This is a genomic window from Legionella yabuuchiae, assembly GCF_900640115.1.
GTDB lineage: Bacteria > Pseudomonadota > Gammaproteobacteria > Legionellales > Legionellaceae > Legionella_A > Legionella_A yabuuchiae.
The window spans coordinates 1-49,807 of record NZ_CAAAIW010000024.1; the positions used below are offsets into that span (position 1 = coordinate 1).

Genomic DNA, 49,807 nt, shown 5'->3' on the forward strand with positions numbered 1-49,807 from the left:
TTGATTATTAAATGTGGTATTCGTGAGTATTATTGACCAATTGTATTCCCAAGATTCTAAGAATCTAAATATGACGTTCATAAAAATGTTATATCGTTCGCGCATTTTCAGTGACGATCGACGTAAACAATATCCTGGCAATGTAATTCAGTATTTATTAATGCAAGTTGAGAAGATAAATCCTGTTCTTAGCGCCAAAGAAGGAGAATATACAATAGAAGAATGGATAGAATACAAGCAAGTTTGTGCTAAAAATGCGACCTCCTTAATTAATAGCAGTACCATTGATTCCTTTGCTCCAAGAGACGCATCCACCTCGTTACATCGAATGGCTAAACTAACCCTCTCCAGTGTTCAACTCGATGCTTTACAAGATAAAGTTTTGCTTTTGCTTAGAGAGCTCAAGTTAAAGATAAAAGATGTTAACGCACAAGATATTGCCAATAGTCTATGGGCGCTAGGAAAATTCTGTGAAAGCGGCCATTTGAATGGCGTAGAACTGAAAGAAGAGGTTTTGATATTATTGCAACAGCTTGTTTCAAAGAAAGATGCCCACGCACAACATATTGCCAATAGTCTATGGACGCTAGGAAAGCTCGCTGAAAGCGGCCATTTGAATGGTGTAGAACTGAAAGAAGTGGTTTTGAGGTTATTGCAACAGCTCCTTTTAAAACAAGATGCCAACGCGCAAGGTCTTGCCAACACTCTATGGGCGCTAGGAAAACTCTCTGAAAGTGCTCATTTGAATGGTGTAGAACTGAAAGAAGTGGTTTTGAGGTTATTGCAACAGCTCGTTTCAAAGAAAGATGCCCACGCGCAAGAAATTGCCAATAGTCTATGGGCGCTAGCAAAACTCTCTGAAAGCGGTCATTTGAAAGGTATAGAACTGAAAGAAACCGTTTTGATGTTATTGCAACAGTTCGTTTCAAAGCAAGATTCCCACGCGCAACATATTGCCAATAGTCTATGGACGCTAGGAAAACTCTCTGAAAGTGGTCATTTGAAAGGTATAGAACTGCAGGCAGAGGTCTTGATATTATTGCAGTTCATTTCGAAGAAGGATGCCAACGCGCAAGAAATTGCCAATAGTCTATGGGCGCTAGGAAAACTCTCTGAAAGTGGTCATTTGAATGGTATGGAACTGAAAGATGAAGTTTTGATATTACTGCAACAGCTCGTTTCAAAGAAAGATGGCGATGTGCAAGCTATTGCCAATAGTCTATGGGCGCTAGGAAAAGTCGCTGAAAGCGGGCATTTGAATGGTATAGAACTGAAAAAAGAGGTTTTGATTTTATTGCAACAGCTCGTTTCAAAGAAAAATGCCAATGCGAAAGATATTGCTAATAGTCTATGGTCGCTAGGAAAACTTTCTGAAAGCGGTCATTTGAGTGGTGTAGAACCGAAAGAAGAGATTTTGATTTTATTGAAACAGCTCGTTTCAAAGGAAGATGCCAACACGCAAACTATGGCCAATAGTCTATGGGCGCTAGGTATTCTCCTTTGGGAAAAGCAGGTAGGTGAGGAATTACAAAATGGAATTTTTTCTTTATTAACAAACATTTTCAAAAATATAGATAAACTTACAATTGCTCAAAAAAACCAATGTTTAATGGGTATTGGTTTACTAAAAATGGATAATAGACTGGATGTGGAGGCTTTAAGGTCTTTGATAAATAACTGTAAGCCTGAAAGCATGCTGACCCCTAGGATCATTCAATCGTTGGTTCCCCACGGAAAAGAATATGCGTTGGAGGCGTTTGTCGACGGATTTTTTGTTGATATTTTGATCCCGGAAACAAAAGAAATTATAGAAGTTGACGGTAAGCAACATGAAAACCACTGGCAGTCTTGTCTTGATCAGTTTAGAGATAAGGTATTAACAAACAGAGGATATAAAATTCGACGAGTCTCTTCAAACTATTGTGCGACAAACGTTCCCGAGGAAAAAGCGCAGAAACCGGCTATGGGTGGTAGCAGAACCCCAAGATTTTTTGATTCTTCTCATAGGCCGCCAGAATCCGAGTGCGTTCCTCCACCTGAGCCACCCCGGCATCATACAACTGCATACCGCGGATAAACTGCGGCACGTTGGCATGTTGTATTGTCAACTAACACTTAAGGCTAATTGCAAGCACCTGACTCGGATGGCGCGATGGGAGTCACCTCTATTGCCCTCCGAGTCATAACAAATGTTCATCCCAACCAAGCAGTCCTTACTAATGATTTATCTATTTTGCCTCATTTGTGCTATCATCGAGTCCAATTTGATTATTAAATGTGGTATTCGTGAGTATACTTGACCAACTGTACGCCCAAGATTCTAAAAATTTAAATATAGCGTTCATAAAAACGTTGTATCGTTCTCGCCCCTTCAGTGACGATCGACGTAACCAATATCCTGGCAATGTAATTCAGTATTTATTAATACAGGTTGAGAAGATAAATCCTGTTCTTAGCGCCGAAGAAGGGAAATATACAACAGCAGAATGGATAGAATACAAGCAAGTTTGTGCTAAAAACGCGGTCTCCTTAATTAATAGCAGTACCATTGATTCCTTTGCTCCAAGAGACGTATCCACCTCGTTACATCGAATGGCTAAGCTAACCCTCTCCAATATTCAACTCGATGCTTTACAAGAGAAAGTTTTGCTTTTGCTTCACCAGTTCAGGTCAAAGATAAAAGATGCCCACGCACAAGCTATTGCGAATAGTCTATGGGCGCTAGGAAAACTTTCTGAAAGCGGTCATTTGAATGGTGTAGAACTGAAAGAAGAGGTTTTGATATTATTGCAACAGCTCGTTTCAAAGCAAGATGCCCACGCGCAAGAAATTTCCAATAGTCTATGGGCGCTAGGAAAACTCTCTGAAAGTGGTCATTTGAATGGTGTAGAACTGAAAAAAGAGGGTTTGATTTTATTGCAACAGCTCGTTTCAAAGCACGATGCCAACGTGCAAGAAATTTCCAATAGTCTATGGGCGCTAGGAAAACTCTCTGAAAGCGGTTATTTGAATGGTGTAGAACTGAAAAAAGAGATTTTGATTTTATTGCGACAACTCGTTTCAAAGAAAGATGCCAACGTGCAAGCTATTTCCAATAGTCTATGGGCGCTAGGAAAACTCTCTGAAAGCGGTCATTTGAATGGTGTAGAACTGAAAGAAACGGTTTTGATGTTATTGCGACAACTCGTTTCAAAGAAAGGTGCCCACGCGCAACATATTTCCAATAGTCTATGGGCGCTAGGAAAACTCGCTGAAAGCGGCCATCTGAATGGTGTAGAACTGAAAGAAACGGTTTTGATGTTATTAAAACAGCTTATTTCAAAGAACGATGCGCACGCGCAAGAAACTGCCAATAGTCTATGGGCGCTAGGAAAACTTTGTGAATGCGATCATATGAATGGTGTGGAACTGAAAGAAACGGTTTTGATGTTATTGCAACAACTCGGTACAAAGAACGATGCCAACGCGCAACATATTGCCAGTAGTCTATGGGCTCTAGGAAAACTTTCTGAAAGCGGCCATTTGAATGGTGTAGAACTTAAAGAAACGGTTTTGAAATTATTGCAACAGCTCGTTTCAAAGAACGATGCCAATGCGCAACATATTGCCAATAGTCTATGGGCGCTAGGAAAACTTGTTGAAAGCGATCACTTGAATGGTGTGGAACTGAAAGAAACGGTTTTGATGTTATTGCAACAGCTCGTTTCAAAGAACGATGCCTATGCACAAGCTATTGCCAATAGTCTATGGGCGCTAGGAAAACTCGCTGAAAGCGGTCATCTGAATGGTGTAGAACTGAAAGAAACGGTTTTGATGTTATTGCAACAGTTCGTTTCAAAGAAGGGTTCCCATGCACAAGAAATTGCCAATAGTCTATGGGCGCTAGGAAAACTCGCTGAAAGCGGTCATCTGAATGGCGTAGAACTGAAAAAAGAGATTTTGATTTTATTGAAACAGTTCGTTTCAAAGCAAGATGCCCACGCGCAAGTTATTGCCAATAGTCTATGGGCGCTAGGAAAACTCGCTGAAAGCGGTCATCTGAATGGTGTAGAACTGAAAGAAACGGTTTTGATGTTATTGCAACAGTTCGTTTCAAAGAAGGGTTCCCATACGCAAGAAATTTCCATTAGTCTATGGGCGCTAGGAAAACTTTCTGAAAGCGGTCATTTGAATGGTGTAGAACTAAAAGAAGAGGTTTTGATTTTATTGAAACAGCTCGTTTCAAAGAACGATGTCAACACGCAAACTATGGCTAATAGTCTATGGGCGCTAGGTATTCTCCTTTGGGAAGAGGATGTAGGTGAAGAATTACAAAATGGGATTGTTTCTTTATTAACAAACATTTTCAAAAATATAGATAAATTTACCGTTCCTCAAAAAAACCAATGTTTAATGGGTATTGGTTTACTAAGAATGGATAATCAATTGGATGTGGAGGCTTTAAGATCTTTGATAAAAAGCTGTAAACCTCAAAGCATGCTGACCCCTAGGATCATTCAATCGTTGGTTCCTCACGGAAAAGAATATGCGTTGGAGGCGTTTGTCCACGGGTTTTTTGTTGATATTTTGATCCCGGAAACAAAAGAAATTATAGAAGTTGACGGTAAGCAACATGAAAACCACTGGCAGTCTTGTCTTGATCAGTTTAGAGATAAGGTATTAACAAACAGAGGATATAAAATTCGACGAGTCTCTTCAAACTATTGTGCGACAAACGTTCCCGAGGAAAAAGCGCAGAAACCGGCTATGGGTGTTAGCAGAACCCCAAGATTTTTTGATTCTTCTCATAGGCCGCCAGAATCCGAGCGCGTTCCTCCACCTGAGCCACCCCGCCATCATACAACTGCATACCGCGGATAAACTGCGGTACGTTGGCATGTTGTATTGCCAACTAAAATTTAAGACTAATTGAGACGCCTTACTTGTGATCACGGGTAAGGTAGCGCGTCTATGTAGATAGGACTATGCTTAAAGGCATGATTCTATTGTTATGAGGAAACGTCTATGGCCAGGGAAGTGGATGTAGCTATTATTGGTGCCGGTACCGCCGGCTTATCCGCGTATAAGGAAGTAAAAAAAAACACAAACAATGTGGTTGTTATTGATAGGGGCCCACTTGGCACGACCTGCGCTCGTGTGGGTTGTATGCCTTCTAAAGTCTTATTGCAAGCGGCTAATTATTATCATCACCGCCACCATTTCAAAACTATGGGAATTTATGGCGCGGATTCTGTCCACGTCAAAATTTCAGACGTTCTCGCTCACGTGAGGGAGATGCGCGATCGCTTTACTCAAAGTGTGGTTGAATTCACAAAATCATTAGATGACCACTTTATTTGTGGTGAAGCTCAACTCATCGCCAAGGATTTAATTCAAGTCGGGCAACAACAAATCCAAGCGAAATCAATTATCCTTGCTACCGGATCACGCAGTGTTGTTCCGGAATCTTGGCGTTTTTTTAAAGATAAATTATTAACCAGTGAAACGATTTTTGAACAACAAGATTTACCTAACGAACTGGCAGTTATCGGTGCGGGTAGTATTGGATTAGAATTTGGCCAGGCCTTATCTCGGTTAGGGATTAAACTTACCATTTACAATGAAGGCAATTTTATTGGAGGGTTAACGGATCCCAAAGTCAATGAGGTGGCCGTTGATGTATTTAAAGAGGAATTTTCTTTGGTTTTAAATGAAAAAGTTTCATTAACCATGGAAAATGGCTCGTTAATGATTGTACGAGATAAAAAAACACCCATAGAAAAAGTGATTGCTGCTATCGGAAGAAAACCCAATCTTGATGGTCTAGGGCTAACAGCGCTTGGAATTGTGCACGATGAAAAAAAACTCCCTGTATTTGATAAAACTACGATGCAAATCAAGGATACTTCCTTGTTTATCGCGGGTGATGTCAACCAAGAGCGACCTTTGCTTCATGAGGCCGCGGATGAAGGCCGGATTGCTGGCTTTAATGCGGTGAATTCAACGCAATGCTTTCGCCGTCGAACCCCTCTTCGCATTTTGTTTACAGAGCCAAATATCGCTGTGATTGGACAATCGTTTAAAGAACTAAAAGAAGAAACTATTGTGATTGGTGAGGTGGACTATTCCAATCAAGGTCGTGCTAAAATCATGCAGGAAAACAAAGGTATACTGCGAATTTATGGTAAGAAAAAAACAGGAGAGCTACTGGGTGCTGAACTCATCGCGCCTGATGGGGAACACATGGCTCATCTTTTAGCCTGGGCTATTTTCAAGAAATTAACGGCGTTCGAGGTCTTGCAAATGCCGTTCTATCACCCGGTGATCGAAGAAGGAATGCGAACAGCGTTGCGTGATTTAGCTCGTCAAGTTGAGGCACAATCCAGCTCATTTGATTTGGCTATGTGTGATAGTGAAGCCGTTCATCCATTGTCTTAATGAGGTTCAGCAAATAATAGCGAGATCATCTATGTCAATTGCTCATTCAAACGTTAGTATCTTCAGGTGGAATGGGTATATTTGCTATTATCAAATTAATTTACAATACTAAAAGCGTCGCTGAAATTTCGCTTTTGGGATAACTTACGCGATGCTTCTAGGATATTATACTATTCATACAGGAATAAATATGAACCCGATCAGCCGAGGATCAATACAAATAAAAGGATTTGACAATCCTGAAATGGATTTTCAGTTACTACGACAGCTCGGAGCCACCTCTGCGAACGCTGCATCGGTAGGTGAGTGCTTCAATATTGCTGATAAAATACGAGAGGGTAACACCGAAGACTGGGTAAAAGCTTTTGAGCAACAAGCGACCTGGCAAAAAGAAGATGGTCTTGAGCGATTAAGAAAAAATCATGTGGTTAGTGGCCGACAACAATTATTTAAAGCGTGTAATTCTTTTCGTGCGGCTGAATATTACACCTCGACGCTTTCTGAACATCACAGGCGATTGGGGTTGAGCTCTGCAGAATGTTTTGTCACTGCAATAGGCTCTATGGATGTTCATTTTGAAAGTCATTCACTCCCGTATAAACATATTTATCTTCCCGTTTATTTTATTTCTCCTGAGAACGATGGCCAGAAGCGCAAAACCATTTTAATTGTAAATGGGTTTGATGGCACCTTAGAGGAGTCATTTTTCATGAATGGCCTAGCAGGTATCGAACGTAACTATAATGTGATTTTATTTGCAGGTCCAGGACAAATGGATATCTTTAGAAATGACCCAGATACGTATTTCGAGCCTGATTTTGAGCATGTTGTTGCCAAAGTCATTGATGCCTTTGAGTTTCGCGAAGAAGTGGATATGGAGCGCTTAGCGCTATTAGGTATTAGTATTGGAGGTTATTTTGCGACTAGGGCGGCAAGTCATGAGCCAAGAGTTAAAGCATTAATCGCCAATTCACCCGTGCTTGATGTGCATGCGTATTTATCTTCATTTACTGGAATGGATCCTGCTGAGATGTCAGATTCTGATGATTTTACAATAAATGATCTAAAAAATATTCCAGATGCTGAATTTCCAGAAGAGCTTAAAGTTCGTAGCGAACAATTAATGATTCGATACGGTCGCCGTTCCTTTAAAAATACCTTTATTTATATGAGGGAGTTTAACGTTGGAGAGGCTTTAAATAATATCGACTGCCCTAGTCTTGCTTTAATCGGAGAAGGTGAGGGACCTGAGCCTAAGAGACAATATGAGGAGTTTTGTAAAACACTAAATGCCAATTGTTATCAATTCACTGATTTTGAAGGCGCGAGTTCTCATTGTCAGGTTGGAAACGCAGCTTTTGCCAGTGCAGTGATGTACGATTGGTTAGATGATTTATACCCGTGATCGTTCAAAATGCGTGTTTTTACGCGCCTTTATTGTTTGTCCTACTGCATTTTAAAAAGCGAGTAATGGCTCATTTCCTTGCGAGTTTTTTAAAATGCAGCACGGCGGAAAAGAAAAAGCATACATCACGCATTTTGGAAGATCACGGGTATATAAATTAATCCATTTACAGGGGAATTTTTATGAGCAAGATTATTCGTAGCATTCTGGCAGGATGTGCTTTAATGATGTTATTCGGGTGTCAATATATGCCTGGAGAGGGGTTGTTTCAACTTCGTCCTAACGATCCTCAAATCAGCACATCCGTGCAACAGGCTTTAAAAAGCAGCCCTGATTTACGCCCATTTACGTTCCATGTTGAGACTTCTGAAGGCGTAGTCTATTTAAGCGGTTACGTAAAAACGATTCGTCAAAGCGATACGGCTGAAATGATTGCTCGTCAAGTCCCTGGCGTGGCTTCAGTAGAAAATAACATTGTGGTCAGAAAGTAGAGCTTGCTGAAAATGCATGGTCCAGTTTTAGGTAATACCTAAAACCGGACGACTATTCCTCACAGGATTGACCGAACATGGCTAATGCTTTTTCAAGATAATCGGAAAGAAAAGGGTGCCCGAGTAAATAATCGGTCAAGTTCGAGGGCAGGTTATTAATAGCGGCTGCCCTTGCATCTTCCCATTCCACGAAGTCTTCACGACCAAGATACATCAAGGCTAATAAATCCACCCGCTTGTCATAGGGCAGAGATACGATCGCATTTTTTATTTCTAGGTAGGTGAGATCATCGTAATGATCCGCTAACACTTGCGCCCAATCATATTCGTATTCGGTATTGGGACTCGCTTCTGGAATGCTCACTTCTTCCTTTGCGTGAAACTCTTTAGCCCGTTGTATCAAGTTGCACACAATGACTGGATTAATAGTCAGCTCGTTTAAGTCAAACATGGGACAATCCTTTGTCGGGTATTTATTCTTTAAGTATAGGCAACGTCTCCTAAACTTGTCTAAACTTAATCTTCGATATGATCTAAATCATGCGCTAACAGACGTCTATTCGCCCTAAAATAAGTTAACGGCGAATGTTCTAAAAGATCTGCTAATTTTTCCATGTAAATGCAGGCGAAACGATCAACCTGATAGGCAAAATAACTTTCTTCAGCCCCGGTTCGAAAAACTCGTCCCCAAGTTGGGTTATAAAACTGATGTTGCTGCTGGATAAATTGAGCAATATGCTTATCAAGTGCAATGATTTCTTCTTGTATGGCGTCTAGCTCTTCATCATATTTATCGGTTCGCTCTTCAAAACTTTTGGTCTGTAAAACGACCGCTTTATCTTCTAGTTTGCGCTTAATTTTCATATGAGCAACAATTTGTTCCTCAATGGGGCGTGCTTTTACTTGCGCTTCAATTTCTTCGCCAAGCTCCTCCACAACCAAAGCCGTGCGCCAATTGCAGTCTTTCTTCAAACGCAGTATATCCCCATAAATATGATCCCCTATGTATAAAATTTCATCTCCTATTAAGTCGAGATCTTCGGTAAATTTAGTCGCATAACCGCCTTGATAAATCCCCGGGGTAATAGGACCTTCTGTATTAGTCATCATCCCATCATTTGGATTAATCTTCAAAAAACGGCTTTTGTCATAAAAGAAACGAGGTTTATTGGCGAGTGTTATCACGTATTCAAATAAATCACACCAAGTTTTCCCTGGTTCTAAATACGGCGTGATTGCAAATTCAAGCAATTGCTTTGCGTATTTATAATCAGAATTGGTTAGAATAAATATTTTTTTACCGTGTTTAATATAGCGCTTAAGACCAAGAACGACCTCTTCATCACAAATGATGAAATCATCGGGCGATTTAATAATAGTTTGTTTTAAATGACCAGTGGCATGGACTTCGTCTACGCCCTTTAACACATCCAAAGCAAGCAAATGATAACTGGGTAACAAGTCAGGGTGCTCATCTTTGTAATCAACAAGCTGGCCGTATAAAACACAAAACGCAATTGAGAACGAGGTATCAATCGCCATGTAATTGGGATCATTCAAATCCACATAAATGCTGCGATAAAACTCTTTTTGATCAGTAAATTTAATAGGTTTTGTGCCATGAAAACTTTGACGAATAGCAGCGTAACGACTCAATTTTAAAATATTGCCATTTTTGCTATCCACAACTAATCCGCGTATCGCATCCTCGAATTTGAATTTGAACGCTTTAATTGCTTCTGGGTAATTTTTTTCTTGAATCAGGTGTTCAATAACGAGTTTATATACTAATCGTTCAAAGTTTTCTGTTTTGTAACGTATTAACGTGTGATCCATATCTAAACCGATGTATTTGATTTTTTTCATATTCAAAATTCGGTTTACAAAAACATTTTGCCTCATGATTATTCCTTAATACATTTATTTTTGGTTTAGGCACGACGTTGAAATAGAAGATAAAATCAAGGTTATGCGCTGTTCAACTGGAGCAGGCGGAATGCGGATGACTTGATAGCCTAAATCCCTATAGGCCTGGTAGATATGTTCCCCTATTTTGCGAGCTTCGACTTCATCTTCATGGCGTATTTCATCATAAATAACAGGTAGCCCTTCTAAATAAAACACATAAGCATATTGATACAATCGCATCTTTTCCATGACTTGGTCTGTTTCAAGCTGATAATACCGATAATACGCTAAACTATCCGGAATCCCTCGATCAAAGAAAATTAAGGCATCAGACGGTAGTTGGTTTTCCCGAGCCATTTTCAGTTCTAAAATTTTATTTTGGACAATATATTTGCCTCGATAATTATCAAAGGCTTCTGGATCCTCATTCAGTAATTGTTTTAAGTAAGCTCGTGCAATCTCTGGTGCCGTTTGAAATCCTCTCACAGATAAAGCATTGATAATAGTCGTTTTTCCAGAGGAAGGCGCACCAGTAATAACACACCAATTTGTTTTTTTTAGTTTTGAGTGAATAGCTGAAATACTCCGGTTAAGCACATTGAAAAAAGTGATTTACTACAAGCCTAAGTATATCCCTCATTAAATCGTTCGTTAAGTGGCTTTAGAGAGGATTGTTCTGTCCAAAATAAGCGATTCAACCACATCAGGCTCAGCTAAGGTGGATGTATCGCCAAGTTCATCAAATTCATTTTCCGCTATTTTTCGAAGAATACGCCGCATGATTTTACCCGAGCGTGTTTTAGGTAAAGCCTGAGCCCACTGAATAGTTTTTGGTTTTGCTATCGGTCCAATTTCATCGCGCACTTTTTTAATAAGTTCCTCTTTTAAGGATTCAGAAGGGCTTACGTTCGCTTTGGTGGTTATAAATGCATAAATCTCTTCGCCTGTAATTTCATTAGGAATGCCAACCACGGCCGCTTCTGAAACAGCAGGATGAGATAATAATGCGCTTTCAAGTTCTTCACTGCCTAGCCTATGGCCTGAAACTTTAATCACATCGTCTGTGCGCCCAACAATCCAGAAATAACCTCGCTCATCGTAATAAGCTGCATCCCCAGTTAGGTAATATCCTGGAACCTCTTTAAAATAAGCATCGACAAAACGCTCATGATCGCCATAAATTGTTTGCATCATGCCAGGCCAAGGTTGTTTAATAACCAGTCTGCCTTGTTGATTCGGTTCTACAGGCTTGCCTTGTTCATCGACCACCTCTGGCATCACCCCAAAAAATGGCCATGATGCTGATCCGGGCGCTAACGGAGTCGCACCAGGCAAAGGGGTTATCATGATTCCACCTGTTTCAGTTTGCCACCAGGTATCCACAATAGGGCAACGCTTCTCGCCAACCACCTCAAAATACCATTCCCAAACATCAGGATTAATCGGTTCGCCAACAGAGCCTAATAATTTAAGGCTGTTGCGGTGGGTTTGTTCCACGAAAGCATCTCCTTCGCGGCGTATGGCACGAATGGCAGTTGGAGCGGTATAAAAAATATTAACCTGGTGTTTATCAATGATTTCCCAAAAGCGGGCATAAGTTGGGTAATTAGGAACCCCTTCAAACATTAAGGTCGTCGCCCCACTTGCTAAAGGCCCATAAATTAAATAGCTATGCCCAGTAATCCAACCCACATCCGCGGTACACCAAAAAATATCACCATCATGATAATCAAAGACGTATTTAAAAGTTGTGGCGGCATAAACCATGTATCCGCCAGTGCCATGTAAAACCCCTTTGGGTTTCCCTGTTGAGCCAGAGGTATATAAAATAAATAAAGGATCGGATGAATCCATGGTTTCTGCTGGACAATTATCACTTACCTTAGACATCGCTTCGTGATACCAGATATCTTTTTCTGTATTCCATTGGATTTGGCCACCAGTCTGTTGAATGACAATCATATGCTCAACGTCAGGACAATCTTGCAGGGCCTTATCTGCATTCGCTTTAAGTGAAACGGTTTTTTCACCCCGAACGGCTTCATCGGCGGTAATAAGAAGCTTGCATTGCGCGTCTAAAATCCGAGTTTTTAACGAGTCTGGAGAAAAGCCGCCAAAGACCACAGAATGTATCGCGCCAATTCGTGCACAGGCTAGCATAGAAATAGCGGCTTCGGGGATCATCGGCAAATAAATGCAAACCCGATCGCCTTTCTTAACGCCAAGATGTTTTAATACATTGGCAAATTTACAGACTTCAAGATAAAGCTCGTTATAGGTGAGGGTTTTGCTTTCATTTGGATTATTGCCTTCCCAGAGGATTGCGATTTGATTTTTGCGTTGGTCAAGATGGCGATCAAGACAGTTATAACAAGCATTCAGTTGCCCATTTAAAAACCATTTGACCTTTAAATCGTTAAAGCCGCCTTGTAAGACTTCTGACCAAGGTTTGAACCAGGTTATAAATTCTTGTGCTTGATCTGCCCAGAATCCCTTTGGATCCTCAATCGAATGTTGATAACGCTGATGGTATTGTTTTTCGTTAATCAACGCTTGGTTGGCAAATTGTTCTGGCACAGGATAAAGTTTATCATGGCTCATTGTTATCTTCCTTGGGTTAATTCACAAACGCGTTATTGAATATTGAAGAATTTAAGTATTATTAATCAAACTCTGGATGAAATAAATGAGGCTTTTAATTAGGAGCTCCACAGAGATGAGCTTCCTAATTAAAAAGATTTAACTTAATCCCCGACTACCCCATGTTTTTTATGATGAACACGTACCGTTTCATCAAGTCCTGCCGCTTCCGTGAGAGCAGCCACATTTTCTTTGGTGAAAAATCCATCGAATCCATGACAGCGCTCAACGTACTCGGTAATCAGTAAGGATAAGGGTGAATGTTTGGAAAAAATTTGTTGTAAATCTGGGGTATCACCACAAGCTCCAAAGACTTTGGCCAAAAATCCAATATGGGCCGAATCACGTAAAACACTGATGACATAGTCAATATTTTTACCTCCGCTTGGATGATCGCCATCGACCACTTCCATTGCGATATGATGCATTCGTCGCCCATAATTGCGAACAAAGTTTTCTGTTGGCATGGGTAAATTTTTAAACGAATTAACCATATACGGTGTATTGTTTGCCGTAAATACTTTCGCAGGAGAACGAATATCATTTCCGTGCAAGCAACGATTCACATTCGTAGATGAATTCATATCATCAATATTGTAAGCGCCCCAGAAATAATAATTTGAAAGGCAGAGAAATTCTAAAATGGCATCTTCACGTTCGCCTGCAAGGATTCGAGTGGCCATATGATCAATGCCCTTAATGAGGGGCTTAGTCCCCTTGTCTTTAGTAAATTGATCAACTTTGTCTAATTCTTTTTGTTGCGTTTCGGTTAAGGAAAAAGGTTGTCCTAACTCCAGGGAATCAAAATTAAATAGATCGTCGCTGGTATAGCCAGTGCTGTTAAACGTCAGATCGGACATGCGGGTAAATTGAAAATGCTGATTGCAATAAAATTTATTTTCAGTAATGTCAGGATCGTGAAAGTTAAAATCATGAGACATTAAGATTTTCTTGGTTTCTTTGGTGTCTTTGGTTTTGAAAATCTCACCCACGTATCGGGCATTATATTTTTCGCGCGCATTAGGATACATTTTATTAACCCGCGTAATATCGTCTTTAAAATTGGGGTCTAATGGTTCCATAACAATATAAATTGGGGCTTCTTGAATATTGGTTAGGCAATAAATTTTATGCGTATCACTGATGTAACTTGCGGCATAACGATATGGGGTCATTAAATACAGCTCTTTTAAATAGTCTAATGCATCTCCGGTTTGAACTTGCACGACCACAGCTGCCATATCGCCCAATAAATCGTCTAATCCGCTCGATTTTCTTCGCTCGTATATTTTAATGCGGTATTCATTAAAATAATCAGAATTTTTTTTATCACCCTTTGGGTCATAGGTTAAAGGATTAATCATGGTTCGCTCCTATGGGTTAATCGGTAATGTAAGATTGGTATTTTGGCTCCCACATAGTTTCATCAATGGCTTTTTTAATTTCGACATCGGTTTTATTTTCAACATGTCCTTCTTTAATGGCTTGTAATATCACCGCCTTCGCAATGTGGCGACTTACCGACCGGATCGTATGTAACTCAGGAAGCAATCTTCCTTCACCTGTTTTATTAGCAGGGGCCAACTCACTTAAGGCCATGGCTGCGGCCATCATCATCTTGTTCGTGACCCGCTTCGCTTTACCGGCCACAACACCTAAGCCTACGCCTGGAAAAATATAAGCGTTATTGCATTGAGCGATCTCTATGGTTTTTCCATGAATTGTAACTGCGTCAAAAGGACTTCCCGTTGCCACCAGTGCTTTGCCATTGGTCCAGTGCAATAAATCATGAGGGGTTGCTTCAACTCTTGAGGTTGGATTCGATAAAGGAAAAATAATGGGTCGTTCACAATATTCGGCCATGGTTTTTATCATAGATTCGGTAAATTGCTTGGGCTGACCAGAAACCCCCAATAAAATTGTGGGTTTCGCATTGTGAATTACATCGGTAATACTGATTGCTCCTGAGCTTTGTAAACGCCAGTCTTTTAAGTCCTCATGTTTACGGGCGAATGGCTTTTGGAACGGTAATAAATTATCCATGCCATCATGAATTAACCCGTTTCTATCCACTAAATAAAAACGATCGCGGGCTTCTTCTTCACTCAAGCCCTGATTCATCAAGGCATGAACTAATTGCTCACTGATTCCACATCCAGCAGAACCCGCACCTAACAGTGCAATACGATGTTCTTTAAGCGGGACTTTACTGGTTTTAGTGGCAGCGATAATCCCAGCTACCGCTACTGCTGCGGTTCCTTGTATGTCATCATTGAACGTGCACAGTTCATCTTTGTATTTGTCGAGTAAAGGGTAAGCATGTTGTTGAGCGAAATCTTCAAATTGAAGCAACACTTGAGGAAAATGTTTTTTTACGCTTTGAACAAAATGATCCACGAAGTCGTAGTATTCTTCGCCCGAAAGTCGCGTGTGTCGCCACCCTAAATATTCAACATCTTCTAAACGTTCTTTATTATTGGTTCCAACATCAAGAACAATCGGTAACGTCTCAGCAGGGTTGATGCCTCCACAAGCCGTATAAAGTGATAATTTACCGATAGGAATTCCAAGTCCGCCCACGCCTTGATCGCCTAGTCCTAAAATTCGTTCACCATCCGTTATAACAATGGCGCTCACCTTACGAAGTTTTGCGACAGCACTTAATATATCATCCATCTTGTCGCGCTCAGGATAACTGATGAATAAACCTCTAGGTTGGCGATAGATATGATGGAAGTACTGACACGCTTCCCCAACGACCGGGGTATAGATAATTGGCATCATTTCTTCAAGATTATCCAACACAAACCGGTAAAAAAGCACTTCATTGCGATCTTGTAGTGCTCTTAAGTAGATATGTTGCTCTAAGGGAGTGGTCTTGGCGGAAAAAGCATCTCTACAACGTAATAATTGTTCTTCTATAGTCTCAGTATTACAAGGGAGCAACCCTAACAGATGAAGTGCTTCCTTTTCTTTTGCGCTAAACGCCGTTCCTTTATTAAGAATAGGATCGCGTAATACATTTTGACCGCGCTTCGATACCTTTATCACCATGTCCTTACTCCCTGGATAAATGAATAAATTTAAATATAGATTAAACTATAGCAAAAAAAGAAAAAAATTTTGAAAGCACGTAAACTACAATCTCGCCTGCTGCAAAAAAATTGCACAAAAAGGATACCAATCCTCAGGAATTTTTGTTATAATTTGCGCCACTTTATAGTCCTCTTTATGGAGTGGTTTTGTCAGATTCGTTAGCAGTTGATTCACGCGTTCCACTGCCGCGTGGTGATTGGATGGCTTGGCTGGTTTGTCTTTCAGCCGGTTTATTTTTCTTCTACGAGTTTTTCCAGCTTAATCTCTTTGACGTGATTAACCAACCGTTGCGGGAATCATTTCATATCGATGCAGTACAACTAAGTTGGATGTCCAGTACCTATCTATGGGCAGATATCCTATTTCTACTTCCTGCGGGCATTATTCTCGATCGCTTTTCCACGCGTAAGGTTATTTTGAGTGCGATGTTTGTCTGCGTATTCGGCACGGTTGGGTTCGCATTAACCGGCTCCTTCGTCATGGCTTCTTTTTATCATTTTTTATCAGGAATCGGGAACGCATTTTGCTTTTTATCCTGTGTGGTTCTTGTCTCTCGCTGGTTTCCACCCAGACGTCAAGCTCTGGTGATTGGGTGTTTGGTGACCATGGCGTTTATCGGGGGCATGATGGCCCATACCCCTCTGGCTTATTTAAATGAGCAATTTGGGTGGCGAGACTCCTTGTTAATTGATGGAGGCTTAGGCGCACTGTTATTTCTGTGGATCTTATTCTTTGTTAAAGATCACCCATATGACCATGTAACTCATCAAACCGTTTCTTCTGAACATACTGCATCACCAAATTTTTTAAAATCCTTAGTAAACCCGCAAAATTGGTTGGCTGGTCTTTATACCTCCTGTCTTAACCTTCCCATTATGGTACTTTGTGCGTTGTGGGGCGTTAGCTATTTGCATGTCGTACATCATTTGTCTCCCATGGTGGCTAGTAACGTAGTCAGCATGATTTTTATAGGAAGCATCATTGGATGTCCGGTGGTTGGTTGGCTATCTGATACGATGGGGCAGCGTAAGCCTTTAATGATACTTGGAGCAATCGCTACACTCATTACGGTACTTCCCTTATTCTTAGGGATGTCTTTTTCCTTGGAAAAACTAAGTATTTTATTTTTTGCTTTAGGATTTTTTACAAGCACACAAATTATCTCATACCCTCTGATTGCAGAAAGTAACGACTCTGCGAATACTGGAGCAGCAACTGGAATCGCTTCTGTGATTATCATGGGCGGTGGTGGCGTTGGTCAGGTCTTATTTGGCAGCTTAATGAAGCATCATGCAACCTCCCATCTTTATACGTTAGCTGATTTTCAATATGCCATGTGGATGTTCCCTATCGCAACCTTAATTGCATTGGTTGCGATTTTGTTTACGCGAGAAACCTACTGCAAACCTTACAAGTGAGGAATCGTTATGCAGCAAATGATTGAGGATTACAATCAATTCCATCAAATCAAAAAGGCTTTTTTGCCTTGGCTGGTTTGTTTTTCCGCGTCATTGTTTTTCTTTTATGAATTTATCCAAGGTAATATGTTTGCCTCCATTGCAGACGAGATTATGCGAGATTTTCATATTCAGGCCGACAAGATGGCTTATTTGTCCAGCATTTATTATGTCTCAAACGTTCTGTTCCTGTTTGTAGCTGGGATCTTACTGGATCGTTTTTCAGCCAAAAAAACCATTATCGTGGCGATGATTTTATGTGTGTTGAGTACTTTTTTACTGGCATCCTCTCATTCTTTATACGTGGCTTTGTTTTGTCGCTTCATAACGGGTATTGGCAGCGCTTTTTGTTTTCTAGGGCCTATGCGTATTGCTTCGCGATGGTTTCCGTCACAGCGGATGGCCATGGTGACTGGCGTTGTCGTAACCATCGCTATGACTGGTGGCATGATTTCACAATATCCTTTAACGTTATTAGTGATGCATCATGGTTGGCGTGAATCTTTAGTTTACGTTGGATGGTTAGGGTTGGTTTTATTGTTGTTCATGATGTTTGGAATAAAAGATAAGCCAATTCACTACAATGAACGTGTTGCCTTGCCGCAAAGTATGATGGCGTCTGCTAAAAGCGCATTCTTTAATATGCAGACGTTACGTGCCGCGTTATACACCAGCTTAATGAATATGGCAGTGGCTGTGTTTGGGGCCATGATGGGGTCTTTATATCTGATGCAACGTTTAGGCGTTGGTAAAGAACAAGCAGCCATGGTGAATTCAATGTTGTTTTTAGGCGCAATTTTAGGTGGTCCCCTCATTGGTTGGGTTTCAGATAAGATTGGTCGACGCGTTATGCCCATGAAATGCGGCGTTGTTGCCTCTTTGATAACCATTGTAGCCATTTTATACCTCCCCGTTTCGGTGAGCTTAATGGCGGTTTTATTTTTCTTATTAGGATTTTTTACCGCAGCACAAGTGATAAGCTATGCTCTTGTTGCAGAAAGCAGCCCTCCGGCTATGACAGCGACCGCCTTAAGTCTTATTTCTATTTTGGCTCAAGGAGGATATATTGTTTATCAGAACGTCTTTAGCCGAATTTTGATGTGGCATGGCGAAATGCAAATGGTTAATGGTGCGCCGGTATACTCGTTTGGTGACTATCAAACGGCGGCCTTACTCATTCCATTCGGATTAATTCTTGCGTTTGTCGCATTATTTAAATTGAAAGAAACCCATTGCCAGCCAGTTCAACAAGGATAAAAGCGCATGAGTGCTTCACGAGTATGTATTTTATTAATGGATTCGTTTGGCATCGGCGCAAGTCATGATGCAGATCAATACGGTGATGAAGGCGCTGATACCTTTGGGCATATTTATCAAACATGTGAAGAAGGCAAAAGTGATAAAGAGGGTTTGAGGCAAGGTTCATTAGCTCTTCCTAATTTAGCTCGATTAGGGCTTTATCATGCTGCCATGGCAAGTACTGGTGTAAAACGTTATGACTTAGCGCAGTTACCAGAGCCAGAAGGTTATTTTGGCTATGCCGTTGAACAAAGTCTTGGTAAAGATACGCCGAGTGGCCACTGGGAACTGGCTGGTGTGCCCGTATTATTTGAATGGGGATATTTCCCAGAGACGATTCCTTGCTTTCCTTCAGAATTAATTGAAGATCTGATAAAAGAAGCGCATCTTCCAGGCGTGCTTGGTTTGAAACATGCTTCTGGAACTGAAATTATTAAAGAATTAGGTGAAGAGCATATTAACACCGGTAAGCCCATCGTATATACCTCTGCTGATAGCGTATTTCAAATCGCAGCGCATGAAGAGCATTTTGGTTTAGAGCGGTTATATCATGTTTGCGAAATCGCGCGTAAATTAGTAGATGCGTATCAAGTAGGTCGAGTTATTGCAAGACCTTTCACAGGTGAGCCAGGATCATTTGTTCGAACTGGAAACCGTAAGGATTACGCAACACCACCGCCTCATCCAACCCTGTTAGATTATTTGAAAGAAGCCGGTAGAGAAGTGATTGCCATTGGCAAAGTGGCCGATATCTATGCTCATCAAGGCGTGACCCAAACTATTAAAGCGCATGGCAATATGGCTTTGTTTGATGCAACCTTAAATGCCATGCGAAACGCGCCTGAAGGCAGTTTAGTGTTTGCTAACTTTGTTGACTTTGACTCTTCGTACGGACATCGTCGCGATATCCCTGGATACGCACATGCCTTAGAAGAATTTGATGCACGGCTTCCCGAGCTTGAAGCGCTTTTAAAACCAAATGACATCGTGGTTATTGCAGCAGATCATGGTTGTGATCCCACCATGCCTGGATCGGATCATACTCGTGAACATATTCCTGTATTAGTTTTTGGCCCCGAAGTGAGCAGTCGATTCATTGGTCGGCGTGATACCTTTGCGGATATTGGTCAAAGCATCGCAGACTATTTAAACATTAAACCGTTGCCAAATGGTATCTCTTTCATTAGTAATCCATGATTTCTTCTGTATCGTTTGCTCAGTTTTCTTCAACGCTCGGTTTAAAACTTACTTCCTTACGCCGTGAAGTACTTTTTATTCTCTGGCAGGCTGAAAAGCCGATGAAGGCTTATGATGTGTTAGAACAGCTTTTAAAATCTAAGCCTAATGCAAAGCCACCCTCCATTTACCGAGCCTTGGATTTTTTTCTTTCTCAAGGGGTGGTTCACAAAATCGAGTCCATTCAAAGTTATACCTTATGTTGTGAACCTGACAAGCAGTTGGTTTCTGAAGTACTGATGGTCTGCGATCATTGCCGGCAAGTAACTGAAATGCACGATCCAACATTACAAGCCCTTGTCTTAACACTCACTGAGGCCCATGCCTTCAAACTACGACAAGATGTGATTGAATTAAAGGGGCTTTGCAAGCAATGCCGGGTTCAAGACGCTGTCTCTAAGTAATTTTTATTTCATATAAAGATGGCCAATACTTTCCCGTCACAAGAAAGGACTGATGCCTCGGATTGTACGCTATACCATTAGCAACACAAATATTTAAAGGACAATCTTGCGTGGGCTTTAATGATTCAATATCAAGCCAGCTTTCAACCTGACCGGATAATGGCGAAACTATGAGGATAATGGAAGTTGGTAAAACATTAGCGTAGATTTTATCATTTGCATATTCGAGCTCGTTTAATCCAGAAAGGAGTTTATCTTGAATTTTAACGGCTACTTGTTTTAATGGCTTAAAGGTCGTGGATGATAGATAAGTCAGAATTCCCGAGCCATTACTCATAATCAGTTGATTATTTGCCGAAGTAAGTCCCCATCCTTCACCGTTAAATTGAAAGCTTTCTTTTAAAGTTAACATTGATTTATCAAACACAAATCCTTCATGTTCACGATAAGTAAGGAGATAAAGATTGTTTTTGATAATCGCAATACCTTCACTAAAGCAATCCGAAGGGATGTTAAGCTGCCTTATAGGCTTCATTGTTGGAAAGGCCTTGATGCTGATCTTGGAGTGACCATATATTCCCTGGCTTTCGTAAAGCTTGTCTTCATCAAAAAGTAAGCCTTGAGTAAAACTTTGTGTGTCATGCGGATAGATATGAACGACTTTAAAATCATATTTTGGAATAGCGTACTTGATGAGCGCGTTTTTAAGCTTTAATGAATCGATGATTTCAGAACAAGCTATAGGTGAGACCACCATCATGATTAGAATGGTAAGTATCAAGCCTTGAAACGATGCTCGATTATTTAAATCGTTCACAGAATTCTAACCCCGATGATTGGTTATTGGAACGTTAGGTTTTTGTAGCATATTAAAAAAAGAGAATAAACTCTATCAAACCTTGATTTTTATACAGCTGACCCCATTTAATCTATTTTGAATGTTGTGAGGGCAAATTTTGGAACAATTTCGTGGCACGACTATTTTGTCGGTAAGACGGGGTGGAAAAGTAGTTATTGGCGGAGATGGCCAGGTTTCTTTGGGCAATACGGTGATGAAAGGTAATGCTCGCAAAGTTCGCCGCCTTTATAAAGATAAAGTGATCGCTGGTTTTGCTGGCGGCACTGCCGATGCATTCACGTTGTTTGAGCGGTTTGAGAGTAAGCTTGAAAAACATCAAGGTCACCTGGTTCGTGCTGCTGTAGAATTAGCAAAAGATTGGCGCACGGATAAAATGTTGCGTCGTCTGGAGGCCCTGCTGGTGGTTGCCGACAGTAAAGCTTCGTTGATCATTACTGGAAATGGGGATGTGATAGAACCAGAAAACGATTTAATGGCAATCGGTTCAGGCGGCCCTTTTGCTCAGGCTGCTGCTCGAGCTTTATTAGAAAATACAAAATTGTCGGCAAAAGAAATCGTTGAAAAAGGATTAACAATCGCCGGCGAAATTTGTATATATACCAACCACAATATATCTATCGAAGAATTAGACAGTGAGTAATTTCATGACCAACAGAAAATCAATGATGACACCCAGGGAGATTGTAGAAGAACTGGATCGTCACATTATTGGCCAAGATGAGGCCAAGCGAGCCGTAGCTATTGCGCTTCGTAATCGCTGGCGTCGTATGCAAATTAAGGATCCTGCTTTACGAAGTGAGATCATGCCTAAAAACATATTAATGATTGGGCCAACGGGCGTTGGCAAAACAGAAATTGCCAGACGCTTAGCTCGTTTAGCCGAAGCACCTTTTATTAAGGTTGAAGCGACGAAATTTACAGAAATTGGCTATGTTGGCCGTGACGTGGATTCGATTATTCGTGATCTAGCTGATTTTGCTGTGAAACAAGAACGCGAATTGGCTATGAAGAAGGTCCAAACCTTAGCTGAAGATGCGGCTGAAGAGCGAGTCTTAGATGCACTATTGCCTACCGCGAGAGGTAGCAATAAAGATGAAAAAGAATCGACTACTCGTCAAACCTTCCGTAAGCATCTGCGTGAAGGAAAACTTGATGAGACTGAAATTGAAATCGATGTAGCCGCCTCACCCGTCGGTGTAGAAATTATGGCGCCTCCTGGTATGGAAGAGATGACGAATCAATTGCAATCCATGTTTCAGCAAGTCGGCACGGGTCGCACGAAAACGCGCAAATTACCTATTGGTAAAGCCATGAAAATGCTCGCGGAAGAAGAAGCAGCCAAGTTAATCAACGAAGAAGATATAAAGGCTCGCGCCATTGAAAACGTGGAACAAAATGGCATTGTGTTCATCGATGAAATCGATAAAGTAGCCAAGCGGCCCGACCATGGAGGCGATGTCTCTCGTGAAGGGGTCCAGCGCGACTTGCTCCCTTTGGTGGAAGGAACGACGGTATCAACAAAATATGGCATGATTAAATCGGATCATATTTTATTTATTGCGTCTGGTGCATTTCATGTGTCCAAGCCTTCAGATTTAATTGCTGAATTACAAGGTCGCTTACCCATCCGCGTTGAATTAGAGGCCTTAAGTGTAGAGGATTTCGTTCGAATCTTAACCGAACCTGATGCGTCATTAACAGAGCAATATATTGCATTAATGGACACTGAAGGTTTAACGCTATCCTTTAATGAATCAGGAATTCGGCGTGTTGCGGAAGTTTCATGGGAAGTAAACGAACGGACTGAAAATATTGGCGCTCGTAGGTTATATACGGTTATGGAACGGCTTCTTGAAGTCATTTCCTTTGAAGCAACAGATCGTTCAGGGGATTCTGTAATGATTGATGAAGCGTATGTCAATCAGCATTTAGGAAAGCTGGTAGCTGATGAAGACTTAGCGCGTTATATCTTGTAAATTGAGAGAAAACAGTATCGTAACCCAGGAGTGATCATGCCATGATCATCCTGGATTGAGTTTCCGGGCCATCCAAGCGACAAAAAAAGCAAAACCATACCTAATTAAATCAGTAAACCTTGATAGCGCCTATTTTATTCGTTAACGACTAAACTTTTTTTAAACAGTTGATTTAAGCTAATATCAAGGTTCTGTTTAAGATCTTTATCTGCCCCTGCAATAAGATGATGCCAATGTTTTTCCAGCAGTGAATCACGCTTCACGATTTCTTCGGTATTGGGCAATCGATAGGGCAGAAGTTGGATTAATTCATATAAGGTTAAATGGTCTAAGTCCCTGCTTAAAATATAATTGCCATCTTCCGTTGTTTTGATTAATTTGAGTTCAATAAATTTGGCGACCATATCACCAACATCCACAGCAAAAGGATGCTTGCTAGTATTAATCAACGCATCAAGGGTGACACTTTTGCCTTCACGTTGCGCTAGCCACAATTGATGGAGCCATAATAACGCTTGAGAAAAGCCATCTACAGGTGTTCCTTTACGACGTTCATAATTGACTGCTAAGGCATAACTGATTTCAGCACCTATCAGCGTAATTAACCACACCCAGTAGACCCAAACAAAAAAGATAGGAATGATGGCAAAGGCGCCATACAGTAATTCATAGGTATTGTACTGTGATAAATAATAGGCAAATCCTTTTTTGGCTGATTCAAATAAGAGGGTCGCCACCAACGCCCCAGAAAATCCATGCATCACTTGAACACGGCAATTAGGAACGACAACGTATAGAAAAGTAAACCCGATCAGGGAAAGAATGGAAGGAAGGAGTACTATGAGCACAATGGGAGCGTGGTATTGCCTAGTAAACGGCATGGAAAATATATAAGAGCTCGCAGCGACACTTAATCCAAGAAGAAAAGGACCTAATGATAAAATTCCCCAGTAAAGCAAAAACGCTGAAGATCCTCGGCGAGCGGAACTTACTCGCCAAATTTTATTCATCGAACGTTCTATGGTATACATGACTAAAAGAGCGCTGATAATTAAAAATACCACCCCAATCATTGAAAGCTTAGATACTTGTTTAGTAAAAATTAAAAGATATTCCTGAATCGCTTTCCCGGTTGCTGGAACAAAATTTTCAAAGATAAAATCCTGGATAGGCTCTCTTAAATTATCAAATACCGGAAACATCGACAAAATAGAAAAACTAACTGACATTAACGGCACAACCGCCAAAAGACTTGTAAAGGTTAATGCCGAAGCGCGATAGGTACAATCATCCTCTATAAAGTGATTAACAACAAAAACGACGAAGTGCTTTGCTTCAAAAAATTTACGTTTTAAATAATGAATTAAGTCCCTATTATTCATGCCTTGCCAAAGTTTATGATATGTATATCCTCATTCTAGCTGAAGCTTAAGGATTTTCACCATCGCTTTTTTTATACATACCCATTCCACCTGAAGAGATAGAAAGTAACTCTATTAATTTCTTCTTTGATTGACTATCATCATCACTTTTCTATGAGAAAGAGCAATTTTATGGCAAAACCATATATACTTGTATTATATTATTCCCGCAGTGGGTCGGTCGCGAAACTTGCCCAATATATAGCACGTGGGGTTGAACGCGTGGATGGAATCGAAGCGAGGATTCGTACCGTTCCTCCAGTGTCGACTACGATTGAAGCGGTAGATAAACCAATTCCTGATAGTGGTGCACCTTATGTGACCCTAGAAGATTTACAATATTGTGCAGGTCTTGCCTTAGGAAGTCCTACGCGTTTTGGTAATATGGCATCCCCCATGAAGTATTTTCTTGATACTACAAGCGCTTTATGGTTATCAGGCGATTTAGTCGACAAACCTGCATGTGTGTTTTCTTCTTCTGCATCGATGCATGGAGGCCAGGAAACCACATTAATTACGATGATGCTACCCCTATTGCATCAAGGGATGATAATGGTTGGTCTTCCTTATACTGAACAGTCCTTGAACGTGACCGAGTCAGGCGGTACACCTTATGGCGTTACGCATGTTGCAGGTGTGAATAATGATAAACCGGTTACGGAAGATGAAATTTCATTGGCTAAACACTTAGGGGAGCGCGTAGCCAAAGTTGCTTTAAAAATACGTTAGGTGAATGTTGTGAAAGTAATTAGCTTTAATGCCAATGGCATCCGTTCTGCCGCTCGAAAGGGTTTTTATGATTGGTTGGCCAAGCAGCAAGCAGACGTTGTGTGCATTCAAGAGACAAAAGCACAAGTCGAACAACTAACGCCTGAATCACTTTTTTTTCCTGAGGGTTATTATTGCGATTATTTCGATGCAGAAAAAAAAGGATACAGTGGTGTGGCATTGTATGCACGTCAAAAGCCCCTACAGATTATTAAAGGCACGGGCTTTGAGACATGTGATTCCGAAGGAAGATATCTTCAGTTCGATTATCCTGGATTAAGCATTATATCACTCTACCTGCCTTCAGGAACCAGTGGAGATTTGCGGCAAGCTGTAAAATACGAATGTCTAGATTTTTTTAAAAACCATTTCAGAACGTTAAAAGAACAAGGGCGTGAGCTCATCATTTGTGGGGATTACAACATTGCTCATAAAGAAATAGATCTTAAAAATTGGCGAGGAAATCGAAAAAATTCTGGCTTTTTGCCAGAAGAGCGGGCTTGGATGGATGAATTATTTAGTGCTTTAGGATTTGTGGATGCTTTTCGCATTCATAACCAGCAGGAAGAGCAATACACCTGGTGGTCAAATAGAGGCCAGGCCTGGGCCAAAAATGTTGGATGGCGAATTGATTATCAGGTTGTCACGCCTAACATTGCAGAGCATATTGTTGGTAGCGAGATATACAAAGAAGAACGTTTTTCAGATCATGCTCCCTTATTAATTGAATACAAAGGAGACTGGTGTGCTTAAACTAGCGAGCTGGAATGTAAATTCTTTAAAAGTACGGTTAGAACAAGTCGTAAACTGGTTGAGTGTCTCTAATATCGATATTTTAGCCGTTCAGGAAACTAAATTACTGGATGAAAATTTTCCAGTAGGGCGATTTACAGACCTTGGATACCATGTCGTTTACTCAGGTCAAAAAACGTACAATGGCGTGGCGATCATTAGTCGTCACCCAATGGAAGCAGTTATGATGGATATTCCTCATTTGGATGACCCGCAACGACGTATCCTAACCGCATCCATTAGTGGCTTACGTTTGATTAACTTATATGTGCCTAATGGCAGTGAAGTGGGTTCAGAAAAATATGCTTATAAGCTTCATTGGTTGGAGCAAGTGACAGAATTTCTAAAAGAAGAATTAGCTAAGTACCCTGCTTTGGCAGTGGTTGGCGACTTTAACATTGCTCCTGAAGATAAAGATGTGCATGATCCCAAAGCATGGGAAGGTTCTGTGTTGGTTAGCCCTCCTGAACGCGAAGCGTTAGCAAGGATTATGGGCCTTGGATTAAATGATAGTTTTCGAGTCCTCCATCCCAACGAGCAGGCATTCAGTTGGTGGGATTATCGTCAGGCTGGATTTCGCCGTAATCGCGGATTACGAATTGATCACATCCTCCTCAGTAACGAACTACAAAGTCGCAGCACAGCTTGTGAAATAGACATTCTTCCCAGAAAAAATGAACGCCCATCAGACCATGCTCCGATATGGGTAAATCTTGATCTCGATTGATTTAATAGATTAAATCTGATATTGTTGCACGTCATTTTTATTTTAGAGCATGGTGCCTGGCAAATGATCAGGTGGCGATGCCCGTTTTGGAATTTTAAGAGAGTGGTAATATGAAAGCTTCAATTCATCCTGAGTACGAGACCATCCATGTGACCTGCAGCTGTGGCAGTACATTTGAAACACGCTCCACCTTATGTCATGATTTAAGCATTGAAGTCTGTGCTCAGTGCCATCCTTTTTATACCGGTAAGCAAAAACTGGTTGATACTGGAGGCCGTGTGCAGAAGTTCCGTGATCGATATAAGACACGTGGAAGCAATGCGCAAGAAAAGGAATAATTTGATTGCGATAAATTCATTTAGATAGTTAAATGAATGAAACCGGGCGCATTTGTGATGCGCCTTTTTTTTGCAGATATATTTCATGGTATCAGAAATCAGAGTGAGATTTTGAGAATATGATATAATTTCCCAACTTCTGCAATTCTAAAATTATAGAGAGTAATGAGTTGGATAAAGATGTATTAACCAAGCGAGCACTTGATTACCATGAGTTTCCCGTCCCCGGCAAACTCGAAGTACGTATAACGAAATCAACAAATTCTCAGGATGACTTATCCTTGGCTTATACCCCGGGAGTTGCTGAGCCTGTATTAGCGATCGCCGAGAATCAAGAGAATGCCTATCGTTTTACTTCCAAAGGCAACTTGATCGCTGTTATGACAAATGGTACAGCAGTATTAGGGCTTGGCAATGTGGGTCCTTTAGCAAGTAAGCCCGTGATGGAAGGGAAAGCCGTATTGTTTAAACGCTTTGCTGGCATTGATGTATTTGATATTGAAATACAAGCCGAAGATTCTCAGGAATTTATTTCAACAGCGCGCAATATTGCTCCAACGTTTGGCGGCATCAATTTAGAAGATATTAAAGCGCCTGAATGTTTTGAAATTGAGCAAGCATTGACTGAACAAGTGAACATTCCTGTGTTTCATGATGATCAGCACGGTACAGCAATTGTAGTGGCAGCAGGCCTTTTAAATGCGTTAGAACTACAAAATAAATCGCTTTCTGAGGTAAGAATCGTTTGTATTGGTGCCGGTGCTGCAGGCATTGCTTCTATGCGCTTGCTGGTGGCGCTAGGCGCCGATAAAAATAAAATGCTTCTGTTAGACAGCAAAGGGGTGATTCACACAGGCAGGGATGATTTGAATGCCTATAAATATGCTTTTGCTCGCGCCACCGATCGACGTACATTAGCGGACGCCTTGGTTGATGCAGACGTTTTTATTGGGGTAGCCAAGCCAGATCTTTTGAATGCTGATTTGTTGAAATTAATGGCCCCTAAACCTGTGATTTTTGCTCTGTCGAACCCAAACCCAGAAATTCGACCTGAACTGGCTTTGAAAATATGCGATGACTTGATTATTGCAACGGGACGTAGTGATTATCCCAACCAGGTGAATAACGTTCTATGTTTTCCCTATATTTTCCGGGGCGCGTTGGATGTTCGTGCAACACGTATCAATCAGGCGATGCAAATTGCAGCGGTTGAAGCGATACGCCAACTGGTTCATGAACCTGTTCCTGAAGAGGTAAAAGAGAATTATCCTGGCGTTAAGGACTGGGAATTTGGCCCAAATTATATTATTCCGAAGCCTATTGATCCCCGTCTTCGCGAACGAGTATCCCAGGCTGTTGCTAATGCCGCCATTGCAAGTGGTGTTAGCCGTAAAGACGTCTTATAGTGTCAAATTAAAACGTATACTTAACCCAATCAGTTAAGGAGAATGTTTTGTCTAGCAATAAGAATAAAAATTATCACATCATCGCATGGCTGATATGCACGCTTGGTGCCATTTATTATGCGTATGAATATTTTTTGCGCATCGCACCCAGCGTGATGGAACCCCAGCTTAGGAACCATTTTAACTTGTCTGCCAGTGGCTTTGGATTTTTATCGGCGTTTTATTATTACGCCTACGTTCCAATGCAATTACCGGTTGGTGTTTTAATGGATCGTTATGGTCCTCGTCGTTTATTGACGCTAGCGTGCCTATTATGCGTATTTGGAACCTTTTTGTTTGCAGGCACTACAGTATTCAGTGTTGCCGCTTCTGGACGTTTTTTAGTTGGTCTAGGCTCTTCTTTTGCGTTCGTAGGAGTGTTAAAATTAGCAACAATATGGCTTCCTGAAGATAAACTTGCCATGGTAGCTGGCATGGCGGCCGCATTGGGTACAATTGGCGCAATGATTGGTGATAATATTTTGGGAGCTATGGTATTTAATTTTGGTTGGCAACCTACGGTTTATATCACAGGATTCTTTGGTTTAGGTTTGACGATCGTGTTGTGGTTTGGAATAAAGGATAATAAACGTAAAACCCAAAAAAGAGAGACCCTAGACAGCTTTAAAAAGAATATGATTGATCTTGGGAATATCGCTAAAAATGGTCAGATTTGGATAAATGGGTTTTATGGTTGTCTTGTCTATTTACCTACCACCGTATTCGCTGAACTATGGGGGATTCCTTATTTACGACACGCGTATGGTATGTCAGAAACGGAAGCCCATTTTGCAAACTCGCTGTTATTTTTAGGATTTACAATTGGAGCACCTCTTATGGGGTATATATCGGATAGACTGCATCGACGAAAACCACCCATGATGATTGGTGCAAGTGGCGCTGCTTTGATTATGATGCTAATAATCTATATGCCAAACATTAACTACTATACTTTGTATTTTTTGATGTTATTACTTGGAATTTTATATAGTGCTCAGGCGATTGTGTTTGCAGTTGGAAGAGAATTAAGCGCAAAAGAAGCGGCAGGAACGGCTATTGCCATGACCAATATGATTGTTATGATTGGCGCCATGTTCTTGCAACCTTTAGTTGGCGCATTATTGGATTGGAGCTCACATCAACATATGATATCCGTTCCAACCGAAGGGTTGCTCCTAGATAAAATGAACCAATTTTATACGGCTGACGATTATCGGTTTGCCATGTCTATTATTCCTCTTGGGATTTTAATCGCAGCGATACTGACTCTGTTTTTAAGAGAAACTTATGCATCCTCAGACGCAAATACTAGACAATAAACTTACCGGATTTAAATTATCCTTTGGTTACTTGGTTTGTACGATTGGAGCAATTTTTTATTGCTACGAATTTCTTTTACGTATCATTCCTGGCGCCTTGCAAAGTGAATTGAGCGCGGCGTTTGGGCATATTTCGGCATCAACTTTTGGTCAGTTATCTGCTTTTTACTATTTTGCCTACTCGCCCATGCAATTACCCGTCGGTCTATTAATGGATCGATTTGGTCCGCGTCGACTACTAACCTTTGCCTGTTTAAGCTGTACGCTTGGCTCGTTTATGTTTACTTTTTCCTCTTCGATGATGATTGCAGGATGTGGTCGGTTTTTAGTTGGTTTTGGATCTTCGTTTGCGTTTGTTGGCGTTTTATCGCTTGCAACCTATTGGTTGCCACGCAAGTATTTTTCACTGGTTGCGGGCTTAATTACGACGTTAGGGATGCTTGGCCTTGTTTATGGTGAAGTGAAACTTACGGAAATGGCCATTAATGTTGGGTTACAGCCAGTGTTGTTTTCTATGGTTATATTTGGCGCCATACTTTCTGTATTTATCTTTTTTATCGTTCGTGATGGCCCTGGAGCACGGCAAGTAAAAAGTTTACCTTGGCCAGAGTTTTGCAGAGACGTTGTTAAGGTTTTGACTTCAGGAGAGGTTTGGCTAATTGGATTTGCGGCGGCTTGTTTATATACCTCACTGTCTGTTTTTGGTGAGCTTTGGGGTAAGACTTATTTAGAACAAGCCCATAACTTAACTAAAGTCCAAGCTGCGAAAACAATTTCCGCATTATTCTTAGGGTGGGCTGTTGGAGCCCCGGTGGCTGGGTTGATCTCTGATATAAGCGGGCGAAGAGTATTATCCTTGGTTGTTGGTGCTGTGATGTCATTGGTTTGCATCAGTATTATTTTATATTGTCCTGGGCTTTCGTATGTTAGTTTAAATGCCTTAATGTTCTTATATGGTCTATTCAGTTCAACGGAAATTATTGCTTTTATCATGGCTAAGGAAAACAGTGGAGCAAAGTTGACTGGTACGGTGTTTGCTGCGACCAATATGATTGTGACCCTAGGGGGGGTTATTTTTCAACCGTTGGTTGGTAAATTATTAGATACCTTTGGGGATGGTAAAATGATTAACGGTGAGCATATTTACACCGTCATTGATTATCAGGTGGCCTTGTCCATCCTGCCCTTATCGTTATTGATGGTCATGGTAGTGGCCTTCTTTTTAAAAGATCGTCACACCGCAATTGTTTAGCGAAATATTGCCAACAATTCATTTACGTTCAACCGCTGGTTGCTTTTGCAGCTTATCGAGCGCCTTACTGGAAATGATTTGATTTCGCCGTGGCGATAATGATGACGTGTAAACTCTGTATCGTGATTTGAAATGATAACGGTAACCCCTAATTCAGCACTGTTCTCGGCAAGTTTCGCAAGAGTGATCTGCTCATACTCCCCAAACTGCTCTCCAACATAAGAGGTAAAATTACTGCCTTGGTTTAAAGGTGCATAAGGGGGGTCGCAATACACAATATCCCCTGGTTTGGCAAGCGTAAAGGTGTCGCGAAAATCGCGATGGATAAATCTTGCCTGCTGACTTTTATAAAAAAAATGCTCCATTTCCTGTAACGGAAAATAAGGTTTTAGGTAGCGTCCAAATGGAACGTTATAAACACCCTTTAAATTATAGCGACACAACCCATTATAACCATGACGATTTAAGTACAAGAATAATGCTGCGCGCTGGCGAGAGTCGCTGCATTCATTAAACTGTTGACGCAAGAAGTAATATCGTTTTTTCTCATTATTTTCGGGGGTGAATAGCTGCTTACAATAATTTATAAATGCAGAACCTTCTTTCTGGAGGTGAGTATAGAGTGCAATTAAATCACCATTTTCTTCGGCTAGAAGATATTCGTTATAATTTGCATTGAGGAATACTGCAGCTGAGCCAGCAAAGGGTTCAATCAACCTATTGGCTTTTGGTAGAACACTTAAAATAGCATCTAGACAGCGATATTTATTCCCCGCCCATTTTAAAAAAGGTCGAGTTTTCATATATAGGAACTCGCTGAGCCCGTTAGAAATTTATCCATATTGCCAAGCAACAATTAATAAGATAGCTGCGGTACATCCGATTACAGTTAGAGCAAAATTTCCTCCAGGAATAAAAATAAGAGAATTATCACTTTTTTTTCTTCCGCGCCAGGCCATAACCACTGGAAGCAACAACAACAATAACACACAGCAAACACCAGCGTAGTTAAACGCTTTTAAGTATATTCCTGGGTTAATTAGTACCACAACAAGTGGAGGAATAAAGGTTAAGGCAAGCGTTAACTTGCCTTGAAATCCGCCTTTTTTAAGTTTTAATCCATCAGCAAGAAAGTCAAATAAACCAAGAGAAACGCCTAATAAGGCAGTAACCATGCAAATGGAAGTAAAAAAACTAAAAAAAGCAGTAATCCAACTGCTGTGTAGTGAATCGCTTAGGGCTTGGGTTAATCCGCTGGTTGCATGATCACTTTGCATCAATGCAATGAGCCCATGGCTTCCATTGCGCTCCACAACACCCATAATGACCGCTTCCCATACGATATAACACACTAAGGGAATAAGTGACCCGTAGATGATGACTTTACGTAAGGCAGGGATGTCGTCATTAAAATATTCTCTGAGGCTAGGTACGATGGAAGCAAAACCAAATGAGGAGACCAGAATCATTAAACTGCTTGTTATTGCAGACAGCGAACCACCTTGCCAGGACGCTGGATGAACATGAGGACTGATAATCACTATCAAGAGTAAATAGACCCCTAGTTTTCCAATCATGAGTCCACGATTCACATAATCTACCGCTCGAATCCCGTGGTAAATAACCAAACTGAATATAAGTGTGTAAGTCACGGAGGTAATCCATGTAGGAAGATTGAGATGCGCACTCTGTAATAGCGCATTTAATACATCACTGCCACCAGAGATATAAGCAGCAAGCAAAGTATAAAGAAGAAAGAGATAAGTAACCCAGGCAATAATTTGGCCAGGCAAACCAAGGGTTTCACGAGCCATGGAGACCATATTACTGCCAGCAGGAAGTCTTAAGTTTACTTCTAAAATTAATAACGCTCCTGCGGTCATAATGAGCCAGCAGGTGAATAAGAAAAAAATAGAGTTGGTCATGCCCGTTGCTGCCGTGGAAACCGGAAGCGCAAGCATGCCCCCGCCGATTGAGGTGCCAATAATAAGTAGGATACCGCCAATAGTTTTAGAGTTCAGCACAGATATTCAACAGTTCAAAAATTATACAGCATGATACAATAAAAACCCATATTGCGTCAATCCTATCTTGGTTACATGGCCATGAGAATCAAAATAAAGGAACTTACTATAACCAAAAGCTGGGTAATTTTGCCACCAGGAACGACAAAGCCAGGGTTAAAATGCTTTCGACCGAAAAAAGACATCAGGGCAGGTAAAAGCAATAATAATATCACGCATAAAAAACCTGCGTAGTTTAACGCTTGAATATACGCCCCGGGGTAATAAATTACAATGAGTAATGGCGGCAAAAAAGTTAATAAAAATAAACCAAGCCCTTCTTTACCTTTCTGAGCTAATTTCAAGCCATCTCCTAAAAAGCTGATCAAACATAAAGAGACGCCTAGAAATGCCGTTAACATACAGATGGATGTGAAAAAATTAAATGTAGAGCTGATGATGTCGTTATCTACGGTGGTTGAGAGCATACGAGCTAATGTACTGGTAGCATGGGGGTCTTGCATTAAACTGGCAAGGCCTTGCTCACCCTGAGAAGGCAAAGTCCCCATAATTACGGCATCCCAAGCAATGTAGCAAAATAAGGGAATTAACGAGCCAAACAATATCAGTTTTCTTAACGCTTTAATGTCGTCATTAAAGTATACACGGAGGTTTGGAACAATGATGGCAAAACCAAATGACGTGATTAATATCATGATGGTGCTTGTGATGTGATGGAGTTCACCGCTTTTAAAGTTTTTTACGTTTGCATAGGGAGCAATTAAAAAAACAAGCAAAAAATAAGCGCCTAACTTAGCAAACATTAAAACGCGATTAAACAAATCAACTTTCCGAATGCCGCTGTAAACCACTAATCCGAATGAAGCCGTGAATAGAACCGTTAATATCCACGGGGCAATGTGAATATCAATGAGTTTAAATAATCCGCCTAAAACGTCCGCCCCACCTGAAATGTATGCAGACAATAATGCGTAGAGTAATAAAAGATAACTAATCCAAGCCGTGAATAAACCAGGTTTGCCAAGCGTTGCTGCCGCCATGGAAACCATATTCTTTCCAGAGGGGAGGTATAGATTAACTTCTAAAATGAAAAATGCCCCCAAGGTCATGACAATCCAGCATAAGAATAAGAACAGAGAGGATTGCCAAAAGCCCGTTGCCGCGTTTGCAATAGGCAAAGCTAGCATGCCGCCACCAATCGAGGTACCTACAATGAGAAGAATTCCACCTATAAACCTGGACAGCATTAGAATCGTTTGTTATGGCCGAAAAGCGATGATAGCAAAACGATTTACTGTAGACAAATCTAACGCGTTGCCTATTTTGTTCGCCCAAATTTAGAGGGCATCCGTTTTGTTGGAGTGATGCATGCAAGGGTTTTGGCTTGAGTGCTCGGGGCTCCTTGCCATTGCAATTCTAAGCGGCGATTAAAAGCACTGCCGCGAATCAAGTCATTATCGCCCACAGGATATTTATCTTCATACCCTTCAGGATGTAACCGATAGGCTTGTATTCCATTTGCCCACAAAAAGGTAATCATGGCTTCGGCACGGGATTGTGTTAATTTTCGTTTATGTTCTCTAGAACCTACATCATCCGTGAATCCGGCCACATAAATGGGAGTGCAAGGATAAAATTTTAGTAGCCGAACGATTGCATTCAAACCCGGATAAGCAAGATCGTTAATTCTAGGACTGTCAAAGTAAAAATAGGTATCAGTGGGAACGACCAGTGTTTCAATATCCCCATATTTGATATATTGCATATCGCATCGCGTTAAATCTTTAATGATTTGCGGTTTTTGGGTTAACTGATAAGCGGCTAACGAGCCAGATACGCCACCAATGATGGCCCCCGCCCCAGCGCTGCTGACGATAGAACCAGCGATTGCACCAACGGCAGCCCCCCAAGTCGCACCAGCAAAGGTATATTTTACTCCACGATGATCATCGCGAAAATTATTGTATGGTGGCTGGAAGCGTTGTAAGCAGCCACACAACAAGGCCGTGGAGACAGCCAAGCAGGTCAATCGTCTGGCATCAATCCAAAATGGCATTTCAACTCCTGTATTCGATTCATCACACCATTATTAAGGATTGCAAAAAATTTCGCAATCAGCACTTGAGATTTAGAAATGGCGATGGTAACTTACGAACCTCTTAGTTGGGGCGAGTTAAACATCTTTTTTTAACGAGGAAAGCCCCTAAATTCATCCAACCGAATTTGTAAACAATAGGAAATTTATATGGAAATCTACCTTAATCCCCAGAATTCTCTTAAATCCCTAACATGGGTTTATCACCTGTTTATGCACTAAAACGAATCAAGTTCAAACCTTAACAAGGAAGTCTTTAAGATGAAAAATCGCTTTCTAACGCTATGCGTTTTATCTATTTTATTGTGTTCTTGCGCCTCAGTAATGCACCCACCCATTCGAATGCAGGTATCAGCCACCAAGCAATTAAATCGGGATAACGCCGGTCAGTCTCTCCCTGTAAGAATTAAAATTTATCAATTAAGTGATCCAACACTGTTTAGAGAAGCCACCTTTCGACAATTATGGAAACAGGATGTTCAGGTTTTGGGAGCAACGTTGCTGGAGAAAAAAGAACTCACACTGAATCCTGGAGAACGTGAATCGATCAAAATGATCCCTAAGGAACAAGCGGAATATCTAGCCGTTGTTGGCCTGTTTAGACATCCTGAAGGACAGCGATGGAAATCCTTAAAGTCCTTAATGGGTTCTGTGGGAACCTATCTAAAGCCTACGGTGATTATGGCTAACCAAAATTCAGTGGAGATTCAGTGATGCCATCGTATCGAAAGGTTATTTGGGCGGAAGGAATTCTACTTGGACAACAGCATTTTCAACTTTGGGATAATTTTCAGCATCATCAGCAGCGATTAATTCAAAATTACTCACATTCCTATAACTGGGGAATTGCTGTTCTAACCGTAGATGAGAGCTTTTTGCCGCAAAGGCAATTCCGTGTCAATCGCTGTGTGGCCTTATTGGAAGATGGGCGGTGGGTTGACTTTGATGATGCTTATGATGAGCCGTTAATGATTGAGCTGCCTAAGGAGCCTATTGCAAAACTTGATGTATATATAACTCTCTCAACTTCTGAAATGATAGATGGCTTAACGGGATATAATACGTCAATCCATCCAGCGTGGCTGGGGAAGTATGAGCGGGTAGCTGATCTATATGATTCCAGTAGAACAAGAGAAGTGTTGGTTGCTAAACAACATCTTCGTTTAACTCTGAACGAAGATCGCTTGGAACATGATGTTCGAATCAAAATTGCGGAACTTGAATACGATACACTTCAAGGATCTTACAAAACGTGCCAAAGCTATTGTCCACCATTATTACGACTTGGTGCTTCACCTTATATTAGCTCATGGATTTCTAGCTTTAAAAACACATTGCAACGTTACATTCATCAGTTAAATGCTCAAAAGGTAAAACATCAAGATTTACAAGGTTCGTTTGATTATCGGAATTTTATTTATTTTAATTTAACGAAAACATTAACGACCTATTTTGCGCTTTTATCACAACTCCAAACCTTGCCATCCAAACATCCGTTTGAATTGTATGAAGTATGCATCGCCTTAATTGGAGAGTTATGGGGATATTTAGATAAACCCTTATCTGAGTCGCCATTGCCTTCCTACAATCAAAACGGTTTACATTATCTTTTCGACGAATTAAATCAGCGTTTTCTTACCATCCTGAAGCAAGTCATGCCTGCTAATACGTTGAACGTTGTTTTGCAAAGAATTTCTGAAACACGATTCGAATCAAATGAGTTAAGCCCAACCGAACTCATGGCAAAGCAGTTTTGTTTGGCGGTTTTTCACGAAGAAATGACGGAAGGGCTTATTAAGAAAATTACGGCGCAAGTTAAAATTGCAGCCCCCTCACAACTGATGGATATTGTTCAAAGTTTTACTCAAGGAATTGATTTTCATTATTTAAATAAACCCATGAAAGAATTAATCACCAAGCGAAACTATCATTATTTTGTCCTAAACAAGCAATCCGAGTTATGGGATGGTGTGTTATCGGAAAATAAGCTGGCATTGTTTGTTAGCCCTGATCTGGCTTTTATGCCATTTGAAATCATTTCTTACTCGTGAACAAGGATTTCTTGCGATGAATGTATTATTTCTAGGTTTGAATCAAACAATGGGCCTAATTAGAACCATAACTGGCTCGGAACAGGAGCAATATCTTGATTCACAAGCGTTACGTCGTCAATGTAAAGAAGCCCTCAATCAATTTGAACAACAAGCACTAGAAAAAAATGTACAACCAGAACATCTTGCGCTTTGTAAATACGCCCTAATTGCTTTTATTGACGAATTGATTATCAGACAGGAAGGGCCGACAAGTCAGATTTGGTTAGTGAATCCGCTGCAGCTAGAATATTTTGACGAAAATACGGCCGGCCAACAGTTTTTTATCAAACTTAATCATTTAAGACTGCAAGCTGAACGATTTATAGACTGTCTGGAAATTTACTACTTTTGTCTTGAGTTGGGTTTTGAAGGTCAATATCAAACAAAAGACAAGTTTGAATTAATCCAATTAAAACAAGCGCTCAAAACACAAATTGAACACATACGTCATTATCCAGTGTTAGACGTCCTATTTAGAGATGAAACCTTATCCTTTAAAGAACCTAAACCGTCTAAATCTAAGCTCCTGATATTTAGTCTTTGGGGACTAACGACTTTAGGTTTTCTCTATTTGATTCTTGTGGGAGTTATTCATTATCAAGCCCACCAAGCCCGTACACCAATCCATAATTATCAACAGGCCATTGCTAAATCGTTAAAATTTGAATTCTCAAAGGAATAGAATGAAATATTATGTCCAACTTATTAAAGGAATGAAGCCCCAAAAAAAATTAATCCTCTTTAGCCTAGTGTTGCTCTTTTTTTTGATAATCCTAGGTTTTTTAACGAAATCATTGTTTCGTTTAGGTGGAATTATCTTGGGTTTGAGTAGTGTCGCAAGTTTGGTGTATGGAGGATGGTATCTCTTCAAATATGGTAAACCTCATTGGCTTCATAATGTAGAACTTGTGTTCCGAAACCACTGGCATGAAATTAAAACATTCAACTGGCAAAAACACCTCCGACGTAAAGCATCAAAGGCAAATATTCCATGGCACTTAATGATTGGTCCTCCATCATCGGGAAAAACTAAGCTTCTGCATGCGTTGGAACATTCTAGTCAGAACGTTAAAAGCCAAGACCTAGACACCAAGCGCTATTATGAACAATGCTACTGTTCAGATGGAGTATTGATAGATGTATCTGGTTCAATTTTATATGATGAGGAGCGTTGGCCATGGCTTATCACCGAATTAAAGAAAACTAAAATTAAACCCAAGTTAAAAGGGATTGTATTGGTGGTAAGTGCGCAGACTTTATTCGAGGAAGGTAATCTTAGAAAGAAGGTTTTTAGTCAATTAGATAAATTTTATAAAGCGTTAACTATAAAACTCCCTATCCACTTAGTAATAACCCAGTGTGATCGTCTTGGTGGCTTTCGGCCATGCTTTGAAACACTAGGCTCTGATTTAAAAAAGCAAGTGTTTGGCATCACGTTTGATCAAAATAAATGCAGGGCATTGCAGCTTAAGCAATGGGGCGAATCCATTTATGGGGGCATTTATGCCCGATGCTTTAAGCAACTTTCTCTTCAGTCATACGTTATAGAAACAACCGAGCTTTTGAGCTTTCCTCTGAATTTCAAGCGTTTATCGAACGCGTTGCATGCGTTTGTTCATGAATTAAGCCAAGATTCCATATATCAAGAGAAAATAAATTTCGCGGGATGTTATCTCGTCGGGGATCAACATAAGTCCTCAGAGTCTCAAGGCTATTTTGCACATGATTTAATGACTAAACAATTGTTTAATGTCAACGTTCCGGTTGAATTAAGTAACCATCAAAAAAAAAGAAAACAATGGATTTATCGAATAAAACGCACCTTGGTTACTTTAATGTTTGTCAGCAGTTTAGGATTGATGGTTTCAGCGTATTTAACCCATGCAACACTGCTTCATCGTGGTAAAGCGATAGCACAATCAGGACTGCAAGCGCTTGATCATCCTATGCATTCATTTGATCTAACCATGTTATATCCCATTGCCCAGCATATCTATGATTTGCGCCACTTCAAAGAATCAAATACTTGGTATAAAACCTTGGGAATAAACCAAGTCAAAAGCCAACTTGATCCCTATGATCAAATTTTGGCACAAGGATTACATTTGGTTTACAGGTCGATTAAACAACATTTAGCCAAGGAGTTGCAGGCATTTCATGAACAATGGGTAAACGCTAGTGATGAAGATCGTTTTGCGATGCGGGGAAGTTATTATACCCAGCTCAAGCTCTATTTAATGCTCAATTTTCCACAACAAATTGATTTAGACGTTGCAACCAAAACGTTTGCAACGAATTGGAAGAGGTTAAAGGACTTCCCTGAGTCAACCCTTGCCATGTCGAAATCCAGGCTTTTTCACTTAAGCCAAAACTATTTAGAGTATTTAAAGCAACTTGATGCGCATGAGCGGAAAAAATTAGCAACGTATAATCGTCAGTTAATCGGTTTTGCACGCCATGACTTGAAAACGACATCAGGCGTTAGCAATGTGTATGCTGAGATCGAACAATATTTTATAAACAGCCTTGGTTATTTCAAAGAAGACGTCGTTTTTGGTGACGATGAAGCCCATTTATGGCAGATGGGATATCCCTTACCACGATTTTTCTCGCGTGATGCCTTTGATAAGGCGGTAAGACGTTCTATCGTTGATCATGCCCGTAGGGATGCAAAGCACGATTGGGTGATTCATGCTCCCTTAAATCAACTGGTTATGGCCACATCACCAATACAGTCTTTAAATGATAAAAGATCCGCAGAGCAATTAATAAATGAATTGCACACCCTTTACTTTCAACAGTATATAAAGCATTGGATGAACTTTCTAACCTCGCTCAAAATAATCCCTTTTAAGAGTTATGACGAAGCAGCGCTACAGCTTAGTATGTTAGAGCAGGAAACGGGTTCCATTGTTCACTTATTCCAAACCATTAATGCAAATTTTGCACTTAATTCATTTTTGCCAGAAACAGACATAAGCGCATTACCGTCTTCTATTAAAACTAAAATGATGTTTTGGTTTGAGGTTACCCGAACCAATATGACTTCCAATCCTATTCTAGGGCAATATTTAAAACAGTTGGAGAAGTTACAGCAAGAGACAGAACGGTTATCCATTGGTCCAGAATTGAGCCAAGCCGCTGAAAAATATGTAGCTCGTTTATTGGGTGGAGAAGGACAAGAGACGGAATTGTATAACACTTCAATTTTAATTGAGCAATTGATGAATCGAGTAAGTAATCTTCCTGAACGTCGAGTATTGAAAAATATACTCATATCGCCGGTACAAGAGTGTTATCGTGCCTTAGTTTATGAATCTTTGCGGGGATTGCAGAGTGAATGGAAGAAAACCGTGCTTACGCCCTTTAAAGAGCAATTAGCCACGAGCTTTCCTTTTAGTCACTCAGGACAAGATGCGAATTTAGGTCTCTTTATTAATTTTTTCCGCCCAGACCAAGGAATAGTGACCGAGTTTAAACAGCGCTTGCAAACAATGTTACACCGTGAAGGAGGGCATTATATTGCAAAACAGTGGCTGGGGGTGTCTATTCCATTTTCAAAGCCTTTCTTAAGAAATATTGAAATCATTGAGCAGCTGACACAATCTTTATTTCCTCAAGGTCAAGGCGATTTAGCGCTTCGTTTCCTGGTCTACCCTATTCCCTCAGCAGGTGTAAAAGAAATCCTTTTTGTGAGTAATGGTCAATCTTTTCCTTATCATAATGGACCTCAGGAATGGGTAACGTTTAAGTGGCCATCTAGCGACGCCATCGATCACGAATCATTCATTCGTATCACTCAATCTAATAATACCATGTTAATGAGCAAAGAATTTATCGGCCCATGGGGGTTCTTCCATCTCCTGCATTCAGCCGCGAGCAAATTAAAGCATGAACAAGGGTATCGCTTACAGTGGACATTAAACCATGAGGGTCGCTCCAAAACCGTTCAGTTATTGATAGGTGGCAAATCAAGCCTTGATGCGTTTGAATTGTTGCTGTTTAAGCCATTAAAATTAGAAGAAAGTTTAACCTAAACCATAATTCTAGAAAAAGCAGTTAAGCCGAAATAAAAAAACCTTTGGGGTTATTTGAATACTTGCTATAATAACCTTAAAGGTTATCAAAAGGATAACCATGACCGAAAAGAGGCTACCTAGCTATTCTTTAGAAACAATTAAGAAAGTGTTTAACAAAGAAGATAAGCTGAACATGACCTACTCTGCCAAACAAGGTCAAATTAGCTTGGGATTTACTAACAAAGATGTGGTGGATGCTATTCAGGCGCTTACAACACGGAATTTTTATAAATCCATGTTACCAATACACACTGGATTTAGCGCATGGCAGGATGTCTATAAATCACGTTTTAATGGTGTGGAGTTATATATTAAGTTTCAGGTTGGTACACGCGGGGAGCTAATTCTCTCTTTTAAGGAGAAGTAAGATGACAAAACATACATGCCCTATTTGTGGCGAAAAAGCCTTAAAGCATGATATAAAAAATGTGCCTTACACATACAAAGGTCATACGTTTTATATCGATCAACCTGCAGAGTGGTGTGGTGCCTGTGGTGAAGGTATTATTAGTGCTGACGATGATAAATCCGTCCTTACCAATATTCAGGAAGAAAAAGCAAAAATAGATGGGCTTTTGCCGCCAAGCGAAATAAAAGAGATCCGCAAGAAATTGCATTTAAATCAAAAAGAAGCAAGCACCCTTTTTGGTGGTGGTATCAATGCCTTTAATCGATACGAAAAGGGTGTAAACGCAATCCCAAGACCGTTAAGTCTTCTCTTAACTCTTCTTAAAAAGCACCCCGACCAATTAAAAGAATTGATCAATAATAACAATTCGACGCTCGCGAAGCATTAAATATTAAGGGCGCACAATGAAAGAGTCATTACAAATTACACTAAGAAAAAATCGACGCTCAGTCGACCTTTCCCGCAAGCGGGCGAGGTGAAACAGATTTAACCGCACTTAAAATCGCACCCGGTATTTACCGTCAGATTGATTTGCAAACTGACCACTGATATCCTTTGGCTAGGATTTAATAGTTGATTTTTAAAGGATATCTTAATTTGAGTGAACGAATGTCTGAGACAAATCCGACACTTTTTACTATGTCCCTAGCGGCGTTGGGAGTGGTCTATGGAGATATCGGAACGAGTCCCTTATACGCTATGAGGGAATCGCTTTATGGACTTCCCATTAATTTAGTCGATGTACTAGGGGTTTTATCGCTAATTTTTTGGTCCTTCATCCTGGTCATTTCTTTAAAATACTTAGTCATTTTGTTCCGTGCAGACAACGATGGAGAGGGTGGGATCCTCGCTTTATTGGCACTGGTAAAACGTCACATGGGTGATAAGGCCAGAATATTATTTGTTCTGGGAATTTTTGGGGCAGGTCTCATGCTCGGAGATGGGATGTTAACGCCCGCTATTTCGGTTATCAGTGCTATTGAAGGATTAAATATTATCGTTCCTTCACTATCGAACTGGGTCATTCCACTCACCATTCTTATTTTAATCGGATTATTTTCAGTTCAATCTTATGGCACCGCTAAAATCGGATTCATTTTTGGACCAATTATTTTTATTTGGTTCGTGACTATAGGAATTTTAGGGTTTGTTCATATCATTCAAAATCCTGTGGTATTAAAAGCGGTCAGCCCTTTATATGCGTATCATTTTTTTGTGGTCAATGGATGGACTGGTTACGCACTGTTAGGCGGCATTTTTCTGGTGGTGACCGGAGGCGAAGCGCTTTATGCTGATTTGGGGCATTTTGGTAAGACTCCGATTCGCGTGAGTTGGTTTACCATTGCATTGCCTGGACTGCTGTTGAATTACTTCGGCCAGGGGGCTTACCTTCTAAACCACCCTGACGCAATCGTTAATCCTTTTTACATGCTTGCTCCAAAATGGTTTTCGTTTCCTTTATTAGTTATTGCCACAGTTGCTACGATTATTGCGTCACAGGCGGTTATTTCGGCTGTGTTTTCACTAACAAGGCAAGCAGTACTGTTAGGCCTTTATCCTCATCTGCCTATTATTCAAACCTCCAAGTCCAAGCGGGGGCAAATTTATATCCCACAAATGAATCTAATTTTGGCATTGGGTACACTGTTCTTAATCCTCACCTTTAAAAGTTCAAATGCATTGGCCCATGCCTATGGTATTGCAGTCAACTTAGACATGATCATGACCAGCATGCTGATCATTTATTTAGCCATCAAAAAATGGCATTGGCATCCGTTAAATTTAATATTGATGTTTAGTTTCTTTGGTATCATAGATTTTGCTTTCTTAGGGGCTAATATTCAAAAAATAATGACGGGCGGATGGGTTCCGGTGGTGTTTGCCATGATTTGTGCATTTATTATGTACACCTGGTATCAAGGCCGGCAGTATCTTCAAGAAGAATATTATATTAAAAAAGAAGAATACACGAAAATCTTAAAACAATTTGATTACAAAAGTCTTCACCACCTGCCCGATACAACCGCTATTTTTATTACCGATGTGTATGATAGAAGTGGTGGGAGTTTTTTACACTTTTTAAAGTTGGTGCGCACACTGCCAGAGTATATTTTGATCGTCAATTATAAGGTAGAAAATATTCCTTATGTCTCCTCCACGGATCGGTTTGAGATGCATTGTCCCAAGGAAAATGTCTGTGAATTAACGCTACATTATGGCTTCATGGACACCATTTCAATTCCGCAGGCCTTATATGTTGCTAACGAGCGAAAATTATTACCTTTTGAAGTCAATATCGAGGCTGCAACCTATTTATTAGAAATACCAAACGTCGTTGCCAGTAAAAAGAAAGACACTTTGTGGTTTTACTGGCAAGAAAAATTATTTGCGTTCCTGGTTAGAAACTACTCAGCTAATTTGAATATTGAGTTTTATCAGTTGCCTTATAACCGCACCATTGCGATCGGCACGTACAACATAATTTAATGCGTATCTTTTTCAGGATGAACCTCACAATGTTCGCCAAGTACTTGCTTCGGGACCACTATCTGCACATTAATGCCTTTTATAGTGGGGCTCTTTAATGTGTTTCGTAAATAATCTACAAGAGGAACGTCAACCGTTTTTTGATGAATCGATGAAGCTTCGCGATACATTAACGTATCGTTAACCCATATCCCAAATCCAAGATGGGAAACGTGTAAACGTGTTCCGATTTGTTTACGAAGATCCCAGCTGGGTCGAATAATTTCAATGATTGAGGCGTTGGGAATTTGCTTGAATAAATAATGATTCGGCTCGCCTTTTTCATTAAATAACTCACTTAAAGGAAGGTAAGGAATTTCTGTTTCCGCTACTTCCAGCTTACTACCTATTTGTTTTAACTCAGCTAATTTCTGCTGCTTTTGTTCTTCGCTTAAACCGTTAATTCGAATTTTGGAACGTGTAAAATGCTGATACCACGAAGGTTTGTCGATGATGGTTTTGGCCCGCTTAGCTACGGGTTTGTTTTTCTCATCAGTAAAAGTGGTCGTGATATCTTTAGTATAAGACTGAGATTGATTATTTCGGTTCCAATCGCGACTGGCGAAATGATTGCGGTGGGCGAAGTTGACTTGACCATCGTGGTAGCGAATTTTTTGAATGCATTGTTTAAACGAATTTAAGTTATTGGCCAAAGCAAGCGCTAAAACCGTGTCTACATAAGTTTCACAATCAAACGCATCTAAACGATATAAAGGGAACTGATCAAATTCACCATTTTTTCCCTCTCCTAATGCGGTTAACAGGTAAGGTTTCCCCAAGAGTAGGGCACTAAAGGCTTCAATTCGAGCCGGCATGTTATTGATCGGTTTCTGTTTAAGCCTATGATACAATTGTTCAATTATTTTATCGGCTTTTTGTTCAGGATCGACGCTATTTGCCGCAAGCAAACCGCTGCTTAATAAAAGTATAATAGCAATTGGGAGTTGTTTTATAAAAATTATTAGTTTCATAATGAAAAAAACCTGTGGATAGAGTGCAATAGTATAGACGAAATTTTTTTTGGCGAAAGTTAGAGACGTTCCCCTATCCATTCTTTCTTGGAGGATTTAAATGTTAAATGCCATTTGGCTAGGCATGATATTTTTATCGGTAATCGTAGGTTTTATTCAAGGGCGGCTTGATCAGGTGGTTCATGCTGTAACCGACTCAGCGAAGCTTGGGTTTGAAGTAGCGCTTGGCTTAACCGGAATTATGGCACTTTGGTTAGGAATTATGGGGATTGCCTCTGAATCTGGTCTGATTAATACATTTGCACGTATTCTTCGACCGGTTATGAAACGCCTTTTTCCAGAGGTTCCAGTTGAGCATCCCGCGATGGGCGCGATGGTGATGAATATCTCAGCGAATATGCTTGGACTCGCGAACGCGGCTACGCCTTTTGGGTTACAAGCGATGAAAGAGTTACAACGCTTAAATACTCACGCTCACACAGCAAGTAATGCGATGTGTACGTTTCTCGCTGTTAATACCTCCAGCGTACAATTAATTCCTGCCACAGCGATTGCTTTCTTGGCGGCAAATGGCAATCTACATCCAAGCAATGTCATTATCAGCTCATTATTAGCGACGACTGTTTCCACCATCGTAGGGATCGTGGCTGTGAAGCAATTTGCAAAACTTTCCTATTTTAAAATCGATTCGGATTAAACCTATGAGCGATTTGGCCAATCAGATCTCCAATTTAATTTTCTTGCTTTTTGTGGTTGGGATTCCACTGTATGCGGCGATTAAAAAGATAAATGTGTTTGATGCTTTTGTTACAGGGGCTAAGCAAGGATTTGAAGTCAGTATTAGTATTCTTCCTTATCTTATCGCTATGATGGTAGCCATTGGCATGCTACGAGCATCTGGTTTTTTTGAGCTGACTTATTCTTTTTTAGCCCCGTTCCTTACGGCTATAGGAATGCCTCCAGAGCTTCTTCCACTAGCGCTCATTCGTCCTTTCTCAGGCAGTGCAGCAACTGGAGTGATGGCAGAATTAATTCATGAATATGGCGGAAACTCCTTTATTGCAAAAGCGGCTGCAACCATGATGGGGAGCACCGAAACAACCTTTTATGTGGTCGCAGTATATTTTGGCGCAATTGGCATTAGAAGAACTCGTCATGCAATACCCGCGGGACTATTAGCCGACTTAGCAGGGATAATTGCAACCGTAGTTGTTTGTCATTATCTGTTTACGTAACTAGCATGCGTTCCTAGGGCAAGCCACATGAAGAATCGGGCGCTTCCTAACCTTTAGCGGTAGTTGAGTGACTTTGTTCCGAGGCAAGATGGGCTTCCTCAAAGAGTTTCATATGAGCCAAAAGAGCGCCGGCATTCGATTTAAACGAAGCTAGCTCTTGGGGCGAAACCGGTGAGGCCCGTGGAAGATCAATGGTCGTTGGATTTTTAGGATTGCCATTAATGTGAAATTCAAAATGACAATGAGGGCCGGTTGCTAAACCAGTTTGACCGACATAGCCAATAACTTGACCACGCTTGACGCGACTACCTCGCGATAATCCCTTTTGAAATTTCAACATGTGGGCATAAACAGTATTATAAGCGCCATTATGCTTAATTTTAATCATATTGCCATAGCCATTTTGACGTCCAATGGATGCAATAACACCATCGCCTACCGCGCGAATCGGTGTTCCGATTGGAGCGGCCAAGTCGACGCCTTTGTGAGGTCTTCTTTTTTTAAGCACAGGATGCATACGCGACAAACTGAAGGTTGAACTAATATGGCTAAACGATAGTGGGTAACGTGAAAAAGCTTTTCGCAAGCTTAGCCCTTTGTCATTATAATAATCAACTTCTCCACTACGTTTGGTATGCCTGAATGCTTGATACGTTTTGCCTCGACTTGTCCTATAAGTTACGGCAATAATTTCTCCGGTTCCAACTTGTTTATTTTCAATAAAAAAGGCTTTATATACGATAGTAAATCGATCGCCAGCACGTACATCTTTAGAAAAATCAATTTCCCAATTGAAAATATCTACCATTTGTTGAATTAGTTTGTAGGAAATTCCGAATCGTTTAGCCGTCCCATATAACGAACCCCGAACCGTTGCGGTGACGTAATGATTGTGGCTACTGAGTTTACGGGAATTAACTTGAGTCACGTAACGACTGCCGTGGCGCGAAATCAAAATAGATTGCGTTGGGGTTAGAGGCACAATCAGCTTATCTAAAACATCTTTGTGAACGGCAAATTGCAGTTTTTGTCCAGGTTTGATGTTAGATAACGCTTTGGCATGAGGGTTATCTTGCAAAATTGCAGGAAGGGTTTGCTTATTTATACCTAGTTTGTTAAAAAAGGTTGCCAACGTGTCACCGTCCTTTGTAACAATCACTTCCCATTTGTCTTCAGCTTTCGGAGAGTTTTCAAGCCGTTGTTCTGGCGTAGGTAAGGTTTGTTCAAGAGCAGTTTCGTTCGATTCTGGCTCAGCTGGCGTTTCTGCTGCTTGTGATTCAGAGGGTTCTACTAAAGCGGTCTCCTCCTGGATTTCTTCATCATCTGTACTATCAACTTGTTCATCGTCAGATGATGCTTGATATTTAGGGAAAGACAACGATTTAGAAGCATTCATTCCATGTTTTTTATCTCGAAATGTTTTCACCAGTACGACAGGTAATGAAATGGCGACCAATAGGGCAACAAGCGCAACAAGTTTTGAAGGTTGCGCTGGTTTTTTTTGGTTGACATGTTTTAGATCCATTCTATGCCTTAAAATGCGCTTATCAAAAAAGGAATTCTGTTGACAGGCCACTAAAAAAATTAAGGTCTGTACAATTTGTACTATATAATCCTAGGAAAGGGGGTTAAGTCCTACTAGGTATGTTAACGGGACAAATCTATTTTCCTAGAAACATGTTACTCACTGGAGGGTATTCGCAAAATGCTTGGTTCTTACGCATAGCGATTAAAAATCAACAAACCCTGGCAGGAATAAATTATCCGGGCTAAGATACCCGCTGAACGTTGCCAGGTCAATCATTAAAAAGGTTTTGCTGTTATGGTCGATAAAGAAATAATGTACGATGAGCTATTACGCGGATGTGAGGAAGTCCTTCCCATTGAGGAGTTTCAAACCAAGTTAAAACAGGGAAAATCTTTAAAAATTAAAGCTGGATTTGATCCAACTGCACCCGACCTTCATCTAGGACATACGGTGCTTTTAAATAAATTACGTCAGTTTCAAGAGTTTGGCCATGAAGTCATTTTTTTAATTGGTGACTTTACAGCAATGATCGGTGATCCAACCGGTAAAAACGTTACTCGACAGCCACTAAGTGCCGAACAAGTACTTGAAAATGCGAAAACCTACCAACACCAGGTATTTAAAATTTTAGATTATGAAAAGACCACTGTGGCTTTTAATTCCCAGTGGCTAAATCGCTTAACACCCGTGGATCTGATTCGTCTGGCTGCCACCCATACGGTAGCTAGAATGTTAGAACGAGATGATTTCAGTAAACGCTATGCCTCCGGTCAACCGATAGCCATTCATGAGTTTTTATATCCACTAATTCAAGGATATGATTCCGTTGCACTTCATGCAGATGTGGAGCTTGGTGGAACGGATCAAAAATTTAATTTACTCATGGGACGTGAATTACAGAAACATTTTGGCCAAGAGCAGCAGGCTATTATGATGCTACCTCTTATAGAAGGATTAGATGGCATACGTAAAATGTCCAAATCCTATGATAATTATATTGGTATTACTGAACCAGCAGATGAAATGTTTGGCAAACTCATGTCCATTTCAGATGAGCTAATGTGGCGTTATATTAATCTCTTAAGTAAGAAATCAATTGTTGAAATTGTTAAATTGAAAGAAGCGGTTAAAGCAGGATTAAATCCTCGAGATGTAAAGATCGATTTTGCAAAAGAAATTGTCACTCGTTTTCATGATAAACCACAGGCTGAAGCAGCTCATCAATCGTTCATTGAACGATTTCAAAAAAAAGCGGTTCCAGAGGATCTGGAATTACAAAAAGTCCACTATGAACCTGGTACAACGATAGCGCAACTTTTAAAACAGGTTGACTTGACTAAAAGCACATCGGAGTCTATACGTTTAGTGAAGCAAGGTGCTGTAAAAGTCGATGGTGAGAAAATATCAGACCCTTCGTTAAGTTTACCTCCTGGTAATATCTTTATTATCCAAGTTGGAAAACGACGCTTAGTAAAATTGAGCTTATAAACACGCCCAAAAAAAATCTTAGAAATTTTTTCAAAAAGTGTTTGACAAAGAAGCTGAGGTGAGTAGAATACGCAGCACTGCCGAGAGATGGCGAGTTCATTAAAAAGAA

General features: G+C 40.5%; 42 protein-coding genes. 28 read left to right on the forward strand and 14 right to left on the reverse strand.

Annotation, left to right across the window (positions count from 1 at the left end; genetic code table 11):
- Nucleotides 1-22 precede the first annotated feature (22 nt).
- The 5 genes from E1O47_RS09310 to E1O47_RS09330 all read left to right on the forward strand — a co-directional run bounded on the left by E1O47_RS09310 (nt 23) and on the right by E1O47_RS09330 (nt 8,313).
- Nucleotides 23-2,077 carry a DUF559 domain-containing protein gene (locus E1O47_RS09310; protein ID WP_133130986.1) on the forward strand — a complete coding sequence of 685 codons (2,055 nt, stop codon included), beginning with the start codon at nt 23-25 and terminating at the stop codon, nt 2,075-2,077.
- Nucleotides 2,078-2,286: 209 nt separating this feature from the next.
- Entirely contained in the window at nt 2,287-4,860 is a 2,574-nt protein-coding gene (locus E1O47_RS09315) for a DUF559 domain-containing protein (protein ID WP_133130987.1), read from the forward strand.
- 144 nt (nt 4,861-5,004) lie between these two features.
- Nucleotides 5,005-6,417, forward strand: coding sequence for a dihydrolipoyl dehydrogenase (locus tag E1O47_RS09320; protein ID WP_133130988.1), 1,413 nt, complete (start codon nt 5,005-5,007; stop codon nt 6,415-6,417).
- Nucleotides 6,418-6,607: 190 nt separating this feature from the next.
- Nucleotides 6,608-7,822 (forward strand): alpha/beta hydrolase family protein, encoded by a 1,215-nt coding sequence (locus E1O47_RS09325; protein ID WP_133130989.1) that lies wholly within the window; start codon nt 6,608-6,610, stop codon nt 7,820-7,822.
- Nucleotides 7,823-8,004: 182 nt separating this feature from the next.
- Nucleotides 8,005-8,313 carry a BON domain-containing protein gene (locus E1O47_RS09330; RefSeq protein ID WP_133130990.1) on the forward strand — a complete coding sequence of 103 codons (309 nt, stop codon included), beginning with the start codon at nt 8,005-8,007 and terminating at the stop codon, nt 8,311-8,313.
- A 52-nt stretch (nt 8,314-8,365) separates the two neighbouring features.
- Here E1O47_RS09330 and E1O47_RS09335 read toward each other — a convergent pair whose 3' ends face one another.
- From E1O47_RS09335 to E1O47_RS09360, 6 genes are all read right to left on the reverse strand, one after another.
- On the reverse strand, nt 8,366-8,764 hold the full coding sequence (locus tag E1O47_RS09335) for a DUF3775 domain-containing protein (RefSeq protein WP_133130991.1): 399 nt from the start codon (nt 8,762-8,764) through the stop codon (nt 8,366-8,368).
- Between the two features lie 65 nt (nt 8,765-8,829).
- Complete coding sequence (locus E1O47_RS09340) at nt 8,830-10,215, reverse strand: HAD-IG family 5'-nucleotidase (protein ID WP_133130992.1); 1,386 nt, start codon at nt 10,213-10,215, stop codon at nt 8,830-8,832.
- Between the two features lie 18 nt (nt 10,216-10,233).
- Nucleotides 10,234-10,818, reverse strand: coding sequence for an AAA family ATPase (locus tag E1O47_RS09345; protein WP_165475090.1), 585 nt, complete (start codon nt 10,816-10,818; stop codon nt 10,234-10,236).
- A 54-nt stretch (nt 10,819-10,872) separates the two neighbouring features.
- Complete coding sequence (acs, locus tag E1O47_RS09350) at nt 10,873-12,822, reverse strand: acetate--CoA ligase (protein ID WP_133130994.1); 1,950 nt, start codon at nt 12,820-12,822, stop codon at nt 10,873-10,875.
- 143 nt (nt 12,823-12,965) lie between these two features.
- On the reverse strand, nt 12,966-14,225 hold the full coding sequence (locus E1O47_RS09355; RefSeq protein ID WP_133130995.1) for a hypothetical protein: 1,260 nt from the start codon (nt 14,223-14,225) through the stop codon (nt 12,966-12,968).
- A gap of 16 nt (nt 14,226-14,241) precedes the next feature.
- Nucleotides 14,242-15,915 (reverse strand): NAD-dependent malic enzyme, encoded by a 1,674-nt coding sequence (locus E1O47_RS09360; protein WP_133130996.1) that lies wholly within the window; start codon nt 15,913-15,915, stop codon nt 14,242-14,244.
- Between the two features lie 188 nt (nt 15,916-16,103).
- On the opposite strand from E1O47_RS09360, the gene E1O47_RS09365 reads away from it, so the two are divergent.
- Genes E1O47_RS09365 through E1O47_RS09380 form a run of 4 tightly spaced genes read left to right on the forward strand, consistent with a single transcriptional unit; the run spans nt 16,104 to nt 20,353 of the window.
- The gene (locus tag E1O47_RS09365; RefSeq protein WP_165475091.1) at nt 16,104-17,375 is read left to right on the forward strand and encodes an MFS transporter; all 1,272 of its coding nucleotides are present in this window, start codon (nt 16,104-16,106) and stop codon (nt 17,373-17,375) included.
- 18 nt (nt 17,376-17,393) lie between these two features.
- Nucleotides 17,394-18,671, forward strand: coding sequence for an MFS transporter (locus E1O47_RS09370; RefSeq protein WP_133131024.1), 1,278 nt, complete (start codon nt 17,394-17,396; stop codon nt 18,669-18,671).
- A gap of 6 nt (nt 18,672-18,677) precedes the next feature.
- Nucleotides 18,678-19,910: a phosphopentomutase gene (locus tag E1O47_RS09375; RefSeq protein WP_133130997.1), complete on the forward strand. Its 1,233-nt coding sequence runs from the start codon at nt 18,678-18,680 to the stop codon at nt 19,908-19,910.
- Nucleotides 19,907-20,353: a transcriptional repressor gene (locus E1O47_RS09380; protein ID WP_133130998.1), complete on the forward strand. Its 447-nt coding sequence runs from the start codon at nt 19,907-19,909 to the stop codon at nt 20,351-20,353. Before E1O47_RS09375 ends, E1O47_RS09380 begins: the two co-directional genes overlap by 4 nt.
- On the opposite strand, the gene E1O47_RS09385 is transcribed toward E1O47_RS09380, so the two are convergent.
- A complete protein-coding gene (locus E1O47_RS09385) occupies nt 20,346-21,170 on the reverse strand; it encodes a glutaminyl-peptide cyclotransferase (RefSeq protein WP_133130999.1) in 825 nt (274 codons plus the stop codon). The two genes, E1O47_RS09380 and E1O47_RS09385, sit on opposite strands and share 8 nt — an antisense overlap.
- 139 nt (nt 21,171-21,309) lie before the next feature.
- Here E1O47_RS09385 and hslV point away from each other — a divergent pair, with 139 nt between their 5' ends.
- Both hslV and hslU read left to right on the forward strand, forming a co-directional pair.
- Nucleotides 21,310-21,852, forward strand: coding sequence for an ATP-dependent protease subunit HslV (gene hslV, locus E1O47_RS09390; RefSeq protein ID WP_133131000.1), 543 nt, complete (start codon nt 21,310-21,312; stop codon nt 21,850-21,852).
- A gap of 4 nt (nt 21,853-21,856) precedes the next feature.
- Entirely contained in the window at nt 21,857-23,188 is a 1,332-nt protein-coding gene (gene hslU / locus E1O47_RS09395; RefSeq protein ID WP_242602091.1) for an ATP-dependent protease ATPase subunit HslU, read from the forward strand.
- A 134-nt stretch (nt 23,189-23,322) separates the two neighbouring features.
- Here the strand turns inward: hslU and E1O47_RS09400 are convergent, their stop codons facing one another.
- Nucleotides 23,323-24,570 carry a YihY family inner membrane protein gene (locus E1O47_RS09400; protein WP_133131001.1) on the reverse strand — a complete coding sequence of 416 codons (1,248 nt, stop codon included), beginning with the start codon at nt 24,568-24,570 and terminating at the stop codon, nt 23,323-23,325.
- Nucleotides 24,571-24,741: 171 nt separating this feature from the next.
- Here E1O47_RS09400 and wrbA point away from each other — a divergent pair, with 171 nt between their 5' ends.
- The 7 genes from wrbA (at nt 24,742) to E1O47_RS09435 (ending at nt 31,250) form a co-directional block, all read left to right on the forward strand.
- A complete protein-coding gene (gene wrbA / locus E1O47_RS09405; RefSeq protein WP_133131002.1) occupies nt 24,742-25,338 on the forward strand; it encodes an NAD(P)H:quinone oxidoreductase in 597 nt (198 codons plus the stop codon).
- A gap of 9 nt (nt 25,339-25,347) precedes the next feature.
- The gene (locus E1O47_RS09410; RefSeq protein WP_133131003.1) at nt 25,348-26,130 is read left to right on the forward strand and encodes an exodeoxyribonuclease III; all 783 of its coding nucleotides are present in this window, start codon (nt 25,348-25,350) and stop codon (nt 26,128-26,130) included.
- Nucleotides 26,123-26,896, forward strand: coding sequence for an exodeoxyribonuclease III (gene xth / locus E1O47_RS09415; RefSeq protein ID WP_133131004.1), 774 nt, complete (start codon nt 26,123-26,125; stop codon nt 26,894-26,896). The genes E1O47_RS09410 and xth overlap by 8 nt, the downstream gene beginning before the upstream one ends.
- 110 nt (nt 26,897-27,006) lie before the next feature.
- A complete protein-coding gene (rpmE, locus tag E1O47_RS09420; RefSeq protein ID WP_133131005.1) occupies nt 27,007-27,234 on the forward strand; it encodes a 50S ribosomal protein L31 in 228 nt (75 codons plus the stop codon).
- A 170-nt stretch (nt 27,235-27,404) separates the two neighbouring features.
- The gene (locus E1O47_RS09425) at nt 27,405-28,640 is read left to right on the forward strand and encodes a malic enzyme-like NAD(P)-binding protein (RefSeq protein WP_133131006.1); all 1,236 of its coding nucleotides are present in this window, start codon (nt 27,405-27,407) and stop codon (nt 28,638-28,640) included.
- Nucleotides 28,641-28,687: 47 nt separating this feature from the next.
- Nucleotides 28,688-29,998 carry an MFS transporter gene (locus E1O47_RS09430; protein WP_165475093.1) on the forward strand — a complete coding sequence of 437 codons (1,311 nt, stop codon included), beginning with the start codon at nt 28,688-28,690 and terminating at the stop codon, nt 29,996-29,998.
- Nucleotides 29,967-31,250 carry an MFS transporter gene (locus E1O47_RS09435; protein ID WP_133131007.1) on the forward strand — a complete coding sequence of 428 codons (1,284 nt, stop codon included), beginning with the start codon at nt 29,967-29,969 and terminating at the stop codon, nt 31,248-31,250. Before E1O47_RS09430 ends, E1O47_RS09435 begins: the two co-directional genes overlap by 32 nt.
- On the opposite strand, the gene E1O47_RS09440 is transcribed toward E1O47_RS09435, so the two are convergent.
- The 4 genes from E1O47_RS09440 to cmpA all read right to left on the reverse strand — a co-directional run bounded on the left by E1O47_RS09440 (nt 31,247) and on the right by cmpA (nt 35,330).
- Complete coding sequence (locus E1O47_RS09440; RefSeq protein ID WP_133131008.1) at nt 31,247-32,053, reverse strand: Dam family site-specific DNA-(adenine-N6)-methyltransferase; 807 nt, start codon at nt 32,051-32,053, stop codon at nt 31,247-31,249. The genes E1O47_RS09435 and E1O47_RS09440 overlap by 4 nt on opposite strands.
- Nucleotides 32,054-32,083: 30 nt before the next feature.
- Complete coding sequence (locus E1O47_RS09445) at nt 32,084-33,274, reverse strand: amino acid permease (protein WP_133131009.1); 1,191 nt, start codon at nt 33,272-33,274, stop codon at nt 32,084-32,086.
- A gap of 71 nt (nt 33,275-33,345) precedes the next feature.
- On the reverse strand, nt 33,346-34,521 hold the full coding sequence (locus tag E1O47_RS09450; protein WP_133131010.1) for an amino acid permease: 1,176 nt from the start codon (nt 34,519-34,521) through the stop codon (nt 33,346-33,348).
- A gap of 71 nt (nt 34,522-34,592) precedes the next feature.
- Nucleotides 34,593-35,330 carry a C-OmpA-like family protein CmpA gene (cmpA, locus tag E1O47_RS09455; protein ID WP_133131011.1) on the reverse strand — a complete coding sequence of 246 codons (738 nt, stop codon included), beginning with the start codon at nt 35,328-35,330 and terminating at the stop codon, nt 34,593-34,595.
- Between the two features lie 300 nt (nt 35,331-35,630).
- On the opposite strand from cmpA, the gene tssJ reads away from it, so the two are divergent.
- The 7 genes from tssJ (at nt 35,631) to E1O47_RS09490 (ending at nt 44,437) form a co-directional block, all read left to right on the forward strand.
- A complete protein-coding gene (gene tssJ / locus E1O47_RS09460; protein WP_133131012.1) occupies nt 35,631-36,083 on the forward strand; it encodes a type VI secretion system lipoprotein TssJ in 453 nt (150 codons plus the stop codon).
- Complete coding sequence (gene tssK, locus E1O47_RS09465; protein ID WP_133131013.1) at nt 36,083-37,420, forward strand: type VI secretion system baseplate subunit TssK; 1,338 nt, start codon at nt 36,083-36,085, stop codon at nt 37,418-37,420. The genes tssJ and tssK overlap by 1 nt, the downstream gene beginning before the upstream one ends.
- A gap of 16 nt (nt 37,421-37,436) precedes the next feature.
- Complete coding sequence (gene icmH / locus E1O47_RS09470) at nt 37,437-38,144, forward strand: type IVB secretion system protein IcmH/DotU (RefSeq protein WP_165475094.1); 708 nt, start codon at nt 37,437-37,439, stop codon at nt 38,142-38,144.
- Nucleotide 38,145: 1 nt separating this feature from the next.
- The gene (locus E1O47_RS09475) at nt 38,146-41,499 is read left to right on the forward strand and encodes an ImcF-related family protein (RefSeq protein ID WP_133131015.1); all 3,354 of its coding nucleotides are present in this window, start codon (nt 38,146-38,148) and stop codon (nt 41,497-41,499) included.
- A gap of 100 nt (nt 41,500-41,599) precedes the next feature.
- Entirely contained in the window at nt 41,600-41,908 is a 309-nt protein-coding gene (locus E1O47_RS09480; protein ID WP_133131016.1) for a type II toxin-antitoxin system MqsR family toxin, read from the forward strand.
- 1 nt (nt 41,909) lies between these two features.
- Nucleotides 41,910-42,338 carry a type II toxin-antitoxin system MqsA family antitoxin gene (locus E1O47_RS09485; RefSeq protein ID WP_133131017.1) on the forward strand — a complete coding sequence of 143 codons (429 nt, stop codon included), beginning with the start codon at nt 41,910-41,912 and terminating at the stop codon, nt 42,336-42,338.
- Between the two features lie 221 nt (nt 42,339-42,559).
- Nucleotides 42,560-44,437, forward strand: a complete 1,878-nt coding sequence (locus E1O47_RS09490) for a potassium transporter Kup (protein ID WP_133131027.1) — start codon at nt 42,560-42,562, stop codon at nt 44,435-44,437.
- Here the strand turns inward: E1O47_RS09490 and E1O47_RS09495 are convergent.
- Complete coding sequence (locus E1O47_RS09495; RefSeq protein WP_133131018.1) at nt 44,434-45,447, reverse strand: N-acetylmuramoyl-L-alanine amidase-like domain-containing protein; 1,014 nt, start codon at nt 45,445-45,447, stop codon at nt 44,434-44,436. The two genes, E1O47_RS09490 and E1O47_RS09495, sit on opposite strands and share 4 nt — an antisense overlap.
- Nucleotides 45,448-45,547: 100 nt before the next feature.
- Between E1O47_RS09495 and E1O47_RS09500 the strand changes: the two genes are divergently transcribed.
- Entirely contained in the window at nt 45,548-46,144 is a 597-nt protein-coding gene (locus E1O47_RS09500; RefSeq protein WP_133131019.1) for a nucleoside recognition domain-containing protein, read from the forward strand.
- Nucleotides 46,145-46,148: 4 nt separating this feature from the next.
- On the forward strand, nt 46,149-46,682 hold the full coding sequence (locus tag E1O47_RS09505; protein WP_133131020.1) for a spore maturation protein: 534 nt from the start codon (nt 46,149-46,151) through the stop codon (nt 46,680-46,682).
- A gap of 46 nt (nt 46,683-46,728) precedes the next feature.
- On the opposite strand, the gene E1O47_RS09510 is transcribed toward E1O47_RS09505, so the two are convergent.
- Nucleotides 46,729-48,207 carry a peptidoglycan DD-metalloendopeptidase family protein gene (locus E1O47_RS09510; RefSeq protein ID WP_133131021.1) on the reverse strand — a complete coding sequence of 493 codons (1,479 nt, stop codon included), beginning with the start codon at nt 48,205-48,207 and terminating at the stop codon, nt 46,729-46,731.
- 297 nt (nt 48,208-48,504) lie between these two features.
- Here E1O47_RS09510 and tyrS point away from each other — a divergent pair, with 297 nt between their 5' ends.
- Entirely contained in the window at nt 48,505-49,698 is a 1,194-nt protein-coding gene (tyrS, locus tag E1O47_RS09515; RefSeq protein WP_133131022.1) for a tyrosine--tRNA ligase, read from the forward strand.
- The last annotated feature ends 109 nt before the right edge of the window (nt 49,699-49,807 follow it).

Excerpts from the sequence above, each read along its gene's own strand:
- E1O47_RS09320 (WP_133130988.1), top strand. The coding sequence starts at position 5,005 with ATGGCCAGGGAAGTGGATGTAGCTATTATTGGTGCCGGTACCGCCGGC.
- E1O47_RS09325 (WP_133130989.1), top strand. The coding sequence starts at position 6,608 with ATGAACCCGATCAGCCGAGGATCAATACAAATAAAAGGATTTGACAAT.
- E1O47_RS09330 (WP_133130990.1), top strand. The coding sequence starts at position 8,005 with ATGAGCAAGATTATTCGTAGCATTCTGGCAGGATGTGCTTTAATGATG.
- E1O47_RS09335 (WP_133130991.1), bottom strand. The coding sequence starts at position 8,764 with ATGTTTGACTTAAACGAGCTGACTATTAATCCAGTCATTGTGTGCAAC.
- E1O47_RS09340 (WP_133130992.1), bottom strand. The coding sequence starts at position 10,215 with ATGAGGCAAAATGTTTTTGTAAACCGAATTTTGAATATGAAAAAAATC.
- acs (WP_133130994.1), bottom strand. The coding sequence starts at position 12,822 with ATGAGCCATGATAAACTTTATCCTGTGCCAGAACAATTTGCCAACCAA.
- E1O47_RS09355 (WP_133130995.1), bottom strand. The coding sequence starts at position 14,225 with ATGATTAATCCTTTAACCTATGACCCAAAGGGTGATAAAAAAAATTCT.
- E1O47_RS09360 (WP_133130996.1), bottom strand. The coding sequence starts at position 15,915 with ATGGTGATAAAGGTATCGAAGCGCGGTCAAAATGTATTACGCGATCCT.
- E1O47_RS09370 (WP_133131024.1), top strand. The coding sequence starts at position 17,394 with ATGATTGAGGATTACAATCAATTCCATCAAATCAAAAAGGCTTTTTTG.
- E1O47_RS09375 (WP_133130997.1), top strand. The coding sequence starts at position 18,678 with ATGAGTGCTTCACGAGTATGTATTTTATTAATGGATTCGTTTGGCATC.
- E1O47_RS09380 (WP_133130998.1), top strand. The coding sequence starts at position 19,907 with ATGATTTCTTCTGTATCGTTTGCTCAGTTTTCTTCAACGCTCGGTTTA.
- hslU (WP_242602091.1), top strand. The coding sequence starts at position 21,857 with ATGACCAACAGAAAATCAATGATGACACCCAGGGAGATTGTAGAAGAA.
- E1O47_RS09400 (WP_133131001.1), bottom strand. The coding sequence starts at position 24,570 with ATGAATAATAGGGACTTAATTCATTATTTAAAACGTAAATTTTTTGAA.
- wrbA (WP_133131002.1), top strand. The coding sequence starts at position 24,742 with ATGGCAAAACCATATATACTTGTATTATATTATTCCCGCAGTGGGTCG.
- rpmE (WP_133131005.1), top strand. The coding sequence starts at position 27,007 with ATGAAAGCTTCAATTCATCCTGAGTACGAGACCATCCATGTGACCTGC.
- E1O47_RS09435 (WP_133131007.1), top strand. The coding sequence starts at position 29,967 with ATGCATCCTCAGACGCAAATACTAGACAATAAACTTACCGGATTTAAA.
- E1O47_RS09440 (WP_133131008.1), bottom strand. The coding sequence starts at position 32,053 with ATGAAAACTCGACCTTTTTTAAAATGGGCGGGGAATAAATATCGCTGT.
- E1O47_RS09450 (WP_133131010.1), bottom strand. The coding sequence starts at position 34,521 with ATGCTGTCCAGGTTTATAGGTGGAATTCTTCTCATTGTAGGTACCTCG.
- cmpA (WP_133131011.1), bottom strand. The coding sequence starts at position 35,330 with ATGCCATTTTGGATTGATGCCAGACGATTGACCTGCTTGGCTGTCTCC.
- tssJ (WP_133131012.1), top strand. The coding sequence starts at position 35,631 with ATGAAAAATCGCTTTCTAACGCTATGCGTTTTATCTATTTTATTGTGT.
- tssK (WP_133131013.1), top strand. The coding sequence starts at position 36,083 with ATGCCATCGTATCGAAAGGTTATTTGGGCGGAAGGAATTCTACTTGGA.
- icmH (WP_165475094.1), top strand. The coding sequence starts at position 37,437 with ATGAATGTATTATTTCTAGGTTTGAATCAAACAATGGGCCTAATTAGA.
- E1O47_RS09475 (WP_133131015.1), top strand. The coding sequence starts at position 38,146 with ATGAAATATTATGTCCAACTTATTAAAGGAATGAAGCCCCAAAAAAAA.
- E1O47_RS09480 (WP_133131016.1), top strand. The coding sequence starts at position 41,600 with ATGACCGAAAAGAGGCTACCTAGCTATTCTTTAGAAACAATTAAGAAA.
- E1O47_RS09485 (WP_133131017.1), top strand. The coding sequence starts at position 41,910 with ATGACAAAACATACATGCCCTATTTGTGGCGAAAAAGCCTTAAAGCAT.
- E1O47_RS09490 (WP_133131027.1), top strand. The coding sequence starts at position 42,560 with ATGTCTGAGACAAATCCGACACTTTTTACTATGTCCCTAGCGGCGTTG.
- E1O47_RS09495 (WP_133131018.1), bottom strand. The coding sequence starts at position 45,447 with ATGAAACTAATAATTTTTATAAAACAACTCCCAATTGCTATTATACTT.
- E1O47_RS09500 (WP_133131019.1), top strand. The coding sequence starts at position 45,548 with ATGTTAAATGCCATTTGGCTAGGCATGATATTTTTATCGGTAATCGTA.
- E1O47_RS09505 (WP_133131020.1), top strand. The coding sequence starts at position 46,149 with ATGAGCGATTTGGCCAATCAGATCTCCAATTTAATTTTCTTGCTTTTT.
- E1O47_RS09510 (WP_133131021.1), bottom strand. The coding sequence starts at position 48,207 with ATGGATCTAAAACATGTCAACCAAAAAAAACCAGCGCAACCTTCAAAA.
- tyrS (WP_133131022.1), top strand. The coding sequence starts at position 48,505 with ATGGTCGATAAAGAAATAATGTACGATGAGCTATTACGCGGATGTGAG.